This window comes from Cupriavidus sp. FW305-26 (assembly GCF_058787975.1).
Window position 1 is genome coordinate 1 of the sequence record NZ_JBYTAH010000011.1, and the last position, 57467, is coordinate 57467.

Consider the following 57467-nt stretch of genomic DNA (forward strand, 5'->3'; position numbering starts at 1 on the left):
GGCGGGGGGTCAGCGGGTGCCCGGGACGAGCAGGCTCGCCGTCAAAGGTGGAAACAACTTCCCTGACAGGGCGGGGGGCAAAACGGCGGCGGAAGCGGCTCAGCGGCCGGACTGCTGGCGCAGCATTTCGGTCAGGCGCTCGGCCGGCATCGGGCGGCCGTACAGGTAGCCCTGCGCCTCATGGCAGCCGTTGGCCAGCAGGAAGTCGCGCTGCTCGGGCGTTTCCACGCCTTCTGCGACCACGCCAATGTGCAGGCTTGCGCCCACGTTGATCACCGAGCGCACGATTGCGGCATCGACCGGGTCTTCGGTCACGTTGCGGATAAAGGACTGGTCGATCTTGAGCCGGTCCACCGGGAACGACTTCAGGAAGCTGAGCGAGGCATAGCCGGTGCCGAAGTCATCGCAAGTCAGCGTCACGCCGTCGCGGCGCAGCGCCTGCAGCTGGTCCGCGACCTCGTCGCCCTGCTGCAGCGCGATGGTTTCGGTGATCTCGATCTCCAGGCAGTCCGGGGCCAGTTCCAGCGCGCGCAGCACGTGGCGCACCTCGGTCAGCAGCCGGCTTTCGGACAGCTGGGCCGCGAACAGGTTGATCGCCACCCGCGGCGGCTGGGGAAAGGCCAGCGACCACGCGCGCGCCTGGGCGCAGGCGGTCTGCAGCAGCCACATGCCGACATCGCTGGCGATGCTGCTGCCGGCCAGCGCGTCGATGAAGGCGGCCGGCGCCAGCAGGCCGCGGGTCGGATGGCGCCAGCGCATCAGCGCCTCGGCACCGTGCACGCGGCCGTCGCGCAGGTCGACCTGCGGCTGGTACAGCAGCTCGAACTGGCGCTGGGCATAGGCTTCGTGCAACGCCTGCACCAGCGACAGCCGCGTGGTCACGTCCGAGCGCATCTGCGGCTTGAAGAAGCGGATGGTGCGGCCGCCGTCGTGCTTGGCGCGGGCCAGCGCCAGGCTGGCCGCGGCCAGCACGTCTGACCCCTGTTCGCCGGCGGCGGGGATCACGCAGGCGCCGATGCTGGCCAGCACATGGTGGCGGCCACCCGCGTTCTCATGCGGGGAGGACAGCATCGAGAGGATCGCCGCGCCGACATGGCGCACCAGCGTGGGATCCGCAATGGAGGGAAGCAGCACACCGAACTCGTCGCTGCCAATGCGGCCGATGGCAGCGTCGCGCGGCGAGGCGTCGCGCAGGCGGCGGGCCACGCGCTGCAGGATCAGGTCGCCTTCGGCATGCCCGTGCATGTCGTTGAAGGCGCGGAAATCGTCAATGCCGATCAACAGCAAAGCACAGCGGGGCACCGCCTCGCTCTGCAGGCGTGCCTCCAGCCGCTTCAGAAATCCCTGGCGATTGTCAACGCCGGTCAGCGGATCGAGATCCGAGCCTGGCGAGGCGCCAGTCGCCTTCGCCCCCGACTTGGCCACCATCCCTGCCCCATCTGTAATTGTCGACATTGTTACCCGCTAGCAATTTAGCAAGTGTGACGAAAACTTGGAAAAAATCAAGCAGTTCCGATTGTGGCGGGAATGGCTATGCACCCGCGCAACGGCGCCGCATTGCGCGTTGAATCGGGTCCCGGCTTACAGTACCCTACCGCGCGTCGAGGCCGCCCGCCGCCGCCGCGCCGCCCCTTGCTACCCCGAGAGGAGCCCCTGAGGCGGCTTTGCGGGGAATGGCCGCTCCTGAACAAGAACATCACCGGGACCACACCGTGAACGAATGGACCATCCGCACGCGCATCCTGGCAAGCTTTTCGCTGATCCTGCTTGTCATGGCGCTGATGGGCGTTGTCTCCTACACCCGCCTGAGCGCCATTGAGCGCGAAACCACGCTGATGCTGAAGGACGCGCTGCCCGGACTGAACCACAGTACCGGCATCCGCGGCATCTGGGGCGAGCGCTACGTGCTGGCGTGGCAGACCATCAATGCCGCCGACGAGGCCGAGCGGCGCAGCTTCCAGCAACAGGGCCAGGACGCCGCAAGCCGGCTCGACAAGGTCGAGCAGCAGTACGAGACCTCGATCACGCGCGACGAAGACCGCGCCGCCTTCAGGGCCTATCGGGACGTGCGCGCGCAATACGAACAGGCAGCCCAGATCCTGACCCGGACGGGCGAGTGGAACGGCGCCGCCGCCTCAGCCGCGTTGCGCGGCACCGTGCATGACCGCTGGATCGAGGCGCGCAAGGCCGCCCAGCACCTGGTGGACGACAACAGCGCGGTCAATGCGCGGGCGGCGCGCGGCATCGACGACGCCGTCAATGCCGCCAAGATCGGCATCGAAGCGGCACTGATCGTGGCCCTGGTGGTCGCCATCGTCTGCGGCTACCTGCTGCTGCGCGCGATCACAGTGCCGATGCAGTCGATCGTCAACCTGCTGTCCGGCATCCGCGGCGGCGACCTGCGCCTGCGCATGGCGCTGCGCCGCAAGGACGAATTCCAGGAAGTGGAGGCAGGTTTCAACCAGATGACGGGAGAGCTGACCTCGCTGGTGGGCCAGGCGCAGCGCACCGCGATCCAGGTCACCACCTCGGTCAACGAGATCGCCGCGACGGCGCGCCAGCAACAGGCCACCGCCACCGAGACCGCCGCCACCACGACCCAGATCGGCGCGACCTCGCGCGAGATCTCGGCCACCGCGCGCGACCTGGTGCGCACCATCCATGAAGTCTCCAGCGCCGCCGAGCAGGCGGCCGGGCTGGCCGGCACCGGCCAGGTCGGGCTGTCGCGCATGGAAGGCACCATGCAGCATGTGATGGACGCCGCCGGCTCGGTCAATGCCAAGCTGGCCACGCTCAACGAAAAGGCCAGCAATATCAACCAGGTCGTGACCACCATCGCCAAGGTGGCCGACCAGACCAACCTGCTGTCGCTGAACGCCGCGATCGAGGCCGAGAAGGCCGGCGAATACGGCCGCGGCTTTGCCGTGGTGGCGACCGAGATCCGCCGCCTGGCCGACCAGACCGCGGTGGCCACCTACGATATCGAGCAGATGGTGCGCGAGATCCAGTCGGCGGTGTCGGCGGGCGTGATGGGCATGGACAAGTTCTCGGAGGAAGTGCGCCGCGGCATGTCCGAGGTCACGCAGGTCGGCGACCAGCTGTCGCAGATCATCGCGCAGGTGCAGTCGCTGGCGCCGCGCGTGCTGATGGTCAATGAAGGCATGCAGGCCCAGGCCGGCGGCGCCGAGCAGATCAACCAGGCGCTGATGCAGCTGTCCGAGGCCGCGCAGCAGACCGTGGAGTCGCTGCGCCAGTCGAGCCAGGCGATCGACGAACTGACGCTGGTGGCCAACGACCTGCGCAGCGGCGTCTCGCGCTTCAAGGTCTAGGGCCTGCGCCCCGCCGCCATGAAACTTTTCCTGCTGTTCCGCCTCGGCGCTGACCACTATGCGCTCGATGCCGCCGAGGTGGCCGAGGTGCTGCCGCTCACGCGGCTCAAGCAGATCCCCGGCGCGCCGGCCTGGGTGGCGGGCCTGATGGAGCGCCGCGGCCAGCCGGTGCCGGTGATCGACCTGCCGGCGCTGGCCACCGGCGTGCCGGCGGCGCTGCGCACCAGCACGCGCACGGTGCTGGTCCACTACCGCCGCCATGGCGGCGAGGCCGGCCGGCTGCTGGGCCTGCGCCTGGAATCGGCCACCCAGACGCTGCGCTGCCCGGTGAAATCGTTTGTCGACGGCGGCATCGCCGGAGCCAGCCCGCGCTACCTTGGGCCGGTGCGGCACGACGCGCGCGGCCTGCTGCAGTGGGTGCGGGTCGATGCCCTGCTGCCGGACGACGTCCATGCCATGCTGTTTGCCGACACCTCCGGGGAGGCCGCGGCATGAGCACTGCCACGCACATCGAGGCCCTGCTCAAGGCCCGCATCGGCCTGGACGCCGGCGCCATCGGCACCGGCGCGGTAGCACGCGCCGTGCGTGAGCGCCAGCAGGCACGGCAGGCGCCGGACACCCAGGCCTACTGGGACTTGCTGCACGGCACCGCCGATGAATTCCAGGCCCTGATCGAGGCCGTGGTGGTGCCCGAGACCTGGTTCTTCCGGCATCGCGAAGCACTGCTGGCGCTGGGCCGCCTTGCCGCCGAGCGCGCCTTTGCCGACGGCAGGCGCACCCTGCGCGTGCTGAGCCTGCCCTGCTCCACCGGCGAAGAGCCCTACTCGATCGCCATGGCCATGCTCGATGCGGGCGTGCCGGCGGGCCGCTTTGCCATCGATGCGGTGGACATCAGCGCCCGCGCGCTGGCCCGCGCACGCCAGGGCGAATACGGCGCAAACGCGTTTCGCAGCGCGCCGCTGGATTTCCGCGACCGCTATTTCACGGCCACGCCCAGCGGCTATGTGCTGGATGCACGCGTGCGCGCACAGGTGCGGCTGCTGCAGGGCAACCTGGTCGATCCCGGCCTGCTGGCCGGCGAGCGGCCCTATGACTTCGTGTTCTGCCGCAACCTGCTGATCTACTTCGACGCGCCGGGGCAGCGGCATGCGGTGCAGACGCTGGCGCGGCTGGCCGCTGCCGACGGCATTCTCTTTGTCGGGCCGGCCGAGGCCAGCGTGCTGAGCGCGCAGGGCCTGGAGCCGGTCGGCCTGCCGCTGACCTTTGCCTTCCGCAAGCCGTCCGCCGTGCCCGCCGCCAGGGCGGCGCCGCGTGCGCCCGTGCACGCGGCCCAGCCGCCGCGCATGGCCGCACCGCCACGGCTGCCGCGGCCGCCTGCCTCGATGCGGCCGGTCCCGGTCACGCCCCCGCCCCTGCGGCCCGCAGCGCCCGCGCCTGGCAACGATCAGCGCGCCGCGCTGGCTGCCATTGCCGCCCAGGCCGACCGCGGCGAGCTGGAGGCTGCCACCGCAGCCTGCCTGGCGCTGCTCGAGCGCACCGCGGATGCCAACGCCGACGCCTATTGCATGCTGGGTGTGCTGCACGACGCCGCGGGCCGCGCCGCGCAGGCCCATGCCGCCTACCGCAAGGCGCTGTACCTGGACCCGGCGCACCAGGAAAGCCTGTACCACCTGGCCGCGCTGCTCGATACCGAAGGCGATCACGCTGGCGCCATGCACCTGCGCCAGCGCGCGCAACGCCACACCCGCAAGCACCATGGCTGAGTCCCCAGGCATTCTCCGGCGCACCGAAAACGTCGACGACTGCTGGCGGCGCATCGGCGTGCGCGGCGACGGCTCGTGCCCCGCCCTGGCCGAGCACGCGCACTGCCGCAACTGCCCCACCTACGCCCGGGCCGCGGCCATGCTGCTGGACGCGCAACGGCTGGACGTAATGCCGGAGGCACTGCCCGATGCCGCCACGTTCACCGACGATGACGGGGCCTTGCCGGCAGAACGCGGCACCGCGCTGGCCTGCCTGGTGTTCCGCATCGGCGATGAGTGGCTGGCCTTGCCAACCGCAGCGCTGAGCGAAGTCACCGCCCCCTGCCCGATCCATTCGCTGCCGCACCGGCGCGATGCCGCCGTGCTGGGGCTGGCCGCGGTGCGCGGCAACCTGCTGGCCTGCCTGTCGCTGGCCCGGCTGTTCGACGCGGGCGCCGGTGAAAGTGCCAGCGGCAGCCGTTTCCTGATCCTCGGGCAGGGCCGCGCCGCGATCGCGCTGCCGGTGGCCGAGGTGTCTGGCATCGCCCGCGTGCCGCAGCCCGCGCTGCAGCCGCTGCCCGCCACCCTTGCGCGGGCCTCGGCGCGCTACACGCAGGCGCTGTTCCTCGACCAGGGCCGCAGCGTCGGGCTGCTCGATGCCGCACTGGTACGCCAGGCGCTGGCCAGGAGCCTGGCATGAATTCCGAGCAACTGCGCGACGCCTCGCTGCTGGAACTGTTCGCGCTCGAGGCCGATGCCCAGGCCGAAGTCCTCAATGCCGGCCTGCTGGCGCTGGAGCGCAACCCGGCAGCCGCCGAGCAGCTCGAAGCCTGCATGCGTGCCGCCCACTCGCTCAAGGGCGCGGCCCGCATCGTCGGGCTCGATGGCGGCGTGCGCGTAGCACACGCCATGGAAGACTGCCTGGTCGCCGCACAGGGCGGCATGCCGCTGACCGCCGCGCATATCGACGCGCTGCTGCAAGGCACCGACCTGCTGCTGCGCATCGGCCATCCGCCCGGCGGCAATCCGGGCTGGGCCGAGCACGCGGGCCGCGCCGAGATCGATGCAGTGGTGCAGCGGCTGGGCACGGTCGATGGCGGTGCCGCGGCGCCGGTCGTGCAGGCACAGCCAGCGCCGGCCCCGTTACCGGAACCAGCGCCCGCGATACCGGCGCCGCCGGCACCGGCAGACGACACACAGGAGCGCATGCTGCGCGTGAATGCCGACGCGCTTGACCAGTTGCTGGCGCTGTCCGGCGAGGCCATGGTCGAGTCGCACTGGCTGCGCCCCTTCGGCACCTCGCTGCAGAAGGCAAGGCGGCAACAGGCACGCGCACTGCGCGCCGTCGATGCGCTGCAGCAAGCCTTGCAGGACGGCAACGCGGGCGCGGCTGCGCACACCGCGCTGGCAGAACTGCGCCAGCTGCTGGACGAAAGCCACGATCAGCTGGCCGCGCGGCTGGAAGAGTTCGAACAGTACGATCACCGCGCCACGCGGCTGGCGCGCCGGCTCTATGACAGCGCGCTGGCCTCGCGCATGCGCCCGCTGGCGGACGCGCTGACCGGCTATGCGCGCATGGTGCGCGACCTCGGGCGCGCGCTCGGCAAGCCGGTGCACCTGGACCTGATCGGCGCCGGCACCCAGGTGGACCGCGATATCCTGGAAGCACTGGACGCGCCGCTGGCGCACCTGCTGCGCAACGCGGTGGACCACGGCATCGAAGCGCCCGAGGTGCGCGCGGCGCAGGGCAAGCCGGCGGAAGGCCGCGTCACGCTGCAGGCGCGCCACAACGCGGGCCGCCTGGTGATCGAAATCTTCGACGACGGCGCCGGCGTCGACCTGGAAGCCCTGCGCCACGCCATCGTGCGGCGGCGGCTGGCGTCCGCAGAGACCGCGGCACGGCTGTCGCAGGCAGAGCTGCTCGACTTCCTGCTGCTGCCGGGTTTCAGCATGCGCGACTCGGTCTCCGAGGTCTCCGGCCGCGGCGTGGGCCTCGATGCCGTGCAGGAGATGGTGCGCCGCGTGCGTGGCAGCCTGCGCCTGACGCAGCAGCCGGGCCAGGGCCTGCACTTCCGGATGGAGTTGCCACTGACGCTGTCGGTGGTGCGCGCTCTGCTGGTGGAGGTCGCGGGCGAAGCCTATGCCTTCCCGCTGGGCCGCGTGCTGCGCGCGGCCTCGGTGGCGCGCAGCGAGATCGAGCAGACCGAAGGGCACCAGCATTTCCGCCACGAAGGCCGCGCCATCGGGCTGGTCAGCGCGGCGCAGGTGCTGCAACGCCCCGAGGCTGACGCTGCCAATGCGCACGCGCAAGTGCCAGTGGTGGTCATCGGCGAGGCCGAGCGCATCTATGGCATTGCCGTCGACCGCATGCTGGGCGAGCGCCTGCTGGTGGTGCAGCCGCTGCCGGCGGCACTGGGCAAGGTCCGCGACATCGCCGCCGGCAGCCTCACCGACGACGGCACGCCGGTGCTGATCTTCGATGTCGAGGACGTGATCCGCTCGGTCGAGAAGCTGGTCTCCGAGGGCCGCATCGAAGGCGTGCGGCAGGCGGCCGTGGCCAGCGTCCAGGCGCGCGCGCGGCGCGTGCTGGTGGTGGATGACTCGCTCACCGTGCGCGAGCTGCAGCGCAAGCTGCTGGCCGGGCGCGGCTATGACGTGGCGGTGGCGGTCGACGGCATGGACGGCTGGAATGTGCTGCGCGCCGAGCCCTTCGACCTGGTCATCACCGATATCGACATGCCGCGCATGGACGGCATCGAGCTGGTGCGCCGGATCCGGCAGGACGCCGCGCTGCGGCAGCTGCCGGTGATGGTGGTGTCGTACAAGGACCGCGAACAGGACCGCCAGCGCGGGCTCGAGGCCGGCGCGGACTATTATCTGGCCAAGGGCAGTTTCCACGACGCCGCGTTGCTCGACGCGGTCCATGACCTGATCGGCGAGGCACGCCCATGAAGATCGGCATCGTCAATGACTCGGCGCTTGCGGTAGCCGCGCTGCGCCGCGCGCTTGCGCTGGATCCGTCGTTCGAGATCGCCTGGGTCGCCGGCGACGGCGAACAGGCGGTGCAGATGGCCGCGCGCCAGACCCCGGACCTGATCCTGATGGACCTGCTGATGCCGGTCATGGACGGCGTCGAGGCGACCCGGCGCATCATGTCCGCCACCCCCTGCGCCATCGTGGTGGTGACCATGGACCTGGGCCGCAATGCCTCGCAGGTGTTCGACGCAATGGGCCACGGCGCCATCGACGCGGTCGACACCCCCACGCTGGTCGAGCCCGACGCCCAGCTTGCCGCCGGGCCGCTGCTGCGCAAGCTGCGCAATATCGGCCGCCTGCTGGCCGGCCGCGTGGCCCCGCAGCATAGGCTGACGGCAGCGCCGCGCGCAGTGGCCGCACCACGGCTGGTGGCGATCGGCGCCTCGGCCGGCGGCCCGGCCGCGCTGGCCACGCTGCTGGGCGCGCTGCCGGCGGACTTCGGCGCCGCGGTGGTCACCGTGCAGCATGTGGACGAAGCCTTTGCCGCCGGCATGGCCGACTGGCTCGACGGACAGTGCAAGCTGCCGGTGCGCATTGCCCGCGCCGGCGACGCGCCCCAGGCCGGCACGGTGCTGCTGGCCGGCACCAACGACCACCTGCGCCTGGCCAGCCCCACGCGCATGGCCTACTCCGAACAGCCCTGCGACTACCTGTACCGCCCCTCCATCGATGTGTTCTTTGAAAGCGTGGTGGAGCACTGGCGCGGCGACGTGATCGGCGTGCTGCTCACCGGCATGGGCCGCGACGGCGCGCTGGGGCTGAAGGCGATGCGCGAGCGCGGCTTCCTGACCATCGCCCAGGATCGCGCCACCAGCGCCGTGTACGGTATGCCCAAGGCCGCCGCAGCCATGGGCGCGGCCGCGGAGATCCTGCCGCTGCCGCGCATTGCGCCGCGGCTGGTGCAGGCATGCGGCGGCACCGTGCCGCTTTGACCCGATGCAATACGTCGCGGCCGGCACCGGGACCGTGACACCCAGGAACTGAACATGCAACCCGAATTACCCAACCGACCCGCAGCGCCTGCGGCCGACAAGGACTACCTTGCCATGGTGCTGCTGGTGGACGACCAGGCCATGGTCGGCGAAGCGGTGCGCCGCGCGCTCTCCACCGAAGCCGACATCGACTTCCACTACTGCGCGCAGCCCGACGAGGCCGTGGCGGTGGCGCAGCGCACCAAGCCCACCGTGATCCTGCAGGACCTGGTGATGCCGGGCGTGGACGGCCTGACGCTGGTGCAGCGCTATCGCGAGAACCCCGCCACGCGCGACATCCCCATCATCGTGCTTTCGACCAAGGAAGATGCCGCGACCAAGGGCGCGGCATTTGCCTCCGGCGCCAACGACTACCTGGTCAAGCTGCCCGACAGCATCGAGCTGATTGCGCGCATCCGCTACCACTCGCGCTCCTACCTGAACCAGCTGCAGCGCGACGAAGCCTATCGCGCGCTGCGGCAAAGCCAGCAACAACTGCTGGAAACCAACCTGGAGCTGCAGCGGCTGACCAATTCAGACGGCCTGACCGGCTTGTCCAACCGGCGCTATTTCGATGAATACCTCGGCGCGGAATGGCGCCGCGCGCTGCGCGAGCAAACCCAGGTGGCGCTGCTGATGATCGACGTCGACGCGTTCAAGGCCTACAACGACACCTACGGCCACGTCGCCGGAGACGAGGTGCTGCGCCGCGTGGCCGCCGTGATCCGCGACAATTGCGTGCGCCCCACCGACCTGCCCGCGCGTTTTGGCGGAGAGGAATTCGCCATGGTGCTGCCGGCGACCTCGCCGGGCGGCGTGCGGCTGCTGGCCGAAAAGGTGCGGCGCGCAGTGCAGGGGCTGGCCATTGCCCACGGCGGCTCCCCCACCGCCGACTGCGTCACCGTCAGCATCGGCGGCGCCGTGCTGGTGCCCCAGCCTGACCAGGCGCCGAACCAGGTAGTGGAAGCCGCTGATGCAGGCCTCTACCAGGCCAAGCGCAATGGCCGCAACCAGGTGATGATGGCGCAAGGCTGAGTCACTGCAGCAGCACAGCCGCAACAACCAGTTACACACTGGCGGCCACCGGCCAACCGGGCCACCAGCCCGGCCAACGTCCCGCCAGGCCCCGCACCTGCGGGCCTGGCCGGCCCCGCCACGCACGCACGCGTCACCGCTTGTCGGAATTGTCCGACATGCGATTCGGAGCCCCGCGCCTGTCTCGCCCCTGGGTTGATACCTATCGTTGCATCACGACAGGTGCAATCGCTGCGCCTGCAACAACAGACAGCCAACTGGCCACGCGACCGGCGCGCCCCCGCGCGGGCATGGGCCAGATCGTCTCTGACTCCTCCAACAGCAAGAGGTGACCCATGTTCCGATCCAAGACCCTGTTTATCGGCCTCGCGTTAGCTGCCACTGCAGTCCTGACTGGCTGCGGCGGCGGTGATGACGGCATCGACGACCGCATCGGGCTGAGCAAGCCGACGATCCGCGTGATCCACGCCATCACCGGCGGCCCGAACGTCGACGTGCTGCAGAACGGCACCCTGACCAGCTTCGTGAACAAGCCTTACAAGTTCGTCTCGACCTACTTCAATGTCGAAACCGGCAACCAGCTGATCTCCTTCAACACGGCTGGCACGCAGACGGAACTGGGCCGCGCCACCCTGACCGCCGCCACCGGCCACAAATACACCGTGGTCGCGCTGCCGGGTGCGAGCTCCGCTGAAACGCTGACGATCGACGATCCGTTCGAGAAGGGCCTGCTGTCGCACAAGGCACGCGTGCGCAGCCTGAACGCCTCGTTCAATGCGCAGAACATTGACATCTACCTGACCTTGCCGGCCATCGACCTGAACTCGGTGGGCCCGACCTTCGCCAACGTGGGCTACAAGCAGGCTGTGCCAGCCTCGGGCACCGACTCGATCGACGTGGATGGCAACACCACCTACCGCCTGCGCATCACCACCGCGGGGACCAAGACCGTGATCTTCGATTCCGGCGCACTGACCCTGGCCAACAACGCTGACTGGCTGATCACCACGATCCCGGTGGATGGCATTGCCGGCCTGACGCCGAACAAGATCAAGGTGCTGGTGGCACGCGGCGATGATGAGTCGCAAGCTGGTCTTGAACTCGTAACGCAGTAACAGCGTGCTTGCAGCTGCCTGCGGCAGGCGGGCAGCATGCAGAAGGCCGGTCCGATGGGCCGGCCTTTTTTGTCTGACGGGTGGCAGCTGACTGCCCCTACTCTTCTGCCCCCGGCTCCAGCTCCGCCTTCAGCACCGCCAGGTGCGACATATAAGCCTCCAGCTCCGCCCGCCCCTGCTCGGTGATGCAATAGACGCGGCCACAGCCTTCAACCAGCTCGGCAGTAATGGCCCGCGCCATCATCAGGCTGCGCAGGATCGGCCGCAACGAGCGGATATTCTTGTCGATGCCGCGCTCGCGCAGCCGGTCGACCAGGCTCAGGACCGTGGACGGGCTCGACTGCACAAGCTTGAGCACATGGATGCGTGAGAAAAGCCGGTCAAAGATGGGCGGTTTCATGGGCGCTGTCGGCGCACCCGATGGTGCGGGAATCCTGATCATCATGCGCAGCCCATGACTGCTGCCGCAGTCGGGCGCTCTCTGGTCTTGATGGCGGGCGGATACGCGATCGGCCCGCGAAAGCAAACGGGGTGCGCGAAGGCACCCCGTTTGCTTGCGTTGCGTGCGCCGGCCGGCATCAAACAGGCCGGCGCCCTTCCGGGGAGCGCGCGTGGCGCTATTCTTCCTGGAACGCTTCTTCGCGCTTGGCCTTGATCGACGGCAGCGCCACTACTGCAACCAGGGCAGCGGCTGCGATCAGCAGTCCGACCGACAGCGGCCGGGTCACGAACACGGTGAAGTCACCACGCGACAGCAGCAGCGTGCGGCGGAAGTTCTCTTCCATCATCGGCCCCAGCACGAAGCCCAGCAGCAGCGGAGCGGGTTCGCAGCGCAGCTTCAGGAACAGGTAGCCGATGATGCCAAAGCCGGCGGCCATGAACACGTCGAAGGTCTGGTTGTTGACTGAGTACACGCCAATGCCGCAGAACACCAGGATCGCCGGGTACAGGAAGCGGTACGGCACGGTCAGCAGCTTCACCCAGATGCCGATCATCGGCAGGTTCAGGATGATCAGCATCAGGTTGCCGATCCACATCGAGGCGATCAGGCCCCAGAACAGCGCCGGGTTGCTGGTCATCACCTGCGGGCCGGGCTGGATGTTGTGGATGGTCATCGCACCCACCATCAGCGCCATCACCGCGTTGGGCGGAATGCCCAGCGTCAGCAGCGGGATGAACGAGGTTTGTGCCGCGGCGTTGTTGGCAGACTCCGGACCTGCCACGCCTTCGATCGCGCCCTTGCCGAATTCATGTGCGTACTTGGAGGTCTTCTTCTCCAGCGAGTACGCCGCGAACGAGGCCAGCGCCGCGCCACCACCGGGCAGGATGCCAAGCGCGGAGCCCAGCGCGGTGCCGCGCAGCACAGCCGGGATCATGCGCCTGAAGTCTTCCCTGGTCGGGAACAGGTTGGTCACGCGGTTGGTGAAGGTCTCGCGCGCTTCCTTCTGCTCCAGGTTGGCGATGATCTCGGCAAAGCCGAACATGCCCATGGCCAGCGCCACGAAGTCGATGCCATCGGTCAGTTCCGGCACATCGAATGAGAAGCGCGCCGCGCCCGAGTTCACGTCGGTGCCGATCAGGCCCAGCAACAGCCCCAGCACGATCATCGAGATCGCCTTGGGCAGCGACCCCGAGGCCAGCACCACGGCGCCGATCAGGCCCAGCACCATCAGCGAGAAGTATTCGGCAGGGCCGAACTTGAACGCCAGTTCAGACAGCGGCGTGGCAAAGGCTGCCAGGATCAGGGTGGCCACGCAGCCGGCAAAGAACGAGCCCAGGCCGGCGGTGGCCAGCGCCACCCCCGCTCGTCCTCGCCTTGCCATCTGGTAGCCGTCGATGGTGGTCACCACCGATGACGATTCGCCAGGCAGGTTGACCAGGATGGCGGTGGTCGAACCGCCGTACTGGGCGCCGTAGTAGATGCCGGCCAGCATGATCAGCGCGGCCACCGGCGGCAGCGTGTAGGTGATCGGCAGCAGCATGGCGATGGTGGCCAGCGGCCCCAGGCCCGGCAGCACGCCGATCAGGGTACCCAGCACGCAGCCCAGGAAGGCGTAGGCCAGGTTCTGCAGCGACAGGGCCGTGGAAAAGCCCAGCGCAAGGTGATCAAACAATTCCATGGTCGGCGCTCCTTAACCGGTGATAAAGGCCGGCCACACCGGCATCTGCAGGTTGATGCCGTAGACGAATGCGCCAAGGCTGATCAGCACCAGCACCACGGCGTTGAGCAGCGCGCCCTTCCAGCTGAATTCATGGCTGGCCATCGACGACACCATCACCAGCACGAACACCGACAGCACCATGCCCAGCGGCTTGAGCAGCAGGCCGAACAGCACCACCGAACCGAGGATCCACAGCAGCGTCTTCAGGTCCCAGCGCGCCAGATGGTCTTCCTCGCCCTTGGGCGACAGCGAGGACAGCAGCACCACCGCCCCCAGCACTGCCAGCACCAGTCCCAGCAGGAATGGAAAATATCCGGGTCCCATCTTCGCGGCCGTTCCCATGGAATAGCCGCGAGCGACCCAGGAAAAGCCCAGACCGACCAGAACGAACATCAGGCCGGAGGCAAAGTCCTTTTGGCTGCGTATGCGCAAAACGATTCTCCTCAAAGTTCACGAAATGCCATGCCGGGGACGCACTGGCTCGAGCGGCAAGGCATGCGGCGCGCATGCTCCCCGACGGTTGACCCGAACCTTAGAGACGTGATCTTTCAGGTGCCTTTCATTTGTCTTGGTTTAGGGGTATTCACCGATACCCCTTGGAAACAAGGGCAAATCCAGCCTATTCATGAAAAAAATACATCACAACGTGATGTATTTTTCGATGAAGAATCCGGAAGAAAAGTCGACGGGAATGTCAGGCGAACAAGACGGCACGCGCACTTGCATCAAGGCAAGGCGCGGCCGGAAGGATGCGCGCCTGCTCTGGCCAGGCAGGCGACACGTGCGCTGGGCGGGAGTGCCAGCGATGACACGATGACACACCGATCTTTCGAATGGCTTTCAAAGCCGGCGGCACGATCGCGGGCCGCTGCAGCTCAGCGCACGACTGCGGGCTCGGGCGTTGCAGAGGCGGTCTCCTCGACGACCTCGCCCGCGTCTTCGCAGGGCGCTCCCATGCTGGTATCGGGCGCCTGCCCCACGGCTTGCGCCGGGTGCGGCACGGTGGGCAGGATATGGCTGCGGCGCCAGTTGCCGAAGCGGTAGTAGCCGGCCGCCAGCACCAGCGACACCACCGAGCCCAGCGGAAAGCTCCACCAGATCGCCTCGGCGCCGATGCGCGGTCCCAGCAACCACGCGAACGGCAGCCGGATCACCCACATCGACAGGAACAGGATCACCAGCGGCGCCATCACCGCGCCGGTGGCGCGCACCGTGCCGAAGATGACGATGGTGAAGCCAAACAGGATGAACGACCACAGCACCACCACGTTGATATGCTGCGCGATGCCGATGGCGACGCCGTCAGTGCCCAGGAACAGCCCCAGCGAATGCCGGTTGAACAGATAGATCAGCGCGACCAGCGCACCGGTCATCACCACATTGATCAGCAGCCCCACGCGCGTGATGCGCGACACCCGCTGCCACAGTCCGGCGCCGACGTTCTGCGCCACCATCGATGACACGCTCGCGCCTACCGCCAGCGCGGGCATCTGCACATAGGTCCACAGCTGCGAGGCCACGCCGTAGGCGGCGGTGGTCTGCGAGCCATAGGCATTGACCAGCGCCATCATCACGATCGCCGACGACGAGATCACCACCATCTGCAGGCCCATCGGCAAGCCCTTGACCACCAGCGCCCGCAGGATTGCCGGATCAGGCCGCAGCAGTGCAAGCTGGCCACGGTGCAGCAGCAGGAAATGGTGGCGCCGGTACAGCAGCACCATCATCGCCGCCAGGCTCGCCAGCTGTGCCATCAGCGTGGCCAGCGCCGAGCCCGCGATACCCAGCGGCGGGACCGGGCCCATACCGAAGATCAGCACCGGGTTGAGCGCCACGTCCAGCACCACCGACAACAGCATGAACCAGAACGGCGTGCGCGAATCGCCCGCGCCGCGCAGCGTCATCATCACGAAGTTGTAGAAGTACATGAATGGCAGCGCCAGGAAGATGATGCGCAGGTAGCTCACCGCCAGCGGCGCGGCGTCTTCCGGCGTGTGCATCGCCGCGAGGATGGCCGGCGTATAGAAATAGCCCAGCGCCGAGGCCAGCACCGACAGCCCGACAAAGAAGGTGGTGCTGGTGCCGACCACGCGACGCGCCTCGTCCAGGTCGCGCGCGCCCACGGCCTGTCCGATCATGATGGTGTTGGCCATGCTGATACCGAACACCACGCCCAGCAGGAAGAACAGAATGATGTTGGCGTTGGAGGTTGCCGTCAGCGCGGCCTCGCCCAGGAAGCGGCCGACCCAGACCGAATTGATCGAGGCGTTCAGCGACTGCAGGATGTTGCTGCCGAGCACCGGCAGCGAGAACAGCAGCAGGGTGCGGCCGATCGGGCCGGTGGTCAGTCTGGCGTCTGGCTTCATGAGGCGTCGCGCATGGGGAAATCCGCCCAGTCTATTCCTGCCCGGAGGCAGCTACAAGGACACACGGCCGGCACAGCGCCGTGCTCTTTACCTGAATGAGTTATTCCCCTCCGGTTGCGGCCCCCTGCATACTCGGCACGGGACCACCGCGTCCCAGGCCGGCTGCCGGAAGCAATGCCCGGCATGCGCGTGCGCCCTTCAGTCGCAGTCAAAACGAGGAGGTGGGGTCATGTTTGTCGGTTTCCAGCCTGTTTCCGGCGCCCTGGTGCCGTTTGCCTATGACTGGCCGATGGTGGGCCTGTCGTTCCTGATCTCTGTCTGCGGCGCCTACGTGGGCCTGCGCTGGTCGCGGCGCGTGCGCATGCCCGACGGCCGCCTGGACGTGGACCGGCTGTTGTGCGCCAGCGTGGCGCTGGGCGGCGGCGCGGTCTGGTCGATGCATTTCATCGGCATGGTGGCCTACCAGACCCCGACGCACCGCGAGTTCGGACTGTTCATGACGCTGGCTTCGCTGGTGGTCGTGATGGTGCTGGCCGGCGCCGGACTGGCGATCGCCTCGCGCCCGTGCGGCAGCCGTACCGACAACGTGGTCAAGGGCGGCGTGCTGACCGGGCTGGGCGTGGTGGCGATGCACTACACCGGCATGGCCGCGATCCGCTCCAACACCCGCTTCGACTGGGACCTGGCCATCATCGGGCTGTCGGTGGTGATCGCCGTGGTGGTGTCGGTGGTGGCGCTGTGGCTGGCCACCACGGTGAAGACCCGCGGCAAGCAGCTGGCAGCTGCAGTGGTCATGGGCGTTGCCGTCTGCGGCATGCACTACACCGGCATGTCTGCGGGCACCATGATCTGCACCAGCCCGACCTACGCGCCCAGCCTGTTCGCCATCGAGGGCGACAGCATCGGCTATGCGGTGTTCGGCCTGACGCTGATCACGCTGCTCGTGATCCTGGTGGTGGAAGCCACCCGCACCGGGGCTGAAGTCGTGCCGGTGGCGCGCACGCGCGATGCCGCCTGACATCGGCTGAACCGGCCGCGGGGACATTCCCGCACATTCCTCCTGGGAACACACCCGGCGCGCTGCATGAACGCGGCCGCCGGGTTAAGCTTGCGGTTTCACCGCCCACCAGGAGAACACGCATGTACCAGGATCTCGCCCTCTATATCGACGGAGAATTCATCAAGGGAGGCGACCGGCGCGAGCAGGATGTCATCAACCCGGCCACGCAGGAAGTGCTGGGCAAGCTGCCGCACGCCAGCCGCGCCGACCTGGACCGCGCGCTGGCCGCCGCGCAGCGCGCCTTTGAAACCTGGAAGAAGACCTCGCCGCTGGAGCGCGCCAGGATCCTGCGCCGCGTGGGCGAGCTCACCCGCGAGCGCGCCAAGGAGATCGGCCGCAATATCACGCTGGACCAGGGCAAGCCGCTGGCCGAAGCCGTCGGCGAAGTGATGGTCTGCGCCGAGCACGCCGACTGGCATGCCGAGGAATGCCGCCGCATCTACGGCCGCGTGATCCCGCCGCGCCAGCCCAATGTGCGCCAGATCGTGGTGCGCGAGCCGATCGGCGTGTGCGCCGCCTTCACGCCGTGGAACTTCCCGTTCAACCAGGCCATCCGCAAGATCGTGTCGGCGCTGGGCGCGGGCTGCACGCTGATCCTGAAGGGGCCGGAAGACTCGCCCAGCGCGGTGGTGGCGCTGGCGCAGCTGTTCCATGATGCGGGCCTGCCCCCGGGCGTGCTCAACATCGTCTGGGGCGTGCCCAGCGAGGTCTCGACCTACCTGATCGAATCGCCGATCGTGCGCAAGATTTCATTCACCGGCTCGGTGCCGGTGGGCAAGCAGCTGGCGGCGCTGGCCGGCGCGCATATGAAGCGCGTGACCATGGAGCTGGGCGGCCATTCGCCGGTGCTGGTGTTCGACGACGCCGACATCGACCCCGCCGCCGAGATGCTGGCGCGCTTCAAGCTGCGCAATGCCGGCCAGGTATGCGTGTCGCCGACGCGCTTCTATGTCCAGGAGAAAGCCTATGACCGCTTCCTGGCGCGCTTTACCGAGGTGATCGGCTCGATCAAGGTCGGCAACGGCCTGGAGGACGGCACCCAGATGGGGCCGCTGGCGCATGAGCGCCGCGTGCTGTCAATGGAGCAGTTCCTGGACGATGCCAGCCAGCGTGGCGGCAAGGTGGTGGCAGGCGGCTCGCGCCTGGGGGACAAGGGCTATTTCTTCGCGCCCACCGTGGTCACCGACCTGCCCGACGACTCGCGTCTGATGACCGACGAGCCGTTCGGCCCGGTGGCGCCCGTGACGCGCTTCAAGGACACGGCCGAGGTGCTGCGCCGCGCCAACAGCCTGCCCTTTGGCCTGGCCTCGTATGTGTTCACCAACTCGCTGAAGACCGCGACCGAAGTATCCAACGGCCTGGAAGCCGGCATGGTCAACATCAACCACTTCGGCATGGCGCTGGCCGAGACCCCGTTCGGGGGCATCAAGGATTCGGGCATCGGCAGCGAAGGCGGCCAGGAGACCTTCGATGGCTACCTGGTAACCAAGTTCATCACCCAGGCCTGAGCGCCCGGGCGCGGTGCAAGGCGGCTTGCCGCCGGCTCCCTCCCCGGGGCCGGCGGCGCCTCCCCGTCAGCGGAAGAAGATACCGCGCGTCAGGAACGTATGATTCGCTTCTTCCGCCATCAGCCAGACCAGCACCAGCAGGCACAGCGGCGGTACCAGGATGGCGCAGATCAGCGCCATGCGCTCCCATGCCATGTGCATGAACACTGCCACGATCAGCCCCGCCTTCAGCCCCATGAACACCAGGATCAGCGTCCAGCGCAGGTAGCCGGTGACATGGAAATAGTCGACCAGGTACGACAGCGTCGACAGAACGAACAGCAGCAGCCAGATCTTCAGGTACAGCCCGATAGGATGCTGCTGGCCGGAGTGCGCGGCATGCCCGGCATCGTTGCCGGAGCCATGCGCTGGCGTCACCGGGGTTGCGGGAGTTGCCGGATTCGATGCCATGGCCGTCACCAGAGATAGAACAACGCAAAGATAAACACCCAGACCAGGTCGACGAAGTGCCAGTACAGGCCCGCGATCTCCACGATCTGGTAGTTGCCGGTGGCCTCGTAGCGTCCGCGCAGCACGCGCGTGGCCACGATCAGCAGGTACACCACGCCGCACGACACATGCAGCCCGTGGAAGCCCGTGATCATGAAGAAGGTCGAGCCGAACTGCGCCGCCCCCATCGGGTTGGTCCACGGGCGCACGCCCTCGTCCACGATCAGCTTGGTCCATTCGAAGGCCTGCATGCCGACGAACATGACGCCGAACAGCGCGGTGACGAACATCAGCAGCGCGCACTCGCGGCGCGCGCGCCGGTAGGCAAAGTTGACCGCCATCGCCATGGTGCCGCTGCTGGTGATCAGCACGAAGGTCATGATGGCGATCAGCAGCAACGGAATGTCGGCGCCACCCACGTGCAGCGCGAACACCTCGCTGGGGTTGGGCCACGGCACCGTGGTCGACATGCGCACGGTCATGTAGCCGGTCAGGAAGCAGCTGAAGACGAAGGTGTCGGACAGCAGGAAGATCCACATCATGGCCTTGCCCCACGACACCTTGAAGGCCTGCTGGTCCGACGACCAGTCGGCCAGCAGGCCGCGCACGCCGCCCACCGGGGGCGCGGGCGCCACGCCGGGTGGGCTCGATGGTGAAGACAGTTGCGTTGACATGCCGGTCCTCCTTGCTGCCGCCGCCGCTAGGCCGTGCCGCAGATATAGCGCACCAGTTCGGGCGTAAGCCACCCCAGCGCCGCCAGCAGCACCACCCATACCGCCAGCAGGAAATGCCAGTAGCGCGCGCACAGCCGCATGCGCAGCACCGCGGCCTCGCCGCTGCCGCGCGACGACATGGCAAAGCCCCAGCCGGCCAGGCCGCCCAGCACGTGCAGGCCGTGCATCGCTGTCAGCAGGTAGAAGAAGCTGCCGGCCGGGTTGCCGGCAGGCATCACCTGCATCGCGCCCAGTGCCTGCCAGGCCCACAGCTGCGAGGCGACGAAGCCGGCCGCGCCCAGACCGCCCAGGCGCAGCGCCTGCCTGGCCACGGCCATCTCGCCCCGGCCCGCGGCGCGCGACGACACCGCCATCGCCACGCTGCCGGCGCCCAGCAGCGCGGTGGACAGCCACACCTGCCAGGGCAGCCCGATGCGGTGCCAGTCCGGGCTGTCCATGCGCAGCGCATAGGCGGTCAGGAACAGCGCAAACAGCGAGGTCACCACGCCCATGAACACCCACAGGCCGATGCTCGCGGGGGCGCGCCCTTGCGGCCGGTGGTTGGCGGCATTCTCGTCGGACGGGCTGCCGCCGAAATCGTCGCGGCTGACCTTGTACAGGGCTTCGGCGTTCATGCGACGGCTCCGCGGCTGGCATGCGGTTCAGGCTCGGCCCCGCCCTCTTCCGGCGGCGCGTTCTGCGCGATAAAGTCCTCGCGCGCGCCCGGCACGCTGTAGGCATAGGCCCAGCGGTACACCACCGGCAGGTGCGGCCCCCAGTTGCCGTGCGCGGGCGGCGTCTGCGGCGTCTGCCATTCCAGCGAGGCCGCGCGCCACGGGTTGGCGTCGGCCTTGCGGCCATGCCACAGGCTCCACACCAGGTTGAAGACAAAGAGCAGCTGCGCCGTGGCGACGATGAAGGCGGCCACCGAGATGTACATGTTCATCACATGCGCCGACTCCGGGATAAAGGCGTAGTTCTCGTAGGCGTAGTAGCGGCGCGGCATGCCCAGCACGCCCAGGTAGTGCATCGGGAAGAAGATGGCGTAGGTGCCGACGAAGGTGACCCAGAAATGGATCCGGCCCATGCTGTCGTCCAGCATCCGGCCAGTGACCTTCGGGTACCAGTGGTAGAGGCCGCCGAACACCACCAGGATCGGCGACACGCCCATCACCATATGGAAGTGCGCCACCACGAAGTAGGTGTTGGACAGCGGGATATCCACGCTGACATTGCCCAGGAACAGCCCGGTCAGGCCGCCGATGACGAAGGTGCTGATGAAGGCGATCGCGAACAGCATCGGCACGGTGAAATGGATATCGCCGCGCCATAGCGTGATGACCCAGTTGTAGACCTTGATCGCGGTGGGGATGGCGATGATCAGCGTGGTGGTGGCAAAGAAGAAGCCGAAGTACGGGTTCATGCCGCTGACGAACATGTGGTGGGCCCACACCACCACCGATAGCACCCCGATCGCCAGGATTGCCCACACCATGGTGCGGTAGCCGAAGATGCTCTTGCGCGAATGCACGCTGACCAGGTCCGAGACGATGCCGAAGGCCGGCAGCGCGACGATATACACCTCGGGGTGGCCGAAGAACCAGAACAGGTGCTGGAACAGCAGGGGGCTGCCGCCCTTGTACTGCAGCTGCTGCCCCATCGACACCATCGCCGGCATGAAGAAGCTGGTGCCGAGGGTCTTGTCCAGCAGCATCATCACCGCCGACACGAACAGCGCCGGGAACGCCAGCAGCGCCAGGATGGTGGCCATGAAGATGCCCCATACCGACAGCGGCATGCGCAGCAGCGTCATTCCTTCCGTGCGCGCCTGCAGCACGGTGGTGACGTAGTTGAGGCCGCCCATGGTGGCCGCGACGATAAAGATCGCCAGCGACACCAGCATCAGGATGATGCCCCAGTCATGGCCTGGGGTGCCGGGCAGGATGGCCTGCGGCGGGTATAGCGTCCAGCCCGCGCCGGTGGGCCCTCCGGGCACGAAGAAGCTGGCCAGCAGCACGATCACCGACAGCAGGTAGACCCAGAAGCTGAGCATGTTGAGGAAGGGGAACACCATGTCGCGCGCCCCCACCATCAGCGGGATCAGGTAGTTGCCGAAGCCGCCCAGGAACAGCGCCGTCAGCAGGTAGATCACCATGATCATGCCGTGCATGGTGACGAACTGGTAGTAGCGGTTGGCGTCGATGAACTCGAAGCGCCCCGGGAAGCCAAGCTGCATGCGCATCAGGTTGGACAGCGCCACGCCCACCAGGCCCACCACGATCGCCACGATGGTGTACTGCACGGCGATCACCTTGTGGTCCTGGCTCCAGACATAGCGGGTCCAGAAGCTCTGCGGCGCGTGATGGGCGGCATCGTCGGCGTAAGCCATGCGGGTCTCCTCACTTCCTGGCGGGCGCGGGTGCCGCCGAGGGCGGCACGGCCACGGCCGTCGAAGTCGTATAGGTGCCGGACGCGGCCCCGGGCGTGGCAGCGGGCGCCCCAGAGCCAGCGGTTGCCGTGGTGGCGGCGCTGGTCGCGGCAGCCGGGCCGGCGGGCACGTCCGCGGGCGCCACCGGCGCCACCGTGCCGGCTTCCGCCGCGCCGCTGCCGGCCGACTTGATATAGGCGGTCAGTGCCGCGACCTCATCCTCGCTCATCGGCAACTTCGGCATCACCGGGCCGAAGCCCTTGACCAGCCGCGCATTGGGGTCGGTGATCTCCTTGTGCAGGAAGGCATCGTCCACCTTGGCGCTGCTGCCGTCGACAAAGGTCTCGGTCTTGCCGTACAGGCCCTTCCAGGTCGGCCCCACGCCCGGATTGCCGTCGATGCTGTGGCAGCCGACGCAGCCCTTGCTCTGCGCCAGCGCGCGTCCCTTCTCGACGGTGCCGGCGTCGCCCGCGGCGCCGGGTGCGGCAGCGGCCATTGCCGCCGGCGGTGCCGCGGCCTTCGCCAGCGTCATGGCAAAGGTCTGCTGCCTGGCCAGCCATGCCTCGTACGCAGCCGGTTCTTCCACCACCACCGTGCCGCGCATGTTGTAGTGCCCCACGCCGCACAGCTGCGCGCACAGGATATCGAAGCGCCCCGCCTGCGTCGGCGTGAACCAGAACGACGTCACCATGCCCGGCACCATGTTCATGCGCGCGCGGAACGGCGGCACGTAGAAGTCATGCAGCACGTCCTTGGAGCGCAACAGCACTTTGACCGGCTTGTTCAGCGGCAGGTGCACCTCCGGTCCGACGATCACGATATTGTCCAGGCCACGCGGATCGTCGGGGTCCAGCCCGAGCGGATTCGCACCGGTGACAAAGCGCGCATCGGAAGCACCCAGCTGGCCGCTCTTGCCGGGAAAGCGGAAGGCCCAGGACCACTGCTGCCCCACCACTTCCATCACCATCGCTTCGCGCGGCGGGCGCACGTAGTCGGCGTAGACGAACAGGCCCGGCGCCAGCAGCAGCACCACGCCCAGCGTGGTGCCGCCGATCAGCCACAGTTCGAGCTTGCTGTTCTCCGGGTGGTAGGACGCGCGGTGGCCGGTGCCGCCATTGGGATGCGGCGCCTCATGCCGGAAGCGCCAGACGATGTAGCCGACAAACAGGTTGATGCCGATGAAGAAAATGCCGGTGATGACCAGGGTAATGGTCAGCGTGTCGTCCATCTGCTGCCAGTTGGACGCCAGCGGGGTCGCCCACCACGGGCTCATGAAATGGAAGAGCACCGAACCGACGACCATGACTACGAGTGCGATGGCCAACGCCATATCCACCCTCCTCCTCGCGCGCGGCGAGGGATGCGCAAGTCACGCAGGTAGACATAAGACTAGTGCATGCCGTCAGGTCACTGCAAGGCGACATGCCAATGCATTGGTGTCGCACTGCACAAGCGCGCAGCGCGAGAAAAAGCGGCGGCGGGAACCCCTGGTTCCGGCCGCCGCAGGTCTTGCGCGCGTACCCGCCCAAAGGCTGGCGCGCGCAACGCAACCGCCATGAGCCGGCGCTCGCCGCGCCCTGCCCCGAAGCGCTGTCAGTGCGATACGTCCTTGCTCTCCAGCTTCCAGTAGCATGCCGCCGCGGCCATCCCGAAGATCAGATGCCCGATGAAGGTATGCCACCCGCGCACCTCGACAAACCAGTGGAAGGCCAACGTCATCACATAGAAATTGAAGAAGTACACTACCATGCCAAACACGGCGCCCGCCAGCATTGCCATGCCCAGGCTCGAATCCAGCGTGAATGGCGCGATGATGGCCGCCAGGATCATGCCCAGCACGGCGCCCAGCACGAAATGGATCACCAGCGCCGCGGCCACCGTGCCGACGGTAAACGTTGCGCTCTGCAGCACGTCCTGGCCCATCAGGATCCCGGCGATCATGCGCGTGGCGATCCACGGGTTCACGCCCGACACCATCGACGACCAGAACAGCTCCAGCACCAGCAGCAACGCCCCGGCCGCCAGCCCCGAGACCGCTGCCGCGGTCCAGTCCGGCTGCCGCCGCACGTAGTGGTGCGATTGCATGTGAAGTTCCATAGCCACCTCCGTCTCTCTCGGTCCGCGGGGCATTGGACTTGAATGGGAACGGGGCCCCGCGTCTCTGATCAGCATAGGACACGTGTTTCCCGCTTCGGGGGTTCGCATGGCGAAAAACGTGGGGCATGCGTACGCAGCGCAACGCCTGAACCGTCCTAAGTGCGCGCATCGGTACCTGGGTGGTGTCCGCATCTCCCGTGTTCGGGACAATCCCGATGCACGCAGCCATGCATCGGGCACACACTGCCTATACTGGAATCACAAAAGAGAGACAGGAGACCGCCATGCACTTCACCGCGCATGATCTTGTATTCCTGATTCCGATGGCGCTGGTAGGCGTGATCGCCATGGGTTCGATCCCGGTGACTGCCAAGTACCTGCGCATCAGTTGCCGGACCATGGGCGCCCTGATCGGCGCACTGGTTGCCGTGTTGGTGCTAGAGGCATTACCGCTGCTGATCTGACCCCAGAGGTCGGACAGACGGTTTTTGGGGAGGAGGGCCGTTATGTCGATCGGCCTGCTTGCTGCCGTCATGGCGGCGCTGCTGTTCATTACCGTCTTGCGGGCCATCTGGCGCTGCAGCCATCCGTACCGGATGCGCTACCGGCGTTGCGCTGCACAACGGCAACGCGCCGGGCTGTGCCGGCATACGCTGCGACGGCACGGCTAGGCCCCAACAAGCGTTCTTCTGCACCATTGCCCGGTACGCGAACCGGGCAGTAGTCCATCATGCCGTCGGCGCGCGCAACGCCGCCAGCGGCGCGTTCACTGACTCCCCCAGCCGCTCCATCAGCGAATAGCGCGCCACGTAGTGGCGGAAGTGCTCGATGAACGCGGCCTCGGCCGGCGTCTGGCGCCGCTCCGGATTCCACAGCAGGTACATGTCGATATCGGCCACGCCCTCTTCGGGCGGCAGGCGCCACAACCGTTGCTGGGCGACATCGTCGGCAACGATATGTTCGGGCAGGCAGCCAATGCCATAGCCCGCGAACACCAGCCGCCGGATTTCATCGAGGCTGGGCGAGGTCGCGACGATCTGGCCGGAAAAGCCGTGCTGGTCGCGGAATACGGCCAATGGCGCCAGCACGTCGCCAAGCTGGTCGCTGCTGAACGAGACGAAGTGCTCGGCCAGCAGGTCGGCAATGGCCAGCCCGGTGCGCCCGAACAGCCGGTGATGGCGCCCGCAGAAGATGGCATAGCGCTGGCGCAGGAACAGCATGTGCTCAAGCCCGTCGCCCGACTGCCGGCCCGGCTGCCGGTACAGGCTCAGGCCCACGCCGCCAGCCTTCTGCGCGAGCGCGTCCGCAATCTCGGTGCTGCGCATCACGTCCACCTGCAGCGTGACGCGCGGATGCTGCCGATGGAACGCGGCCAGGCATTCGTCATAGACGCCTGAATGGATACGGCTCACGGTCAGCAGCCGCAGCAGGCCGCTGACTTCGTCCTGCTGCTCCGCCAGTTCAGCCCCCAGCCGCGCCACGCTGCCATAGACGTCGGTGGCGATGCGCAGCACTTCTTCGCCGGCCCGGGTCAGGCGGAAATTGCTGCCGCGCCGCTCGATCAGCGTGTGTCCCAGATGCTCTTCGAGCCGGCGCAAGGCCAGGCTCACCGCCGGCTGGGTGATATGCAGCCGCACCGCGGCGCGGCTCAGGCTGCGCTCGTGGACGATGGTCAGGAAGGTGCGCAGCAGGTTCCAGTCGAGCCGGTCGGTCAGCAGGGCCCGGTCCAGGGCAGAACGCTCCATCACGCCACGTATAAATTGAAGTTATATGAAAAATAAATATTAGAAATTTGACTGATATTTGTCAACGCGCGATAACTCCTCCCACAGCTGCCCCTGATGCAGCGGCACAAACATAGTGAGGAGCCAGTCCATGCAAGTGTCCCCTTCCGGCACGCGCCAGCCCGTGCGCGCCGCCACCGCCGCCTTTGTCGGCACCATGATCGAGTGGTACGACTTCTACATCTACGCCACCGCCGCCGCGCTGGTGTTCGGCCCGTTGTTCTTTCCCGGCGGCGATCCCTTCCTGAGCACGCTGGCGTCATTCGGCACCTTCGCGGTCGGCTTCTTTGCCCGTCCGCTCGGCGGCATCGTGTTCGGCCACTGGGGCGACCGCATCGGCCGCAAGCAGGCGCTGATGATCACGCTCATGATGATGGGCGTGGCCACCATCGGCATCGGCCTGCTGCCGACCTACGCCACTGCGGGCGCGATCGCGCCGGTGCTGCTGGTCCTGCTGCGCGTGGTGCAGGGCATCGCCGTGGGCGGCGAATGGGGCGGCGCGGTGCTGATGGCGGGCGAGCATGCCCCCAAGGGCCGCCGCACCTTCTTCGCCTCGTTCGCGCAGCTCGGCAGCCCGGCCGGCCTGATCCTGTCGCTGCTGGCTTTCCGCGCGGTCACGTCGATGGAGCACGAGGTGTTCATGGACTGGGGCTGGCGCCTGCCATTCCTGGCCAGCGCGGCGCTGCTGCTGGTGGGCGTGGCGATCCGGCTGGGCGTGAATGAATCGCCCGAGTTCGCGCAGGTGCAGGCGCAGCGCAAGACCGCCAGGCTGCCGCTTGCCGAGGTCTGGCGCACGGCCCGCGTGCCGGTGCTGCTGTGCATCGGCGCCAATACCATCGGCATTGCGGGGGTGTACTTCACCAACACCTTCATGATTGCCTACACCACGCAATACCTGTCGCTGCCCAGGACGCTGATCCTCGACTGCCTGTTCGCCGTCGCCATCATCCAGTTCCTGGCGCAGCCGCTGGCCGCCTGGCTGGCAGAGAAGCTTGGCGGCGCGCGCTTCCTCAAGCTGGCCGCGCTGCTGGCGATGGCTTCACCCTATCCGATGTTCCTGCTGGTGCAGACGCGCCAGGCGCCGGCCATCGTGCTCGGCATCGCGCTGGCGGTGGTGTGCATGGCGAGCTTCTATTCGGTGATCGCGGGCTTTGTCAGCGGTGTCTTCGAAACGCGCGTGCGCTACTCGGCGATCTCGTTGTCCTACCAGGTCTGCGGCGCGGTGGCGGGCGGGCTGACACCGCTGGTGGGGACCGTCCTCGCGCAGCGCTTCCAGGGCCAATGGTGGCCGCTGGCGGTGTTCTACACCTTGCTGGCCGGCGTGTCGCTGCTGTGCATCGCCAGCATCGATGCACGCCAGCGCCAGCAACCACAACCGGCCGCGCAAGCCGCGCAGGCCTGACGCCTTTCCACGGACATTGCAAACCCCATGCTGACGTTTTTCCATCCCGAGCAATTGCTGCACCATCCGCAGAGCTACTACTCGCGCGGCCGGATGCGCTCGCCGCAGGAGCTGCCTGCGCGGGCGCAGCGGCTGGTCCAGGCGGCAGAGGCGCTTGGCTTCGCGCTCCACGCCCCCGCCGACCACGGCCTCGCACCGCTTGCTGCGGTGCACGACCAGCCTTACCTGCAGTTCCTGCAGGACGCCCATGCCAGCTGGCGCGAGCTGCCGGAGGACTGGGGCGACGAGGTCATGTCCAATATCTTCGTGCGCGAGCCCAACGCCCTGCGCGGCGTGCTGGCGCAGGCCGCGCGCTATCTCGCCGATGGCAGCTGCCCGGTGGGCCTGAACACCTGGCGCTCGGCCTACTGGTCGGCGCAGAGCGCGGTGGCCGGGGCCCGGGCGCTGCTGGACGGCGCGCGCCGCGCCTACGCCTTGTGCCGGCCGCCTGGCCATCATGCCCGGCGCGACGCGGCGGGCGGCTTCTGCTACCTGAACAATGCCGCGATCGCCGCCCAGGCCCTGCGCGCGCGCCTTGGCCGCGTGGCCATCCTCGATACCGACATGCACCACGGCCAGGGCATCCAGGAGATCTTCTACGACCGGGCCGATGTGCTCTACGTGTCGATCCACGGCGACCCGACCAACTTCTATCCGGTGGTCGCGGGCTTCGACGATGAGCACGGCCGCGGCGCCGGCACCGGCCACAACCTCAACCTGCCGATGCCGCACCGTTCGCCCGAGTCCGTCTTCTTCGACAAGCTGGACACCGCACGCGGCGCCATCGAACGCTTCCAGGCAGACGCGCTGGTGCTGTCGCTCGGCTTCGACATCTACCGCGAGGATCCGCAGTCGCTGGTGGACGTGTCCACCGCAGGCTTCGGCCGCCTCGGCCGCGCCGTTGCCGCACTGGGCCTGCCCACGCTGGTCGTGCAGGAAGGCGGCTACCACCTCGATTCGCTCGCCGCCAATGCAACGGCCTTCTTCGGCGGCATCCAACAGTCAGGGACGGGCGTATGAACGCAATCACGATCAATGGCGAACGCCTGTCGCAAGCGCTGATGGACCTGGCGCGGATCGGCGCCACGCCCAGGGGCGGCAATGCGCGTCTGGCCCTGACCGCGCTGGACGGGCAGGCGCGCGACCTCGTCACCGGCTGGATGCGCGACGCCGGCCTGGCGGTGCGCATCGACCGCGTGGGCAATATCTTCGGGCGCCGGGCGGGCCGCAACGACGCGCTTGCCCCGGTCATGACCGGCAGCCATATCGACACCCAGCCCACCGGCGGCAAGTTCGACGGATGCTATGGCGTGATGGCCGGGCTGGAAGTCATGCGCACGCTCAACCAGCACGGCGTGACCACCGAGGCGCCGCTGGAACTGGCGATCTGGACCAATGAGGAAGGCGCGCGCTTCGTGCCGGTGATGATGGGATCGGGCGTGTTCGCCGGCGTTTTCCCCGAAGCCACCGCTTTGACGGCAACCGACAACGCCGGCAAGTCCGTTGCCGGCGAACTCGCGGCGATCGGCTATGCGGGCACCGCGCCGGTCGGCCACAAGGTTGGCGCGTACTTCGAGGCGCATATCGAGCAAGGCCCGATCCTCGAGGCCGAGGACAAGGTCATCGGCGTGGTGACGGGGTCGCTTGGCCTGCGCTGGTATGACGTCACGGTGACGGGCATGGAGGCGCATGCCGGCCCCACCCCCATGCCGCTGCGCCGGGACGCCCTGCATGGCGCTTCGTTCCTGTTCCAGGAAGTGGCGAAGATCGCGGACGACTTTGCCCCCGATGGCCGGGGGACGGTCGGGGTGGTCAATGTCCACCCGTCTTCACGCAACGTCATTCCGGGGCGGGTACAGTTCAGCGTCGACCTTCGCCATCTCGATGGCGGCCAGCTCGACCGGATGGAAGCAAGGCTGCGCGCAGCGTGCGCGGCGCTGGCCAGCGGCAGCACTACAGGTGCCGCGCTGGCGGTGGAAGTCGAAGCGATCCAGCGCTTCGAGCCGACGCCCTTCGCGCCCGAGCTTGTGGCCCATGTCCGGCACGCGGCCGCGGCGCGTGGCTACACGCATTGCGACATCGTCACCGGCGCTGGCCACGACGCGGTCTACCTGGCCAGGGTAGCGCCGGCGGCAATGATCTTCGTGCCGTGCAAGGACGGCATCAGCCATAACGAGATCGAGGACGCCAGGCCCGAGCATCTCGAGGCGGGCGCCAATGTGCTGCTTGCCGCCATGCTGGCGCAAGCCCGGGGCTGAGCCCGCATGGGTCGGCCGGACAGGAAAGTGCGTGCGGCGTTACAGCTCGATCATGGCGAATTCGGCCTTGCCGACGTCGCATTCCGGACAGCGCCAGTCCTCGGGGATGTCTTCCCAGCGCGTGCCGGGGGCGATGCCGTCTTCCGGCCAGCCCTGTTCTTCGTCGTAGACCCAGCCGCAGATCACGCACACCCAGGTCTTGTAGGCGACGGCGGCTTCCAATTGATCCTGCTGCAAAACACACTCCTGAATCGGCTATGGAACGGATTGTCCGGGCCGAATCATACCGGTTTTCCGGGCCGGGCCTGTGGCGGCGCCGCACCGTGCGGCGCTGCCGCCCCGGCTAGCCGCGAATGGAGAAGTCCACGCGGTTGGGCGCGCCCTTGTCCTTGATGCCCTCGGCGCTGAGCTTGGGCGCGGTCAGGAACAGCCGGCTCTCCGACACCTTGCCCTCGCGTTCGAGCGACTGCTTGACCACCAGTGCGCGTTGCTCGGCCAGGCGCTTCAGGTCGGCCTCGGTGACCGTGGCGTTGGCCATCAGCAGCTTTTCCATTTCCTCGGGCGGCAGGGATTTGGTGAAGCCGACGAAGTTGCGCGGCTTCTTCATCGATGTGCGCTTGTAGACCTGCTCCAGGTACTTCGGGTACTCCTGTTTCGAGACCTTGATCTCGGCGCCCTGCTCGCCGGCTTCGTCGTTGTCGGCCTCGCCGCCCACCTGTGCGCTGTCGCGCTGGTCGCGCCGCTTCTGCTCGGCCACGCGCGCATCCAGCCACGCGCGGCGCGCGCCGGCCTCGTCGGTGGCCGGGTCGATGCGGCCGCTGATTTCCAGCCGCAGCGCGGGCCTGTCATTGAGCGCCTGGCCCAGCTTGGTGATCTTGTCCCTGGCCGCCGGCGTCAGCGCCGCGGTGCCGGGCGCGAACTCGACATAGCCCAGCTCCTCGCCCCCGCCGCCGCCAAAGGCCGAGGCGATCAGCGAGAACGGCGACGTGATCGCCTTGGTCAGCAGATTGACGATCACGCGCACGATCACGCCGCCGATGCTGAACTCCGGATCCGACAACGAGCCCGACACCGGCAGGTTCACGTCGATCACGCCGTTGCGGTCCTTCAGCAGCGACACCGCCAGCAGCACCGGCAGCTTGGTCGCATCCGGGCTGTCGACGCGCTCGCCGAAGGTGAGTTGGTCCAGGAACAGGTGGTTGCTCGCATCGAGCTTGCCGTTCTCGATCTTGTAGGCCACGTCCACCGTCAGCTTGCCCTTGGTGATCGGGTAGCCGGCGTACTTGGCCGCATACGGCGTGAGCCGCGTCAGTTCCACGCCCGAGGCCTTGGCGGCAATGTCCAGGAACAGCTGCTCACCCAGCGGATTGAGCTTGCCGCTGATATTGACCGGCGCATCGTCGTCGATGCGGCCATCCAGCACCAGGTCGGCCGGCGTGGGGTCGCCCGACGACACCTTGGACACCTTGCCCTTCATGCCGGTCAGGTTGGCCGTGTAGTTGGGCTTGACGAAGAAGTCCGAGAAATTGATATTGCCCTTCTCGACCGAGACCCCGCCGATGCGCACCTGCGGCTTGGGGCCGCCCGGCTTCTGCTCGACCTGGGCCGTGCGCGTATCACCGGTCTGCACCGGCGGCGTTGCCGGCGCCGAGGCCGGGTTGGCCTGCGTCAGGCTGGTCGATGGCGCCGCCTCGCCCTTCTCGGCGCCGCCGGCCATCACGTCCTGCAGGTTCAGGCGGCCGTTGGCGTTCAGGATCACGCGGGCATAGAAGTCAGACAGCGCGACATTGCCCAGGCTCACGCGCATCGGGCCCTTGCTCTCGTCCATGGCGAAGTCGATGCCCGATACCGCCAGCGAACGCCAGCGCAGGAAGTCTTCGCCGCTGACGCGGTCCACCGTGCGCACGTTGCCGGTTTGCACGTTGCCGCTGAACTGCGCGGCGATGGGCTTGCCGGTTGGCGCATCGACATTGAGCTTGCCCCTTGCCGTCAGCGTGCCGGTGCGCAGGGCGGCGTTGAAGCGGTCAGCCAGGTAGGGCTGGAGCGGGCTCACCTCGACCTCGCGCAGGTCCAGCTGCAGCCGGCTGGCGGGGACGGTCGGCAACACCGTGCCATCCACGCCGATCACGCCGCGGCGACCGGATTCGGCATGCAGCTTGAGCGGCACCGCCGCCGGCGTCAGCGGCCAGGCGACCGAGCCGGTGCTCAGCGCGATATTGCGGAACTGGTGGATCACCGGGCGGCCGCGGTTGGCCCCGGCCGGCTGGTAGTCGGCCAGGCGGGCGCTGCCGCCTTCCACCGTGACCTTGCCGATGTCTGCCTTCCAGCCGCCACCCGCTGGCTTGCCGTTGGTGGCGGGTGCGGCTGCTCCATTCCGGCGCGGCGTGGCGCGCACCTGCTGCGCCGATTCGGTAGCCCACAGGCGCGCCATCTCGATCAGCTCGCCGCTGTGGTCGCGCGTGGCAGCGAGCTGCGGCCTGGCCAGGGTGACCTGGCTGGTGGCGAAGGTCTGCTTGGCCAGGTCGAACTGGATATCGTCCAGCACCAGTTTTTCAGCCTGCAGCAGCGGCAGGTTGGCGCCCTCGCGGTCGGCGGCGCGCTCACGCGCGCGGCGTGCGCTGCGCGGGGCGGCATTGTCGTTGCCGGCGGGTCTTGCACTGGCATCGGCATCGCGTGCGGCGGCCGGAACCGGCATCGTCACCGGATCGCGCGTGGCCACGTAGAGCGGCGCCAGTTCCAGCCGCGATTTTTCCAGCACGAACTGGAACTGCGGCGTGCCCCACGACATGCGGTAGTTCAGTTCGGCATTGACCGCGGTAGTGCCGAACTGGCTGCGCAGCTCGCGCGGCCACCATGCGGCAAACCCCTGCGGCCGCAGGCCGGTGGTTTCCAGCGTGCCGGCCATCGAGCCGTCGCGCAGCAGCAGGTCGCCGGCATGGTGCAGGGTCTGGCCATCGGCCACGGTCAGCGTGGCCTCGATCCTGGCCGGCTTGTCGCCGTCGGTGCCGGCGAAGCCCTTGACCTCGGCATCGAGCGGGCCGAGTGCAAGCTTGCCCGGGCCCGATGGCGCCAGTGCATCTTCAAACCCCAGCCGGGCCTGCCTGACGACGATGCGGTCGACCGCATAGCGCCACGGCACGTCTTTTGGCGCCGCCTTGGCCGGCGCCGCCTGCACCCCCGAGGCGGCGGCCGCTGCCGGCGCCGAGGCAGGCGCCGGCGCGGGCGCCACGCCATCCGTGGATTTGCTGACCGCCTGTGGCAGGAACGCCGTGGCCAGGTTCAGCGAGCCATCCGCGCGCCGCGCGGCTTCCACGCCCAGCCCCTCGATCTCAACGCTGCGCAGCTGCGCGCGGTGAGCCAGCGGCTCGAGCTTGCCGATATCCACCGCCAGGCGGCCGCTCTTGACCAGCGGCTGGCCGGCGCGCGTGACGACATCGGCATCGCGCAACGCGGCCGTGCCCATCACCAGCATCTCCTGCGTGTCCTTCTGCTGTCGGAAGGCCACGGTCAGGCGCGTATCGAGCTTGCCGGACTTGACCTCGGCATCGCGCAGCGGCGGCGCGAACGCCATCACGCGCGCGACCTCCAGGCCGTCTAGGTTGACGTTGAGCCGGGTCTGGCGCGAATCGGCAAACGGCAGCACTTCGCCGTCCAGCGCCAGCGGCGTGCCGTTGACCCGTGCGCTCAGCGTGGGCCGCGTCACGATCTCGACGTCATGCGGCAGGTTCGACAGGAACGGCAGGGTCAGCGTCAGGTTGTCGACGCGCAGGCTGGAACCGAGCTGCTTGTCGTCATAGCCGAAGCTGCTGCCGGTAACTGCGATGTTGTTGACCGAAAAGCGCGCCGGCTTGGCATCGGGCGGCTTGGGCGGCAGGGCAGCAAGCTTCTCCTGGACGTCGGCAAAGCTCATGCGGCCGTCGGCGTCGCGCACCACGTGCACGGCCAGCCGGTCGACGTGGAGGTTGTCCACCACCGGCGCCAGGTGCCAGACCGAGGCCAGCGAGGTATTGGCCTCGGCCTCGCCCAGCGTCAGCGCGGGGGTCTTGCCATCGCGCTCATAGATAGTGAGATCGGTCAGCGTGGCCGCCAGCTCGAACGGGCGCACGTGGGCCTTGCCCAGCGTGACCTTGCGCCCCAGCGCGTCGGTCGCGTTCTTTTCAATCAGGTATTTGAGCAGCGGCGGGCCGCCAAAATACCCGGCCAGCCCAAACACCGCGAGCGCCGCGACCACGCCGCCGGCGACGCGCGTCGTCAGCCGGCCGCGTGGCGTGGCAGCCACTGCCTGGATGGATTGCTTGAAAGCCATGTCGTTCCAGAAGATCTGACCCCGCATTCCGGCGCTGCACGATGGTTTGTGCCCCGGATTTCACATTTTTCGACATTATGGCAACGGTTTCGGACAAAGCAAAGAAATCAGAATTGACCCCTCAACGCTGCGTAGGCCGATCTGGTATCTTTACGCCCTTTGCGAAGCGTTTCGTCGCAAGCCTGCGGCTTACCCGCCACATCGGGCCTGCCTCCCCTGCGCTGTACCCTCCGGCCACACCCATCACGTATTCCGTGCTGCGCGCTTCGCATGCGATCTCTTCCATGCGAGTCCATTCATGTCTACCACCAGCAGTACCGCCGCAGGTATCGGCGCGCCGCGAGCCAGCGCGCGCCCGCTGACCGGCCAGGATTACAAGACCCTTGCCCTTGCCGCGCTTGGCGGCGCCCTTGAGTTCTACGACTTCATCATCTTCGTTTTTTTCGCGACGGTCATCGGGCAGCTGTTCTTCCCGCCGTCGGTGCCGGACTGGCTGCGCCAGTTGCAGACCTTCGGCATTTTCGCGGCCGGCTACCTGGCCCGGCCGCTGGGCGGCATCATCATGGCGCACTTCGGTGACCTGCTCGGCCGCAAGAAGATGTTCACGCTGTCGATCCTGCTGATGTCGGTGCCCACGCTGCTGATGGGCCTGATGCCCACCTACCAGTCGATCGGCCTGGCCGCGCCGGTGCTGCTGCTGGTGCTGCGCATCCTGCAAGGCGCGGCCGTCGGCGGCGAAGTGCCCGGCGCCTGGGTGTTCGTATCGGAGCACGTGCCGGCGCGCCATGTCGGCTATGCCTGCGGCACGCTGACCGCGGGGCTGACTGCCGGCATCCTGCTGGGTTCGCTGGTCGCCACCGGCATCAACAGCGTCTTCACCCCGGCCGAGCTGGCCGACCACGGCTGGCGCGTGCCGTTCCTGATCGGCGGCGTGTTCGGCATCGCCTCGATGTACCTGCGGCGCTGGCTGCATGAGACGCCGGTCTTCGCCGAACTGCAGAAGCGCAAGGCGCTGGCCGCGGAAATGCCGCTGAAGTCGGTGGTGCGCAACCACCGCGGCAGCGTCGCGGTGTCGATGCTGCTGACCTGGATGCTGTCGGCCGGCATCGTGGTGGTGATCCTGATGACGCCCACCTTCCTGCAGAAGCTGTATGGCTTTGACGCGCGCACGGCACTGGTCGCCAACAGCGTCGCCACGCTGTGCCTGACGATCGGCTGTGTCGTCTCCGGCGCATTGGCCGACCGCATCGGTGCGCGCCGCACGCTGTTCGTCGGCGGCCTGCTGCTGGCCATCTGCGCCTATATGTTCTACACGACGATCTTCACCCGCCCCGACCTGCTGCTGCCGCTCTATGCGCTGACCGGCTTCCTGGTCGGCACCATCGGCGCGGTGCCGTTCGTGCTGGTCAATGCGTTCCCGGCGCAGGTGCGCTTCTCGGGCCTGTCATTCTCGTACAACGTGTCGTATGCGATCTTCGGCGGGCTGACGCCGATGGTCGTCACGCTGATGCTGAAGCAGGATCCGCTGGCACCGGCCCACTATGTGGTCGCGCTGTGCGTGCTGGGCATGGTGACTGCGCTGTTCGTCAAGGACCGCTCGCGCGGCTGACGCGGCTGCTGCAAGGAAAAAGGGAGGGCAGGCGCCCTCCCTTTACTTGTGCGCGCTTGATGCGCATTGGTGCTGCCCGACTTCAACGGCGGTGCTGGCTGAAGAACTGCCACATCATCGTGCTGGCATCCGGGCCGATATCGCTGTGGTAGCCATAGCTGGCATCGCCGCCGCTCCAGGCGTGGCCCAAGCCCTCCACTTCCACCAGCGTGACCAGGTCGCGGCGCCAGCGGCCGAAGCGGTATTCATGAGACCGGCCCGGCGCTTCGTCCTCCGGGCCGGACTGCGCGGGCGCACCGGCGAGCCGGTCTTCCAGGCCGTTGTAAGCCAGGAACTGCCGCGCCAGCAGACGGCCATTGACCGGATGGACCGCGTCGTCGGCCAGGCCGTGGATCACCAGCGCGGGCATCTCGGGACCGCCCGGCGTCACGCCGGCGGCATCCAGCAGCCATGACGGATCGGCCGCCGAGCCTTGCTGCATGGCCCGCAGGCCGGCGCGCGGGTTGTCGGCGGCGCCGATGACCACGCCGGAATGCAGCGCCGCGGCCGCCACCTTGCCCGGGTAGCGCAACGCCACCACCGCGGCCATGGCCGCGCCGGCGGACATGCCGGCCAGGTAGATCTCGCGCTCGCGCACGTCGTGGCGCGCAGCCAGCGCATCGATCAGCGCGGCCACCGCCTGCGCCTCGCGTCCGCCCTCAGCGGCGCCCAGGTCGAACCACTGCCAGCAGCGCTGCACCTGGCGCCGCAAGGGCTGTTGCGGGTAGGCCACGATAAATCCCTCGCGCTCGGCCAGCGCATTCATGCGGGTGCCGGCCGACAGGTCATCCGGCGTCTGGCGGCAGCCATGCAGCACCACCACCACCGGCAACGGGCCGCGATGGGCCTTGGACGGTATGTAGAGGTGATACGAGAGTTGCGGCACCAGTTCGCCCGGCAGCGGCGCCAGGCGCAGCCTGTGCGCCTGCCAGGTACCGGGCAGGGAACCCGGCGCGGGTGCTGGCCGGGCGGGCCGGACCTTGCCCGGCGGGCGGTCAGGCCGAGCCGGCGTGAGCGGATTAAGCGAATCCACGCGGTCCAGCCAGGACTTCACCTGGGCTTCCGTGCGGGCTTGCGCACGGCTCAGTCGCCGGATCTGCGCGTGCCAGTCAGCGGCAAAGCTTTTGGTCATGAGGACTCCTGATCGTGTGACGCGATCTCCTCCTATGCCTTTATTGTTGCGTTGCAGCATATCACAATCCGCATTACGCCCGCCGGCGTGCTCCCGCGCTTATGGCACAAACGCAACGAGCCTCGCCCCCGTAATGCGAAATTTTTAAACCAGCCATACGAAAGAATGCAGATCGCAGCGAGATGGCTTGCGTTGCCGGCGTTTTATACTTGGCCATCGTCACCGGAGGACAATGACACCATGCCGGACAGCGGCGCCCCAGCCTGCCTGCTCTGCCTCTTTCGCCACGTTTGCCACAATGCCGGGCCACAAGCCCCCCTGCCGCACGCGCCGATGGCGCTGCAGCCGGAGCTGGTAGAGGTGCGCACCGGCGAGCATGTGTTTCGCCAGGGCCGCCCTGCGCTGACGGTCTACCCGCTGCGCCATGGCAGCGCCAAGCAGGTCTATGAATCGCCGCTGGGCTGGCGGCAGGTAACGGGTTTTTCGCTGCCCGGCGACGTGCTGGGGCTTGAGCCGCACGAAGGTCCGGTCTATGGGACTGGTGCAATCGCGCTGCAGGATGCAATGGTTTGTGCGGTCTCGGTCGAATCCCTGCGCACCCTCATGCAGGCCGCCCCATTCCGTGAAACGGTGCTGGAAGCGATGCGCCGCAACGCCGAGCGCGAACGCGTGCTGCTGGTGGCGGTGGGGTCGATGAGGGCGCCACAGCGCCTGGCCATGCTGCTGCTCGACCTCGCCGGCGAGCAGGCGCGCCGCGACGGCAACCGCGACGGCGCGCTGACGCTGGCGATGTCGCGCACGGACATCGCCAGCCTGCTTGGGCTAACCCTGGAAACGGTGTCGCGGCTGCTGTCGCGCTTTGCCTCGGTCGGGCTGATCTCGGTGCGCCAGCGGCACCTGCGCATCATCGACCGCGACGGGCTGGCCGCGGTCTATGCCGACCTGGATCCGGCCCCGCGCCAGGCGGCGGCCAGATCAGAAGCCTACGGCGGGGAGTTCGGCGAACCCCGGCTGGCCTAGACGGCTGGCCGGGGCGCAGGGGCCAAGGGCTCAGCGGTCCGCCACGCGCTGCCAGCCGGCAGGCGAAAAACTGCGGATGGCCTTGGCGCGCGATGCGGTGCCGGGCCCGAGGTCGCGCTCATAGAAGACGCGGTCGCTGCCGAGCATGAAGCTATGCACGCCGGTATCGCCATAGCGGGCCGGCCAGGCAATCAGGCCGTACTTGGCGTCGCTGCCCTTGGCCGGCGGCAGGATCCGGTAATGGTAGCCGTAGAAAGCATCTGCGGCGGGCGTATCCGGGCCCATGGCAAGCGCATCGGGGCCGATCGGGCTGGCGTCCTGCTCGCTGGCCGCGGGCCAGTACAGGCCGTTGGTCTTGCCCGGCGCGCTGATCAACTGGGTCGCGTAGCGCCCCAGCCCCACCTGCTCCGCGTAGCGCTGCTGGGCATCGGCCAGCTGCAGCAGCGTTTCCATCGTCACCAGTTCATTGCGCCCGAGCCGGCGGCGGCGCACTTCCTGCTGGCCGGCACGCAGGTCGAACTGCCAACCGTCCTTCTGCTTTGCCAGCGGCACGGGGAAGGTCCATCCGCTCTGCCCGACCGCGATCAGCGCGCGGCGCTCGCCATCGGGCTGCACGGCATGGTGGCGCGCCCAGGCGCCAAGGAATTCGTACACGTCGTCGCGGTTGATGGAGCCCTCCGGCACCAGCGACTGGTATTGCTTGCCCAGCACGCGCTGCAATGCATCGCCGTCGCTGCGCGCGATGGCATCACCCAGCGCCTCGGCGGCAGCGTCAGGGCTGGGGAAGACCTGCTGGGCCATCGCCGGCAGGGCCAGGGACAGGGCCGCGGCCGCCGCCAGCGTGCGCAGCGCGCGCGCTCGGGCTGCGGCAGAGAAGGGATTAGCGGTCATGTGCATCATGACTTACCTCCGACCATGGCCGAAATGTTCGCCGCCGCCGAGCCGGCCTCCACCGCCGCCGCCCAGACCACCGCCCTGGTGCCCGCCGCCCTGGTGGAGCCCGGCCGGGCGCGCATGCGGCGCTTCCCGCTGCGGCGTCGCCGCGCGCTGGGTCTGCTGGCGCACGCGGTCGCCGTTGCCGGCATCGCGCAGCGCGCTGTCCCGGTTGGCATTGCGCGCACGGTCGCGGGCCTGGGCCTGGTCTGCGCGCTGGCGGTCGGCGCCGGCCGGCCGCGGATTCTGCACGCCACCGCCGGCGGCACCCGGGCGCGAGCGGTCTGCCACCCCGCCCGCATGGCCCGGTATGGATTGCCCGGTACGGCCCTCGAACGACTGCGCGGCGCGCTCACGCGCCTGGTCGCGCTCGGAAGGCTGGCGCTGCACCCCGCCGCCGGCGGCCCCCACGCGCTGGCCGGGTTGCGCAGCCTGCTGGCGGCTGGCGAGGCCGGACTGGCGCTGCTGGTCATAGCGACCGCGCACCGCCGCATTGTTGTAGGGCACGTTGCCGCGGTTGGCGGGGTTGTGCTGCCAGTTCACGTTGGCACGGTTGACGTCCAGGCGCTGGTTGACGTTGATGTTGTTGTAGCGGTTCACATTGATGTTGACGTCGTGGCTATTCCAGTTGAACCCGCCCCACATCGCATCGACCGCCGCCACGCCAAGCCCGAAGCCGATGCCCGTTACCAGTGCCGTGGCAAACACGGAGCCGGGCGGCGGCGGGTAATAGGCCGGCGGATACGCGGGATACGCCCAGGTACCGTAAACCGTGGTCGGGTTGTAGGTCGGCACGTAGACCACTTGCGGATTGGCCGGCTCGATCTGCACGATCGTGGTGCCGCCGGTGGTCTGCGTCACGACCTTCTGCTGCTCGGTCGTCTTCAGCGTGCCGGCTTTCTGCGCCTGCACCCGCAGCCGCTGCACCGAATCCATCACGTCATTGGGCTGGGCCAGGAAAGCGTCGCCGACCGACTGCACCCACTGCGGCTGGCGGCCCATCATGTCGAGCACGGAGGGGAACGCGGCCAGCGACTGCACGCTGGGGTCCCAGGCCTGGCTGGCGACCGCCTTGGTCGCGGCATCGCCAGACAGGCTGGGATTGGCCTTGGACCATTGCGCCGCAGCTGCGACGTCGGCCGGATAGGTGGCAGCCATCAGCACCTGCGACAACAGCGCATCGGGATACAGGGCAATCGGCGCGGTCAGCTGGTCAAGCTGGGCATTGCTCAGCTTGGACTGCGCCATCGCTGGCCCGAGCGGCGCCATCAGCATCAGTGCCAGGCACCATGCGAAGAGGTGTTTGAAACGGTGCATGTCGGCTCTCCACAAATACGCAGGTGACGGCCCGCTGCCGGGGGGCGCCTCAGCGGCGCTGCTGCGTGCATTCCTGGCGATACGCCTCTTCCAGGCGCTTGCGGTCTGCCTGGCGTTCCAGTGTCGGATATGTGCGCCCGTCGGCAGTGGTTACCGACGACTTGCCAGTGGACCACTGCGGCCCGCCGGGCAGCGCGTTGACCTGGTCCAGCAATGACTGGCAGTGCTGCCGCTGCGACGCAGACACCTTGCCATCAGGTCCTTCCACCACGGCCGTGGCTTCGTCCAGCATCCGTGGCGGCGGCGGGGCCACCATCGGAGTGCCGGCGGCCGCAGCCGCCGATGCAGCACTGGCTGCCCACGCCGGGACAACCACCATGGCGGCGCATGCCAGCACGCCCGCCTTGATCAGAAACTTCGTCAAACCAATACTCCAGAACCCTCCGCGGCACGTGGAAGCGACACCGCGGCGCATTGCAAGTTGCAAGAACCGTCCGCCGCTAGCGATCCTTGCCAGTGCCATTGCGGCGGCCGGTACGGTTGCGCATCAGCTCAAGCTTGAGCAGCGCATCCGCAAGCATACTCTTCAGCCGGGCATTCTCTTCCTGCAGCTCGCGCAGCTTGCGGCCGTCACGTGCATCACCCTGGCTGGGCTGGCCGTAACGGGCCCGCCATCCGTAGAACGAAGCATCGCTGAAACCATAGCGCGCGCACAGCTCACGCACCGGCACGCCGCTGGCCGCCTCGGCCAGGTAGCCGCGGATCTGCTCTTCCGAATACCGTCTGTTCACGAATCTCTCCGCATCACAACGGCGGGCCACAAGCGGCGCCAGCCGCGCCGCCAACCGTGCCGACTCTGGCCCTACGTTAGCCCACGGCCGCGCCAAAAAGCAATTCAGTGTCTTCGCTGCGCGAGTTAAGAAAATTATCTCTGCACAAGCTGCCGCCGGCGCTGGCGCGCATTGCCAAATTTCGTTAAGCCAATTTGGAGTCCAGTTAGATCATTCGCGCTGCGCATCGCGGAAACGAAGATGCCGGCCGCGATAACACATGGGCATGACGACCTTCTGCACGGCAGTGATCGTGGATGAATCGCCCGGTGGCCCCGATTTCAAGCCATGTATTGATGTACAGACAAAGAGGTACTAAACAAAATTAGAAGACTGCCATCAATTCAAGTTTCTATGACTTTTGCTGAGCATGTATTAAGATTCCTCGGCACAACTAAATTTCGCACGCCTTCGCGCGGCGCCCTGGCGGCGCCGGCAGAAGAGCGGCCAGGCAGCCCGCACCACCCAGACGTGGTGCGCGTTCACGCTGCCAACAGTACCGGGCCTGAAGGATCGAATCGTCACTGCGCCATTTGTCGACGCAAGTCGGACATTCAGGAGTCGTGCCATGCGTTTTCGCAGCATCCTGCCCGGGCTTTCGCCCACCTGTCTTTCATCCGGACATGCCCGCAGCGCGCGCCGTGCATGCCGCTTGCGCCTGTCACTGTCAGGGACCGGATCGTTGCCCTGACACCAGGCCGCGCTTGCGCCCTTTGTTTCGACGCAGTGCTGTAGGTGTCGGACCAACAAGAAAATAGAGAAAACAAAGTCATGGATCGGGAGAAGTCGGAATGCGTCACGTCAGCACGAAGTTGTTGCATGTCTTTGTCCTGGTCATGGAATACCGGGACCTCAGCGCCGTTGCGGCCTGCACGCAGGGACGCGTGCCGACGGTGGCCTACAGCCTCGCGCGCTTGCGCGAAATCACCGGCGATCCGCTGTTCGTCAAGCGCAACGGGATGCTCGAACCCACACCGCATGCGCTGCGCCTGGAGCAGACGGCGCGGCAGATCCTGGCCAAATGGAACCAGCTGGTGCGCCCCGGCGAGCCTGGCCTGAGCAAGCGCCGTGACGACGGCAGACGCATTTCGATCGGCTTTTCATCGTCGATCGGCGACCCGGTCATCACCGAGATCCTGACCGCACTGTGCGAGCAGTTTCCGCGCGACAGCTTTATCACGCGCCCGGTGATCGCCGACGCCACCCTTGCCGGCCATCTCGGCAGCGGCGAACTGGACTGCGCCTTCATCGTCGACAGCGGCCACGATCCCGAACGCGTGCGCCAGCACAACATCATGGCCACGCCGCGCCGGCTGGTCAGCGCCACGCGCGGCGGCAGCCATGACGAAGGCGAAAGCGACTGGATCCTGCTGCAGGAAGACTGCGAGGCCGGCAGCCCGCTGCGGGCCTTCCTGAGCCGCCAGGCCAGCACTCCGGGGCATCGCGAGACCGTGGTCCCATCATGGCATACCCAGATCACGCTGCTGCATTCGGCCGGGGGCATCTGCCCGGTGCTGGACTTCAACGTGCCGCTGGTCACGCGCGAGCGCAAGACGCGCCTGCTGGCACCGCCGAGCAGCTTCCCGGAATGGGCCGCACTGCATTTCTGGGCACCGGAGCGCAGCGGCGACAAGGGCGTGCTGCGCGACATCATGGATGTCGGCAGCGCCGTGCTGCGCGCCCCTCTCAAGGCCATCGACAGCCGCCGCAACGGCCGCGCCGCAGCCCACGCGCAATCCGCACTGGCGTGACGCAACGCCCCGCAGCGGCGGCGCCCGCAAGGCGCTGGCAGCCCCATGGCGCCAGCGCCTTTTTCTTTGGCTGCGCAGAAGCGGCGGCGTTCTTATTACAGTCTTGAGACATTTTTCCGAGCGCTGACCCTGCGCTACACTCGCGCCAATTTGACCGGTGCAGGCCGCTGCGCCACGGCGGCGCTTTGCGAATCCTCCTAGTTTCGCCAGACCGCGCGGCCGATATCCTGCAATGGCATTGCCGCGGTCCGGCCGTCTCCCGTTTGGCCCGGTCCCGGGGCAATGCACGCAGTTGTCTGGCGTCGTATTGTTTGGCGTCGTTTTTGCGCCGCACGTCTCGCTGACGTGCGGCGTTTTCTTGATGCCGGCGCTGCCACGAACAAGAATCGAGGAGCAACCAGATGACATTGAGGATCCTGCTTGCCGACGACCACCCCCTGGTCAGCGCAGCCGTCGCGGACCGCCTGCATACCCAGACCGGGTGGGAGGTGTGCGGCTGCGTGACCAGCGCGACGGCCTTGCTGAACAGCGTGGAAAGCCTGCGTCCCGATGTCGTGATCACCGACTACCACATGCCCGCGCACGGCGAAGGCAACAGCGACGGCCTGCGCCTGCTTGCCAGCCTGCGGCGGCGGCATCCGTCGCTGGCCGTGATCGTGCTGACCATGATCACCAATCCGCTGGTGCTGCGCTCCATCCTGGACACCCAGGTGCACGGCCTGCTGCTCAAGGACTCGCCCCTGTCAGAACTGGTGACTGTGGTTTGCCGTATCCAGCGGGGCTTCCACTACATCGGCAAATCCGCGCTTGAAGTACTGTCGCAGGCCGATCCCGGCAACCCGGCCACACCCGGCCAGGCCGGCGCGGAGCGCCTGTCCCGGCGTGAAATGGAAGTATTGCGGCTGTACCTGACCGGACGGTCCGTGAGTGAGATCGCCGTCCTGCTCTGCCGCAGCGTCAAGACCATCAGCCGGCAGAAGAACTGCGCCATGCAGAAGCTCGGCGTCACCAACGACCGGGAACTGTTTGAATTCGCGGCGCTGAACGGCATGCTGCTGACTGCCTGAGCGCCAGCGGCACGGGCGCGGCCGTATCAGGCGGCGTCGGCTGCCTGTGCCGCATGGGCCTGCGCGTATGCAATGCCGGCCTCCAGCCGCGCCAGTCCGCGCGACAGCTCGCGCATGGTCGACGGCGACACCTCGGCAAGCACATCCTCCAGAAAGGCTGAGCGCAGCGGCATGGCGTGCGCCACCACCTGCTGGCCGGTCCGTGACAGCGTGACGTGGGTCACGCGGTTGTCGCGTTCCGAGGTGCTGCGCTCCACCCAGCCAAGTTCCTGCATGGCCTTGAGCTGGCGCGTCAGCGCGCCGGGGTCCATGCCGACCAGGTCAGCCAGCGCCTTCTGGCCGATCGCGCCCTCCTGGTGATGCAGCGCATGCAGGATGCGCCAGCGGGGCAGCGGCAGCCCCAGGCGCTGTTCGAACGCGGCCGCGTAGGCGCGGTAGGTGCGGCCGAACTGCTGCAGTACGGCCACGCTTTGTCGCTCCAGTTCCATCCGTTTTCCTCAGGTTACGTTCTTCAGTCGGCTGCCATGGCGGGCGCCGGCGCCCGGGTCAGCTTGATCGACGGTACCCGGCGGGCGCACCACACACCCAGCGCGGCAGCCACCGCAGCCACCACCAGGCCGAGGTGGATGGCGCTGACCAGCGATACGCGCGCCTGTTCCAGCAGCAGGGCGCCATTGTGCCCGGCCTGCTCCAGCTGGCCGAGCAACGCGACTTGCGAGGCCTTGTCGATCAGCACCTGCGGATCCGCCATGCGCGCCGTCCATTGTCCGGCATTGGCGGCGGACAGCGCATGTTCCACACCACCGGTATAGCTGCGCGTGACCAGCGTGCCCACGATGGCGGTGCCCACCATGCCGCCCACCATGCGCAGCGATTGCAGCATGGCCGTGGCAATGCCCAGGTGCTCGCGCCCTGCCGTCTGCTGCGCAAACACCGTCAGGTTCGGCATGATGAAGCCTAGCCCGAACCCGCCGATCAGCATGATCGTCAGCAAGACGCCGTGCGGCATGCTGCGCGTGGCCTGCGACAGGCCAAGGCAGGACACCGCCAGCATGCCAAAGCCGGCATAGAGCATGGTATTCGGGCGGTGGATGCGCGTGACGATGCGGCCGTTAAGTATGCTGCCCGCGGTGATGCAGACCACCAGTGGCGTGATCAGGATGCCCGCCTCCTTCGGCGAATAGCCAAAGCCGCCCTGGAACAGCAGCGGCGCATAGAGCAGCAGCGCGAACATGGTGAAGCCCGTGAACACCGCCAGCCGGAACAACGGCGCCAGCCCCGGGTTGCGGAACATCTCCACCGGCAGGATCGGGTTGGCACAGCGTTGCTCCCACCGCCACAGCGCCACCAGTGCCACCGCCGCCAGCACCAGCAAGCCCCCCGTATAGGCATCGAACCCGCGCGCCGGCAGCAGTTCAACGCTCAGCTGCACGCACCCCAGCCCGGCTGCGATCAGCAAGGCGCCGAGCCAGTCCACGCGGATCGGCCCGCTATGGGCCTGCTGGCGCAGGTGCGGCAGGTAGCGCCACGCAAACCACAGCCCCAGCACGCCGATCGGCAGGTTGACATAGAACACCGCGCGCCATCCGTACCACTCCGTCAGCAGCCCGCCCAGCGACGGCCCCACCGCATTGGCAATGCCGAAAGCCGCGCTCATCATCACCTGCCAGCGCAGCCGCACATGCGTATCCGGAAACAGGTCGGCAATGCAGGCAAAGGCAGTGCCGACCAGCATGCCCCCGCCAATCCCCTGCAGCGCGCGCGCCAGCACCAGGAACGGCATGCTCGGCGCCATGCCGCACAGCGCCGAGGCCACCGAGAAGACCACGATCGATGCCAGCACGAACGGCTTGCGCCCGTAATAGTCCCCCAGCCGCCCGAACACCGGCACGGTGATCACCGATGTCAGCAGGTAGGCCGTGGCTACCCAGGCGTAGTACTCGAAGCCTTGCAGCTCGGCCACCACGGTCGGTAGCGCCGTGCCGACCACAGTCTGGTCCAGCGCCACCAGCATCACCACAAAGGCCACGCCCAGCATGGCCAGCAGGGACTCGCGAAACGGCAGCACCTGGCCGTTGGCCTCGGACTTTTCTGGCTGTGGGGTCACTTTTATTGCCCGATCAATCGTTGCGTTGTCAAGCATTATAGACACGGTTCGGCCAGCGCGTCATGGCGCGACCAAATTTGACGCCGCGCCCATGCCGCCGGCCTACCCGATTTCAGGGATTTCCGACCATTCCTGCGATAAGTAACATCGGGCCTGGCCGCCTGCTGGCACGCATTGACCGACCCGGAGATTCCCATGCCCCTTCCATTGTCCATGCCGCTAATGACAGCAGCCTCCCATCTGGTCCAGGCATACTCCATCGCCAACATTCAACATGGACAGGTCACCCGGCTGACGGGATATGGGCGCCCGATCCTGGATGCCGCGTACGATGCTGCCGACGAACTGCGAGCCTGCTGTGACAGAAAGTACCAGTGGCTGGTCTCCTTCCTGGATTACCTGCGGCCCAGCCAGTTCGCTACCATCAAGGTCGATGCAATCAAGCGCATAAATGCCGCATTCAACATCACGGCAAGCGCCCTCCCGGAGATCAACTCCCTGTCGCGATGGAAAGCGCTTGGCGAGGCATGCGCTCGCGTGGCACAGCAGGACAGGATCTATCTCGATCGCTTCTATCGGACTCGCAATGCCCGAAGCGCACTGTCGGATATCGAGGAAATCTTTTACACCGCCAACAAGGAAGGAATGGGCGATGATGCGCTGCGCGTGATGAAAGCCGTAATGCAAAACGGGGGCAACGCTGCCGGCATCACGTCCAGAACCATTGTTGCGCTGGCCAGGATGCTGCGTGCCCATCCTCCGTTGAGCGGATTCATGGGATATACGCGCTGGGGGCCGGGCGACCATGGCAATCCCGATGCCAACCTGCGCGCCCATGCGTTGAAGCATGTCTGCCGGCAACCGTTGCTGCTCGAAGTCGGCGTTGCCGAAACCATGTTCTGGTGGGATTTCCTGCGCATACAGCTGACCCTGGCAGATTACAACCGCCTCGCCGTCAACCCGAAGCCACTGGTTCAAAGCCTGTTTGATGGCCTGAACCCTCTGGCTGGCGACCACTTGCGCCGCTTTCTCATCCATCAGGCATTCAATGACGAACCTCAGCTTGCCGATTTTGCCCTGCAACAGGCACTTAGGCCCTATCGGGACGTTGCCATTGAAACCAGCAGGGTGCTGAATCGGGTCATCATCCAGAGCAATGGCGAGAAGGTCTTCCTCAGCGGCGCCTCGGGAAACATCTTCATCATCGGCAGGTTCGAAGGCACTGAGCTGGGCATCTCCTCGTGCTATTGGGCGACTGATATTGAAAGCAAGCTCAGAGGGGCAAGATCCAACATCTGCTGGGAGGTCCGCAGGTAGGCTAAGCGGGGCTGGCTCCAGATTGCGGGCGGTCGCGTCGTCGAGCACATCCGCGCATCCGGGCTCGGCGAAGCGCTTTCATTTCACGAATTTGTGAAACACGCAAAAAAAACGCCTGCTGGGGAAGCAGGCGGCAGGGAAAATTCTCGCGACGGGACGCACCCGGGAGAATGCGGAGCGATCGGGAAGACGCTCCACAAATGCAGTATCGCGCCCGGCGCGTGACCGCTCCATCAGGCATGCCTTAAATCGGCCGTGTAGTTGGCACCCTGCGTGCCGCCTTGCGACTCCAGCCCGTCTGCCAGCAGTTCCAGTTCGGCATGGAAGGCCTGCCAGTCCGGACCGATGGCAACCAGCCCCGAGCGCCGGACCGCCTGCTCCAGCCAGCGGCACGCCTGGCTCTGCAGCGCATGGCCCATTACCGACAGCGCCCCGGCCAAGCCGTGCAAACGTTGGGCAAACGCTTCGGCGTCGCCCGCCAGCAGCGCCTCGGCCAGTGCGCGCTGGTCCCGCCGCAGCGCGTCGGCATGCAGCAGTGTGTCGCCGCCTGCATGCGCGCCCGGCGCTGCCCGCGTCGCCATATGGGTGCCGGACAGATCTTCCAGCAGCTTGCGCAGCGTGCCCAGCCCCACCGGCTTGGTCAGGCATCGGTCGATGCCGGCCTGCTGGCATCGCTCGGCGACATCGGGCCCCACGCTGGCGGTGACGGCAACGATCGGCGTGGCGAGGCCGGCATCGCGCAGGCACCGCGCCAGCGTGAAGCCATCCATGCCAGGCATCTGCAGATCGGTCAGGACCAGGTCGTAATGCCGGCCCGATGCCATCAACAGGGCCTCGGGCCCGTCACCGGCCAGATCGACCTTCTGCCCCAGGTTTTCAAGCTGTTCCCGCATCACCACCTGGTTGATCGGATGGTCTTCCACCAGCAGCAGCGCCAGCTGCACGGCAGGCGTATCGTCGCGCGCCGGCACGGGCGCCTGCGTTGCCGTCACCTCCACGCCTGCCGCTGCCGCGATCGCCGCCAGCAAGCCGCGCCAGGCATAGGGCGATGCCACCACCGGGGTCTGCGTCAGGTCCGGCACTGCCGGCGCCATGGCCGACACCACCACATCGGCGTCGTTGCAGCGAGGCATGGCCTGCTCATCGCACACCAGGACATCGACCGGCGTGGCCGGCGGCGCGGCGGGGTCATACTTGACCGCCCGTGCGCCATAGAACTGCAGCAACTGCTCCACGCCCTGGTAGAGCTCGCGCAAGGTGACATTGAGGCCGACCGTCAGTCCCCGCAACGCGGTCCGCGGCCAGGCATCGGCCGGCGCCTCGGCGCCAGCGCTGGCCAGCGGCAGGCTGACGGTAAAGCAACTGCCCAGGCCGGGCTCGCTGACCAGCCGTATCTCGCCAGACATCAGCCCGACCAGCCGGCGGCAGATCGACAGCCCGAGGCCTGTGCCGCCGTAGTGGCGCGTGTCCGGCTGCTCGGCCTGGACGAAGGGCTCGAACAGCCGGCGCTGGTCTCGCGCGGCGATGCCGATGCCGGTGTCGATGACGCGGATTTCCACGCCGCCGCCCGGCTTGCGCATGGCCGTGACGATGACCTTGCCTTGTTCGGTAAATTTCACCGCATTGCTGACCAGGTTGTTCAGGATCTGTTCGAGCTTGACCACGTCAGCCATCACCGGCTCAACCAGCGAAGGATCATTGACGCACAGCAGGCGCAGCTGCTTGCGCGCCGCTTCCGCGGCAAAGCGCCGGGTCACGTCCTCGACGATCTCCTCGACGCGGCAGGGCCGCAACTGCAATGACATTTGCCCTGCCTCGATCTTGCTGAAGTCGAGCACGTCATTGATGATGTAGATCAGCGACTGCGACGCGTGCTGCATGACCGCCAGCTGGTCGCGCTGGCGCGAATCGAGCCGGGTCAGGCCAAGTAACTCGATGCTTCCCAGCATACCGTTGAGCGGTGTGCGGATTTCATGGCTCATGGTGGCCAGGAACGAGGACTTGGCGTGGTTGGCGGCATCCGCGGCGCGGATCGCCTCGCGCAGGCGCGCCTCGCTGCGGCGCGCGTCGGTCACGTCGTTCAGCGCGCGGAGCACGGCCGCCCGCCCTTCATAGGTAATCTCCACCTGGCGCACTTCCAGGTACCGGGTCTGGCCGTTGCGGCCGACCAGATCGACATCGAAGCAGGGCTGCACCCGCGGCATGCCTTCGGTTGTGGTGCCCTCGCTCGTCAGCCGCGCGTCACAGGCATCCTGCAACTGCGCCAGGCCGGCGGGCGTGGCCTGGTCGGTGATCGAGTGGGCCGCGGCATTTGCCAGCAGCACCTGCCGGGTGCTGCGCTCGACGATCATCAGGCCCACGCCGGCCACTTCGATCACGAAGCGCCCGAGCGCATCGCTTTCCTGCAGGCGCAAGGACTGACGCTGCGCAGGGCGCATGATGCGGCGGTCGATCAGCCAGATCCACGCCAGGATCAGCATCGACAGCGAGCCGGTCAGCCCCAGCATCCATAAGGCGTTCTGCCGGAACTGGTGCCATACCTGGCCCAGTGCGATCACGCCGACCGTGCGCCAGCCCCACGCGTCAAGCTGGTATTCCAGCACGACGACATAGTCCAGCAGCCCTTGCCGTACCAGCGCCGAACTCACCCTACCCGGGCGCGTACCGGGCGCGGCCAGCGATGCCGTGACCGACTGGCCGAGGGTGCCGGCCGGCATGCCATCCGCACTCAGCGCCATGCCGGCATCGGTCACCAGCACGAAATCGCCGTCAATGGTCTGTCCGTCCGGCAGCATCGGCGACAGCGGGAACTCCATGGCCAGCACCGCGGCCGGTTCGCCACCGACTTGCACCAGCGTGGCGAAGGTGACGGTGCGCATGCCGCTGACCCAGTCCAGCGCCGGCGGCAGCACCACCGCCTGGCCCGGATGGGCGCGCAGGCGTGCGACCAGCGCGTCATTGCGCAGGCGCGCGAGCGTGTCACGCAGGAAGGTCTGGCGCACGTCATCGCGCTGCATGAGCGCGCGTGCCGGGTCCAGCCGGCGCGGGATGACATAGAGCTGGTCGGCCTGCAGGTCGACCAGGTAGGCGTTCTGCACGTCGCGGTACTGCAGGTTGTTCACGCGGAAGGTGAATGTCATCATGTCGGCCAGGCTCTTCAGCCTGGTGCCCGGCGCCCTGGCGCTGGCGGGCGGGACCAGCAGCGGGATGTACTGCCGGTCGCCCCGGCGCCGCAGGCGGTCGGTCCATTGCTCATCGCTGACGGCGGCGAGTTCATCGGCCAGGCCGATATCGGAAAGCCGCGTCAGCGATCCCAGCGCGCGCACGGTCAGCGCCTCGGCCCCGTGCAGCTTTGCCTGCAATTGCTCGGACTGCGACTGCAGCACCATCTCCTGACGCTCGACCGCCTCGTGCAGGCGGTAGCGCAGCAGCACCCCCCACGACAACACGGTCAGCCCAAGCACGCAGGCGGAGAACAGGTAGACCAGATAACGGATCTGGCGAATGCTCAACGGCAACGCGGAGCTGCTGTCGATCGACATCAGCCGTTTCATTGAATACCTCGTTTTGACATCGAGACTGTCCGGAGCGTCCGGACAGTGCATGGGTCGTAGTGCACTTGGCAAGCGACGTACCGGGCCTCACAACATGCCGCGCCGGATGGCAATGGCGGCAAGCTCCACGTCGTTCTCGGCGCCGATCTTGCGCATGAGGCTCTGCTTTTGCGTACTGATCGTCTTGACGGTCCGGCCGGTGCGCATGGCGATCCCGGTCACGGACATGCCCGACAGGTAGAGGCGCAGCACTTCGCTTTCACGCCTGGTCAGCAGCTCCGCCCAATCGCCGTCCGGCGGACCGCTGCAGGGCCTGCCCCAGATCAGCGTGCAAGCGGTTTCCGATACGGAAGCCAGCCCCAGGTATGCCATCCAGACCGCTTTCATGATCTCGTCGACACCGTCCTTGGCTGTCACGACATTGCGGCAGCCGTCCTTGAGCAACTGCAGCACGGCGGCACGGTCGACGACGTTGGCGATCGCGACCACGCGCTGCCCGCCCAGCTCGGCGAGCCGCGTGCCAATGCGCGCATAGCCGGAAGGCTCGCGGTCTTTGGTGTCCCACAGCGGGTAACGCAGTGTCACGACATCACACGAGCCTTGCTGCAGCGCTTGCACCAGGCTCGGTTCGTCGCCCGCCACGCCAGCCAGCTCGATGCAGGCGCTGGCCGCGAGCCGCCGGCCCAGCAGGCGCCGCATGACAGGTTGCGAGTCCGCGATGATCACCCGGATTTTTTCCATGGCCGCCTTAGGCTCCAGCGTTGTCGTTCCTGCATTCAGGATGAACCATGCGCCTGGCTTTCGAAATCAGCCAAGCCTGAAAAAAGCGGGGATATTTCCGAGGAGAGGAATAGCGCACGCGCCGCCGCACGGGAGGAGCCGGCCGGCATCGGCGCAGCCAGGGATGCTATTCAGCGGAGGGAGGGGAAATGCAACGCGGCCCGGGGACCGGCCGCAAGGAAGGGGATGATGCCAGGATCAGGGGCCGCCCAGCAGGCCGTTTGTCCTGGCGTATTCGTAGAGTTCGTAGTCGTTGGTCAGGCCCAGTTTCTTCATGGCGATGCTCTTCTGCGCGCTGATGGTCTTGCTGCTGCGGTTGGCCTGGCGCGCAATCTCGATGACCGGGACACCGGCCGCACACTGCCGTATCACTTCCAGTTCGCGGCGCGTCAGGACCGGCCGCTGTGATGGCTCGTCGAGGCCGCCCGAAGCCAGGATCGCACGCACCGATGCGGGCTGGTAGCTCAGCCCACTGAACGCGGCACGCACCGCCGGCACCAACTCCTGGACCGGATCGGTCTCGTTCAGGATCACGGAAATGCCGACCTTCTGGATATTGCGAATCAGCGCCGGATTATCCAGCATGGTCATCACCACGATCCGGGTGGTGGGATAACGGCGGCGCAGCATCTGCAGCATTGGCAGGCCGTCGCCAAACTGACCGCCCGGCATGGAGTAGTCGGTCACGATAACGTCGCAATCCGTGCTTTCAAGCAACTCCACCAACTGGGTCGAATTGGCGGCACTCCCCACGATCTGCACGCCCACTTCGTTCGCCAGGACCCGGCTCATCCCGTCAAGGACGACGGGGTGGTCATCTGCAATGATTACCTTGATCATTTACGATCCCCCTGTTTTTTATCGGTTCTGCGGCCGCGTAGCGGTGCGCCGCCGAACTGCCGGCATTCAATGCCGGTCATCTTCGCTGCTCTGAATATTAGGAGTCTTCCGAGAAGACTGAATTAAGGAATTCCTTAAATAGTATCCGGCCAATTGCGTCGTGCCGCATCCTGGCTGCCCTTATCGCTTTCAGGGTCGTCAAAGTATGCTGCAAGATACAACGCCAGGTTGTCGACATGGGCTTGCACGACCGCCAGCGCCTGGGCCGCACCCAGCTCCAGTTCCCGGCACAGTTCGACAATCTCCTCGCCATCTTCGGCATGCGCCATGGCGCCCCTCATACGATGGGCATGGTGGCGGATCGCCTTCATTTCCCCGCTGGCTGCGGCCGCGGACAGTTGCCTGAAATCCTCGCGCATGGTGCGCTCCAGCAACGCCAAGCTGGCAACGTTATCCTCCACATGGGCGGCGCCCGCCGCGCCCGCGGCCCTTTGTGCCAGGCCGGATGCCTGTGCCGGCAGCACGGCGCGCAGACACTCGGCCAGGTCGCCCAGCAGGATGGGCTTGGACAGGTAGCGATTCATGCCGGCTTCGAGGCAGCGCTCGGCCTCACCCTGCGCGATGCTCGCGGTGAGCCCGACGATGGGCAGCGCCGCCCCCTGCGCACGCAGCGTGCGGCTCAGTTCGTAGCCGTCCATGCCGGGCATATGGATATCCGTCAGCATCAGGTCAAACCTGTGCTGGCGCAACACCGCAAGCCCTTCTTCGCCACTGGCAGCAAGCGTCGGCCGGCAGCCAAGGCGCTCAAGCTGCTGCTGCATCAGCAGCCGGTTGTAGGGATGGTCGTCGACCACCAGTATCTCCAGCCCCAACTGCGGCGTGGGGTCGACAGGCGCAGCCAGCGGTGGCGCACTGACCGGCGTCATGCCGGCCGCCTTGCAAAAAGCCCGCAGGATGCCCGCCTGATGATAGGCACTGACCAGCCAGCTGCCAGCGATCTGCTGTGGTTCCGCCGGGCCGTCGGCGCGCGCAAAGACCACGCCGGCATAGCCATCGGGAATGGCCTCGACGTGGCGGGTGGCGACCAACAGCACCATCCCTGGTTCCGGCGCCGGCCCGCGGCAAGCGATCGCCCTGCAGCCCATGGCGCGCAGATTGTCGATGGCATTGTTGCGGATTTCATCATTTTCCGACAGCACGGCCACCGGCGGCAGCACCGGCTCCACCTGTTCGCGCGGCCCGGCTTCCGGCAACCTCAGCAATACCCGGAAGACGCTGCCCTTGCCCGGTTCGCTCTGCACGGAAATGCTGCCGTCCATCAGGGCGGCCAGGCGTCTGCAGATCGACAAGCCCAGGCCCGACCCGCCAAACCGCCTTGCAGTGGAAGCATCTGCCTGCACGAAAGGCTCAAACAGCCGCGCCTGGACCTCGGGCGCAATGCCTGGCCCGGTATCCGCCACCTCAAGCTGGATGCCGATCCTGCCGTCCGCATCGGGCGCTTCACTCTGCGGCGCGCGCTGCAGGCGCACAATGACATGGCCCTGTGCCGTGAATTTCAGCGCGTTGTCGAGCAGATTGCCGATAATCTGGCGCACCCGCACCGGATCCCCGATCAGGCAAGGCAGGCCGGGCTGTGGATAGCACGGCAGCGCGATGCCTTTTTGCAGCGCGATCGGCGCCTGCGCGCGAACCGTCGATTCCAGCAGGTCGACCGGATCGAACGGCACGGCGTCCAGTTCGATCTGGCCGGCTTCCGCGCGGGAGTAGTCCAGCAGGTCATCCAGTATCTGCAGCAGGACCTGCGACGAGGACTGGATGGTCGACAGCATCTCGCGCTGGCTGTGCGCCATCTGTGTCAGGGACAGCAGCTCCAGCGTGCCCAGCATCCCGTACAGCGGCGTGCGGATTTCGTGACTCATGGCGGCCAGGAACTGCGATTTGGCGGCGCTTGCCTCATCCGCCAGCCGACGCGCGCGCGCGAGAGCGCGGTGCGCTTCGCGTTCGCCGGTGACATCGTGGATCGCACACAGCAGCACGTCTTCACCCTCGAAGCGGGTGTGGCGGCCGACTACCAGCACGTCGCGTGCACCCCCATGGCCGGATGGCACCTGCAGCTCCAGCCGCGCGGGCTGGTCGCCCCGCCGCGCCAGCATCTGGTCCAGCCACGGGCGGCCCGCAGTGCGCGTGTCGAGCGGCAGCCATTGCGCAGCCAGCGCGTTCTCGAGCCGTACATGGGCATCGGCTGTGCGCACCACCCGCAGGCCTACCGGAGCGGCCTGCATCACGGTACGGTTGAAGCGTTCGCTGTCCTCGATCCGTTCGGCGTCTTCCTGCATCGGCACCAACATCCGGCGCCGCAGCATGCCGGCACCGGTCAGCACCGCAAGCACACCAAGCCCGTAGAGCAGAAGCGCGGCCGCCAGCGCCGAGCCATGATCGGCCAGCGCCTGCGACAGCGGATAGGCGTAGGCCGCGCGCCAGCCATGGTCGCGCTCCATGCGGCCAATCATCAGGCTGCCCTGCTCGAACCAGTAGGCTACGCTTTGCCCGCCGCTGCCCAACTCACGCGCCACCCGCTCACCCAGCGCTTGCGGGCGCAGCCAGCCGGCGTCGCTGCCCCGGTACAGCAGGCGCCCTTGGCCATCGAAGAACATTGCCCGGCTGCCTGACGCGGTATGCGTGGCATCCGGGATACTGACGTCGTCCATCAGCGCGCGTACGGGAATGGCAGTCGCGCCATACGCCACGAGATTGCCGCTGGCGTCAAGGACTGGCAGAAAGCAGCTCAGTATAGGGCCCCGCTCGATGGTGCCCTGGTACGGCCCGGTCCACAGCGGTGAGGCGACCGGCGTCTCGGCTTGCGCTTCGCGCGACCGGTTCGCCAGCGCTTTGGCCCAGTTGCTGACAACCTCAGCGAGCAGCGGCCCGTTCAACCCCGGCGCACCCGGAAGCGCTGGTGTCACGTATGCCTGGCTCCCGTCGGCAGCCAGGAAAGCCGAGCGCATCCTCTGCGGCGCCTTACCCCAGTACGCGCGCTCGAAGATGGCGAATCGAACGATGTGCGAAACCGTGGCGGGACGCTGCGCCGCTGGCGCGGACGTGCCCATCAGCATGGTGGCAGGATTGGTCAGTCCAGGCACTTCGACGGCACGGGCACTGCCTGGAGGCACGCCCGTCAGCATGGCTTCGAGCTGGCCAGCCAGCCGGTCGCTGCGCACCAGCCGATACTCCGGCCCGGAGATTTCTGCCATGCGCCGTATGAAATACTCGTGCATGGCCTTCACTTCCAGCACCGCGCCAAAATGCAAGCGGTTGGCCAACGCCTGTTCCCACAGGATGCGCTGGAACAGGCTATGGAGAAACAGGGCAAGGAAGCCGCTCATCACGAGGATCAGCAGGCCAACGACAACGGTGAGCAGGCGGCTGTGCACCTGCCGGTTCGCGCGCGACAGCCAGTTGACCATTGGCGGGCTCCGTCTCGGCAGCCTGCCTGACGCCGCGTAGCGCCCGGCGCGGGGATCGGCAAGCGCCCAAAGTGGGTGAAATACTGTCTCTGGGATTATGCATCACATTGCAGCACGACAGATGTCCTCACCAATCCCATCGCCGGCCAAAACAAGAAACCCAGCGCGGCAGCATACAGCGCCGCACAGGGCTCAGTGGCATTACGCGGAGGGACTCGTCCCTACTGGTAGGTCATGGTGAACGTCATTCCCGAGTTGGCGGCGCCGGCCGCCACCGTGCTTCCGGTCTGGTAGTAGCGTGCCTTCAGTGGAATGACGTAGCTGCCACCAGTGCTGGCTATAGTCGCTCAAGACCTTGGTGGTCCCCAGCCGAAAACATTGCCGGAATCATCGAGCAACTGCACGCCGATGCCGGATGCCGTCGAGGAGGCATCGAGCGATACCACCGAGTTGGCGGCATCGAGAGCCGGGGTCACGGCATCGATGCGATAGCTCACCGAAGTCATGCCGGCCGGGCAGTTGTTCAGCGCGATATTGAATCCCGGCGATGACGTATAAGTGCCCGGCCCGGCAAACTCCTTGTTCTGATGCGTGCCCACCGGGGTATCGCGCGGCACGCCGTATGTACCAGTGGGCGCGGTGAAGTCCAGTGTACCGGCACTCGGTGTGCAGGAGAAGGTCGCGCCGAACGACTGTCCATGCAGTGCCAGGCAAAACAGCAGCGCAGCTGCCTTCAGTATGCCGTGCCATGGCCTGGCCGTCGCCTGGCCTCTGCTCACTGATCGTGTGAGGACAGACAATATCTTGTGCAAGGCGCCACCGCGCTGGCTTTGATATGGGCTTGTAGAATTCAACATCCTGACGTCCTGCGCATGCCGTGGCTGGCATGCATTAAGAAAATGGGGGCGGCACCATTCGCTCCAGCTTTAGCGGCAAACCGCTTCCACGGTCTGATACGAGGCATTCGCGTCTTTTTCAAGCTTCGGCAGGACATAATCCAGCTTGCATGCTTCCGCAACGGCCCTACCCCACTTCACGCTCAGCTGGCCTGCATCCGTCTTCAGCCCGCGCGCAATGATGCGCCCGCCCTGAGCGACAGTGCCGACGCTCTGGCCTTGTGCATCGAAGACCTCCGCCCCGAACGGCAGCGGCTTGCCATCCGGTCCGTTGGCCCGCAGAAGCGCCGCACGGCCAGGGTTGTCGGTCTCGAACTTCATCTTCACAATCGCGCCTGCGGTCGGCGCCACGTTCTGCTGCGTCGTCTTCAGCTCAACGCTCATGGGCAGCCCCTTCGGGTCGATCTCGATCTGGTTGGTGGCGAATGGCGTCAGGGTCGGCACCACGGCGTGGCCCCAGGGGTCCACGCGCAGGCCGCTGCCGTTGGCCAGGCGCGCACCCGCGGCATCCTTGGCCTCGATGATGGCCATGGTGTCGCCCACCGTGGGCGTGAAGGCCACGCCCCCCGCATAGGCCACGATGCCGCCGCTGATGCCCAGGCCTGCTTGCGAGAAGTCGCGGCCCTTGCTGGCACTGGCCGTCATGGTAGCCATCGGCGACACATAGCCGACGTTGGCGCCGACAGTGGCTGCATCCCTGGTGTCGCCGCCACCGGTGTAGCCGGCGTTCACGCCGTAGGTGAAGGCGCTGTCCTGGCCCAGGGTGCCGGTCACTGTTTCCTGCAGCGACGTGCCCCCGGTGGAATCGTGGCTCAGGCTGGTCATCGAGTACGGCGCGTGCTGGCCCTTGCCCAGCGGGATACCCACGTTGAGCATCACCCGGGTGTCCCACTTGCCTGAGCCGACGTTGAACTGGCGCGACGCCGAGACGCCATAGTTGATGCGCTTGTAGCTGTTGTTATAGCCCGCCT

47 protein-coding genes (1 of these 47 running past the window's edge) are annotated in these 57467 nt (G+C 67.2%); 20 read left to right on the forward strand and 27 right to left on the reverse strand.

The window, feature by feature from the left end:
- Window positions 1–99: 99 nt before the first annotated feature.
- The gene (locus AC3WQZ_RS09040; protein WP_011617609.1) at window positions 100–1428 is read right to left on the reverse strand and encodes a putative bifunctional diguanylate cyclase/phosphodiesterase; all 1329 of its coding nucleotides are present in this window, start codon (window positions 1426–1428) and stop codon (window positions 100–102) included.
- Between the two features lie 245 nt (window positions 1429–1673).
- On the opposite strand from AC3WQZ_RS09040, the gene AC3WQZ_RS09045 reads away from it, so the two are divergent.
- The 8 genes from AC3WQZ_RS09045 (at window position 1674) to AC3WQZ_RS09080 (ending at window position 11228) form a co-directional block, all read left to right on the forward strand.
- The gene (locus AC3WQZ_RS09045) at window positions 1674–3329 is read left to right on the forward strand and encodes a methyl-accepting chemotaxis protein (protein ID WP_011617610.1); all 1656 of its coding nucleotides are present in this window, start codon (window positions 1674–1676) and stop codon (window positions 3327–3329) included.
- 18 nt (window positions 3330–3347) lie between these two features.
- Window positions 3348–3824 carry a chemotaxis protein CheW gene (locus AC3WQZ_RS09050; protein ID WP_010811090.1) on the forward strand — a complete coding sequence of 159 codons (477 nt, stop codon included), beginning with the start codon at window positions 3348–3350 and terminating at the stop codon, window positions 3822–3824.
- Window positions 3821–5092: a CheR family methyltransferase gene (locus tag AC3WQZ_RS09055; RefSeq protein WP_492300366.1), complete on the forward strand. Its 1272-nt coding sequence runs from the start codon at window positions 3821–3823 to the stop codon at window positions 5090–5092. Before AC3WQZ_RS09050 ends, AC3WQZ_RS09055 begins: the two co-directional genes overlap by 4 nt.
- Entirely contained in the window at window positions 5085–5771 is a 687-nt protein-coding gene (locus AC3WQZ_RS09060; RefSeq protein WP_492300368.1) for a chemotaxis protein CheW, read from the forward strand. Before AC3WQZ_RS09055 ends, AC3WQZ_RS09060 begins: the two co-directional genes overlap by 8 nt.
- Window positions 5768–8023: a hybrid sensor histidine kinase/response regulator gene (locus AC3WQZ_RS09065; protein ID WP_058696564.1), complete on the forward strand. Its 2256-nt coding sequence runs from the start codon at window positions 5768–5770 to the stop codon at window positions 8021–8023. Before AC3WQZ_RS09060 ends, AC3WQZ_RS09065 begins: the two co-directional genes overlap by 4 nt.
- The gene (locus tag AC3WQZ_RS09070) at window positions 8020–9039 is read left to right on the forward strand and encodes a chemotaxis response regulator protein-glutamate methylesterase (protein ID WP_010811086.1); all 1020 of its coding nucleotides are present in this window, start codon (window positions 8020–8022) and stop codon (window positions 9037–9039) included. The genes AC3WQZ_RS09065 and AC3WQZ_RS09070 overlap by 4 nt, the downstream gene beginning before the upstream one ends.
- Window positions 9040–9093: 54 nt before the next feature.
- Window positions 9094–10113 (forward strand): response regulator, encoded by a 1020-nt coding sequence (locus AC3WQZ_RS09075; protein ID WP_010811085.1) that lies wholly within the window; start codon window positions 9094–9096, stop codon window positions 10111–10113.
- A 335-nt stretch (window positions 10114–10448) separates the two neighbouring features.
- Entirely contained in the window at window positions 10449–11228 is a 780-nt protein-coding gene (locus tag AC3WQZ_RS09080) for a DUF4397 domain-containing protein (protein WP_492300370.1), read from the forward strand.
- A gap of 97 nt (window positions 11229–11325) precedes the next feature.
- Here the strand turns inward: AC3WQZ_RS09080 and AC3WQZ_RS09085 are convergent, their stop codons facing one another.
- The 4 genes from AC3WQZ_RS09085 to AC3WQZ_RS09100 all read right to left on the reverse strand — a co-directional run bounded on the left by AC3WQZ_RS09085 (window position 11326) and on the right by AC3WQZ_RS09100 (window position 15756).
- Window positions 11326–11628: a helix-turn-helix transcriptional regulator gene (locus AC3WQZ_RS09085; RefSeq protein WP_010811083.1), complete on the reverse strand. Its 303-nt coding sequence runs from the start codon at window positions 11626–11628 to the stop codon at window positions 11326–11328.
- A gap of 217 nt (window positions 11629–11845) precedes the next feature.
- Window positions 11846–13348: a tripartite tricarboxylate transporter permease gene (locus AC3WQZ_RS09090; RefSeq protein ID WP_010811082.1), complete on the reverse strand. Its 1503-nt coding sequence runs from the start codon at window positions 13346–13348 to the stop codon at window positions 11846–11848.
- A 12-nt stretch (window positions 13349–13360) separates the two neighbouring features.
- Window positions 13361–13822: a tripartite tricarboxylate transporter TctB family protein gene (locus AC3WQZ_RS09095; protein ID WP_010811081.1), complete on the reverse strand. Its 462-nt coding sequence runs from the start codon at window positions 13820–13822 to the stop codon at window positions 13361–13363.
- A 443-nt stretch (window positions 13823–14265) separates the two neighbouring features.
- Window positions 14266–15756: an MATE family efflux transporter gene (locus tag AC3WQZ_RS09100; RefSeq protein ID WP_492296368.1), complete on the reverse strand. Its 1491-nt coding sequence runs from the start codon at window positions 15754–15756 to the stop codon at window positions 14266–14268.
- 229 nt (window positions 15757–15985) lie between these two features.
- Between AC3WQZ_RS09100 and AC3WQZ_RS09105 the strand changes: the two genes are divergently transcribed.
- On the forward strand, window positions 15986–16774 hold the full coding sequence (locus AC3WQZ_RS09105) for an MHYT domain-containing protein (RefSeq protein WP_010811079.1): 789 nt from the start codon (window positions 15986–15988) through the stop codon (window positions 16772–16774).
- A 122-nt stretch (window positions 16775–16896) separates the two neighbouring features.
- Window positions 16897–18324 (forward strand): NAD-dependent succinate-semialdehyde dehydrogenase, encoded by a 1428-nt coding sequence (locus AC3WQZ_RS09110; RefSeq protein ID WP_011617618.1) that lies wholly within the window; start codon window positions 16897–16899, stop codon window positions 18322–18324.
- Between the two features lie 66 nt (window positions 18325–18390).
- Here AC3WQZ_RS09110 and AC3WQZ_RS09115 read toward each other — a convergent pair whose 3' ends face one another.
- From AC3WQZ_RS09115 to AC3WQZ_RS09140, 6 genes are all read right to left on the reverse strand, one after another.
- Window positions 18391–18774 carry a cytochrome C oxidase subunit IV family protein gene (locus AC3WQZ_RS09115; protein ID WP_010811077.1) on the reverse strand — a complete coding sequence of 128 codons (384 nt, stop codon included), beginning with the start codon at window positions 18772–18774 and terminating at the stop codon, window positions 18391–18393.
- 5 nt (window positions 18775–18779) lie between these two features.
- A complete protein-coding gene (locus AC3WQZ_RS09120) occupies window positions 18780–19487 on the reverse strand; it encodes a heme-copper oxidase subunit III family protein (protein WP_011617619.1) in 708 nt (235 codons plus the stop codon).
- Window positions 19488–19513: 26 nt separating this feature from the next.
- Window positions 19514–20161, reverse strand: coding sequence for a cytochrome c oxidase subunit 3 family protein (locus AC3WQZ_RS09125; RefSeq protein WP_011617620.1), 648 nt, complete (start codon window positions 20159–20161; stop codon window positions 19514–19516).
- Entirely contained in the window at window positions 20158–21915 is a 1758-nt protein-coding gene (ctaD, locus tag AC3WQZ_RS09130) for a cytochrome c oxidase subunit I (protein ID WP_010811074.1), read from the reverse strand. Before ctaD ends, AC3WQZ_RS09125 begins: the two co-directional genes overlap by 4 nt.
- Window positions 21916–21925: 10 nt before the next feature.
- The gene (locus AC3WQZ_RS09135) at window positions 21926–23284 is read right to left on the reverse strand and encodes a cytochrome c oxidase subunit II (RefSeq protein ID WP_439669291.1); all 1359 of its coding nucleotides are present in this window, start codon (window positions 23282–23284) and stop codon (window positions 21926–21928) included.
- A gap of 263 nt (window positions 23285–23547) precedes the next feature.
- Window positions 23548–24051: a membrane protein gene (locus tag AC3WQZ_RS09140; RefSeq protein WP_011617622.1), complete on the reverse strand. Its 504-nt coding sequence runs from the start codon at window positions 24049–24051 to the stop codon at window positions 23548–23550.
- Window positions 24052–24335: 284 nt separating this feature from the next.
- Here AC3WQZ_RS09140 and AC3WQZ_RS09145 point away from each other — a divergent pair, with 284 nt between their 5' ends.
- Both AC3WQZ_RS09145 and AC3WQZ_RS09150 read left to right on the forward strand, forming a co-directional pair.
- A complete protein-coding gene (locus AC3WQZ_RS09145) occupies window positions 24336–24515 on the forward strand; it encodes a hypothetical protein (protein ID WP_010811071.1) in 180 nt (59 codons plus the stop codon).
- Between the two features lie 42 nt (window positions 24516–24557).
- Complete coding sequence (locus AC3WQZ_RS09150) at window positions 24558–24722, forward strand: hypothetical protein (protein ID WP_010811070.1); 165 nt, start codon at window positions 24558–24560, stop codon at window positions 24720–24722.
- A gap of 57 nt (window positions 24723–24779) precedes the next feature.
- Here the strand turns inward: AC3WQZ_RS09150 and AC3WQZ_RS09155 are convergent, their stop codons facing one another.
- The gene (locus AC3WQZ_RS09155; protein WP_010811069.1) at window positions 24780–25796 is read right to left on the reverse strand and encodes a LysR family transcriptional regulator; all 1017 of its coding nucleotides are present in this window, start codon (window positions 25794–25796) and stop codon (window positions 24780–24782) included.
- A gap of 130 nt (window positions 25797–25926) precedes the next feature.
- Here AC3WQZ_RS09155 and AC3WQZ_RS09160 point away from each other — a divergent pair, with 130 nt between their 5' ends.
- Genes AC3WQZ_RS09160 through AC3WQZ_RS09170 form a run of 3 tightly spaced genes read left to right on the forward strand, consistent with a single transcriptional unit; the run spans window position 25927 to window position 29534 of the window.
- Window positions 25927–27237: an MFS transporter gene (locus tag AC3WQZ_RS09160; protein ID WP_010811068.1), complete on the forward strand. Its 1311-nt coding sequence runs from the start codon at window positions 25927–25929 to the stop codon at window positions 27235–27237.
- A gap of 27 nt (window positions 27238–27264) precedes the next feature.
- Window positions 27265–28296: a histone deacetylase family protein gene (locus AC3WQZ_RS09165; protein ID WP_010811067.1), complete on the forward strand. Its 1032-nt coding sequence runs from the start codon at window positions 27265–27267 to the stop codon at window positions 28294–28296.
- Window positions 28293–29534 carry a Zn-dependent hydrolase gene (locus tag AC3WQZ_RS09170; protein WP_010811066.1) on the forward strand — a complete coding sequence of 414 codons (1242 nt, stop codon included), beginning with the start codon at window positions 28293–28295 and terminating at the stop codon, window positions 29532–29534. The genes AC3WQZ_RS09165 and AC3WQZ_RS09170 overlap by 4 nt, the downstream gene beginning before the upstream one ends.
- Before the next feature lie 39 nt (window positions 29535–29573).
- On the opposite strand, the gene AC3WQZ_RS09175 is transcribed toward AC3WQZ_RS09170, so the two are convergent.
- Both AC3WQZ_RS09175 and AC3WQZ_RS09180 read right to left on the reverse strand, forming a co-directional pair.
- Window positions 29574–29756, reverse strand: coding sequence for a rubredoxin (locus tag AC3WQZ_RS09175; RefSeq protein ID WP_010811065.1), 183 nt, complete (start codon window positions 29754–29756; stop codon window positions 29574–29576).
- 121 nt (window positions 29757–29877) lie between these two features.
- Window positions 29878–33867, reverse strand: a complete 3990-nt coding sequence (locus tag AC3WQZ_RS09180) for a DUF748 domain-containing protein (RefSeq protein ID WP_492300371.1) — start codon at window positions 33865–33867, stop codon at window positions 29878–29880.
- Window positions 33868–34138: 271 nt separating this feature from the next.
- Between AC3WQZ_RS09180 and AC3WQZ_RS09185 the strand changes: the two genes are divergently transcribed.
- Window positions 34139–35449 carry an MFS transporter gene (locus AC3WQZ_RS09185; protein WP_011617626.1) on the forward strand — a complete coding sequence of 437 codons (1311 nt, stop codon included), beginning with the start codon at window positions 34139–34141 and terminating at the stop codon, window positions 35447–35449.
- Between the two features lie 82 nt (window positions 35450–35531).
- On the opposite strand, the gene AC3WQZ_RS09190 is transcribed toward AC3WQZ_RS09185, so the two are convergent.
- Window positions 35532–36620 carry an extracellular catalytic domain type 1 short-chain-length polyhydroxyalkanoate depolymerase gene (locus tag AC3WQZ_RS09190; protein WP_010811062.1) on the reverse strand — a complete coding sequence of 363 codons (1089 nt, stop codon included), beginning with the start codon at window positions 36618–36620 and terminating at the stop codon, window positions 35532–35534.
- A gap of 240 nt (window positions 36621–36860) precedes the next feature.
- Between AC3WQZ_RS09190 and AC3WQZ_RS09195 the strand changes: the two genes are divergently transcribed.
- The gene (locus AC3WQZ_RS09195) at window positions 36861–37640 is read left to right on the forward strand and encodes a Crp/Fnr family transcriptional regulator (protein ID WP_011617627.1); all 780 of its coding nucleotides are present in this window, start codon (window positions 36861–36863) and stop codon (window positions 37638–37640) included.
- 30 nt (window positions 37641–37670) lie between these two features.
- On the opposite strand, the gene AC3WQZ_RS09200 is transcribed toward AC3WQZ_RS09195, so the two are convergent.
- The 4 genes from AC3WQZ_RS09200 to AC3WQZ_RS09215 all read right to left on the reverse strand — a co-directional run bounded on the left by AC3WQZ_RS09200 (window position 37671) and on the right by AC3WQZ_RS09215 (window position 40681).
- Entirely contained in the window at window positions 37671–38540 is an 870-nt protein-coding gene (locus AC3WQZ_RS09200) for a DUF2950 domain-containing protein (RefSeq protein WP_011617628.1), read from the reverse strand.
- Between the two features lie 3 nt (window positions 38541–38543).
- A complete protein-coding gene (locus AC3WQZ_RS09205; protein WP_010811059.1) occupies window positions 38544–39890 on the reverse strand; it encodes a DUF3300 domain-containing protein in 1347 nt (448 codons plus the stop codon).
- Between the two features lie 49 nt (window positions 39891–39939).
- Window positions 39940–40314 (reverse strand): hypothetical protein, encoded by a 375-nt coding sequence (locus tag AC3WQZ_RS09210; RefSeq protein ID WP_041688188.1) that lies wholly within the window; start codon window positions 40312–40314, stop codon window positions 39940–39942.
- Window positions 40315–40390: 76 nt separating this feature from the next.
- On the reverse strand, window positions 40391–40681 hold the full coding sequence (locus AC3WQZ_RS09215) for a transposase (protein WP_010811057.1): 291 nt from the start codon (window positions 40679–40681) through the stop codon (window positions 40391–40393).
- Window positions 40682–41511: 830 nt separating this feature from the next.
- Here AC3WQZ_RS09215 and AC3WQZ_RS09220 point away from each other — a divergent pair.
- Window positions 41512–42471 carry a LysR substrate-binding domain-containing protein gene (locus tag AC3WQZ_RS09220; RefSeq protein WP_492300373.1) on the forward strand — a complete coding sequence of 320 codons (960 nt, stop codon included), beginning with the start codon at window positions 41512–41514 and terminating at the stop codon, window positions 42469–42471.
- Window positions 42472–42872: 401 nt separating this feature from the next.
- Window positions 42873–43538 carry a response regulator gene (locus tag AC3WQZ_RS09225; protein ID WP_010811055.1) on the forward strand — a complete coding sequence of 222 codons (666 nt, stop codon included), beginning with the start codon at window positions 42873–42875 and terminating at the stop codon, window positions 43536–43538.
- A 26-nt stretch (window positions 43539–43564) separates the two neighbouring features.
- Here the strand turns inward: AC3WQZ_RS09225 and AC3WQZ_RS09230 are convergent, their stop codons facing one another.
- Window positions 43565–44026 carry a MarR family winged helix-turn-helix transcriptional regulator gene (locus AC3WQZ_RS09230; protein WP_010811054.1) on the reverse strand — a complete coding sequence of 154 codons (462 nt, stop codon included), beginning with the start codon at window positions 44024–44026 and terminating at the stop codon, window positions 43565–43567.
- A 23-nt stretch (window positions 44027–44049) separates the two neighbouring features.
- On the reverse strand, window positions 44050–45576 hold the full coding sequence (locus tag AC3WQZ_RS09235) for an MFS transporter (protein ID WP_234788082.1): 1527 nt from the start codon (window positions 45574–45576) through the stop codon (window positions 44050–44052).
- Between the two features lie 264 nt (window positions 45577–45840).
- Between AC3WQZ_RS09235 and AC3WQZ_RS09240 the strand changes: the two genes are divergently transcribed.
- On the forward strand, window positions 45841–46962 hold the full coding sequence (locus AC3WQZ_RS09240) for a hypothetical protein (RefSeq protein ID WP_010811052.1): 1122 nt from the start codon (window positions 45841–45843) through the stop codon (window positions 46960–46962).
- A 233-nt stretch (window positions 46963–47195) separates the two neighbouring features.
- Here AC3WQZ_RS09240 and AC3WQZ_RS09245 read toward each other — a convergent pair whose 3' ends face one another.
- The 6 genes from AC3WQZ_RS09245 to AC3WQZ_RS09270 form a co-directional block, all read right to left on the reverse strand.
- Window positions 47196–50516 (reverse strand): hybrid sensor histidine kinase/response regulator, encoded by a 3321-nt coding sequence (locus tag AC3WQZ_RS09245; RefSeq protein WP_492300375.1) that lies wholly within the window; start codon window positions 50514–50516, stop codon window positions 47196–47198.
- An 87-nt stretch (window positions 50517–50603) separates the two neighbouring features.
- Window positions 50604–51257, reverse strand: coding sequence for a helix-turn-helix transcriptional regulator (locus AC3WQZ_RS09250; RefSeq protein ID WP_010811050.1), 654 nt, complete (start codon window positions 51255–51257; stop codon window positions 50604–50606).
- A 237-nt stretch (window positions 51258–51494) separates the two neighbouring features.
- Window positions 51495–52136, reverse strand: coding sequence for a response regulator (locus tag AC3WQZ_RS09255; protein ID WP_492300377.1), 642 nt, complete (start codon window positions 52134–52136; stop codon window positions 51495–51497).
- A 134-nt stretch (window positions 52137–52270) separates the two neighbouring features.
- Window positions 52271–55600 (reverse strand): hybrid sensor histidine kinase/response regulator, encoded by a 3330-nt coding sequence (locus tag AC3WQZ_RS09260; RefSeq protein WP_492300378.1) that lies wholly within the window; start codon window positions 55598–55600, stop codon window positions 52271–52273.
- 347 nt (window positions 55601–55947) lie between these two features.
- Window positions 55948–56457: a fimbrial protein gene (locus AC3WQZ_RS09265; RefSeq protein WP_144062258.1), complete on the reverse strand. Its 510-nt coding sequence runs from the start codon at window positions 56455–56457 to the stop codon at window positions 55948–55950.
- A gap of 69 nt (window positions 56458–56526) precedes the next feature.
- Window positions 56527–57467: the final stretch of a fimbria/pilus outer membrane usher protein gene (locus tag AC3WQZ_RS09270; RefSeq protein WP_492300380.1), read on the reverse strand. Its footprint extends 1630 nt past the window's final position; only the last 941 of its 2571 coding nucleotides appear in the window; its start codon lies beyond the right edge, outside the window; it ends in the stop codon at window positions 56527–56529.

Bases quoted from the DNA above. Each gene is read 5' to 3' on its own strand.
- AC3WQZ_RS09040 (WP_011617609.1), bottom strand. From the start codon at position 1,428: ATGGTGGCCAAGTCGGGGGCGAAGGCGACTGGCGCCTCGCCAGGCTCG.
- AC3WQZ_RS09045 (WP_011617610.1), top strand. From the start codon at position 1,674: ATGGCCGCTCCTGAACAAGAACATCACCGGGACCACACCGTGAACGAA.
- AC3WQZ_RS09050 (WP_010811090.1), top strand. From the start codon at position 3,348: ATGAAACTTTTCCTGCTGTTCCGCCTCGGCGCTGACCACTATGCGCTC.
- AC3WQZ_RS09055 (WP_492300366.1), top strand. From the start codon at position 3,821: ATGAGCACTGCCACGCACATCGAGGCCCTGCTCAAGGCCCGCATCGGC.
- AC3WQZ_RS09060 (WP_492300368.1), top strand. From the start codon at position 5,085: ATGGCTGAGTCCCCAGGCATTCTCCGGCGCACCGAAAACGTCGACGAC.
- AC3WQZ_RS09065 (WP_058696564.1), top strand. From the start codon at position 5,768: ATGAATTCCGAGCAACTGCGCGACGCCTCGCTGCTGGAACTGTTCGCG.
- AC3WQZ_RS09070 (WP_010811086.1), top strand. From the start codon at position 8,020: ATGAAGATCGGCATCGTCAATGACTCGGCGCTTGCGGTAGCCGCGCTG.
- AC3WQZ_RS09075 (WP_010811085.1), top strand. From the start codon at position 9,094: ATGCAACCCGAATTACCCAACCGACCCGCAGCGCCTGCGGCCGACAAG.
- AC3WQZ_RS09080 (WP_492300370.1), top strand. From the start codon at position 10,449: ATGTTCCGATCCAAGACCCTGTTTATCGGCCTCGCGTTAGCTGCCACT.
- AC3WQZ_RS09085 (WP_010811083.1), bottom strand. From the start codon at position 11,628: ATGAAACCGCCCATCTTTGACCGGCTTTTCTCACGCATCCATGTGCTC.
- AC3WQZ_RS09090 (WP_010811082.1), bottom strand. From the start codon at position 13,348: ATGGAATTGTTTGATCACCTTGCGCTGGGCTTTTCCACGGCCCTGTCG.
- AC3WQZ_RS09100 (WP_492296368.1), bottom strand. From the start codon at position 15,756: ATGAAGCCAGACGCCAGACTGACCACCGGCCCGATCGGCCGCACCCTG.
- AC3WQZ_RS09105 (WP_010811079.1), top strand. From the start codon at position 15,986: ATGTTTGTCGGTTTCCAGCCTGTTTCCGGCGCCCTGGTGCCGTTTGCC.
- AC3WQZ_RS09110 (WP_011617618.1), top strand. From the start codon at position 16,897: ATGTACCAGGATCTCGCCCTCTATATCGACGGAGAATTCATCAAGGGA.
- AC3WQZ_RS09115 (WP_010811077.1), bottom strand. From the start codon at position 18,774: ATGGCATCGAATCCGGCAACTCCCGCAACCCCGGTGACGCCAGCGCAT.
- AC3WQZ_RS09120 (WP_011617619.1), bottom strand. From the start codon at position 19,487: ATGTCAACGCAACTGTCTTCACCATCGAGCCCACCCGGCGTGGCGCCC.
- AC3WQZ_RS09125 (WP_011617620.1), bottom strand. From the start codon at position 20,161: ATGAACGCCGAAGCCCTGTACAAGGTCAGCCGCGACGATTTCGGCGGC.
- ctaD (WP_010811074.1), bottom strand. From the start codon at position 21,915: ATGGCTTACGCCGACGATGCCGCCCATCACGCGCCGCAGAGCTTCTGG.
- AC3WQZ_RS09135 (WP_439669291.1), bottom strand. From the start codon at position 23,284: ATGGCGTTGGCCATCGCACTCGTAGTCATGGTCGTCGGTTCGGTGCTC.
- AC3WQZ_RS09140 (WP_011617622.1), bottom strand. From the start codon at position 24,051: ATGGAACTTCACATGCAATCGCACCACTACGTGCGGCGGCAGCCGGAC.
- AC3WQZ_RS09145 (WP_010811071.1), top strand. From the start codon at position 24,336: ATGCACTTCACCGCGCATGATCTTGTATTCCTGATTCCGATGGCGCTG.
- AC3WQZ_RS09150 (WP_010811070.1), top strand. From the start codon at position 24,558: ATGTCGATCGGCCTGCTTGCTGCCGTCATGGCGGCGCTGCTGTTCATT.
- AC3WQZ_RS09155 (WP_010811069.1), bottom strand. From the start codon at position 25,796: ATGGAGCGTTCTGCCCTGGACCGGGCCCTGCTGACCGACCGGCTCGAC.
- AC3WQZ_RS09160 (WP_010811068.1), top strand. From the start codon at position 25,927: ATGCAAGTGTCCCCTTCCGGCACGCGCCAGCCCGTGCGCGCCGCCACC.
- AC3WQZ_RS09165 (WP_010811067.1), top strand. From the start codon at position 27,265: ATGCTGACGTTTTTCCATCCCGAGCAATTGCTGCACCATCCGCAGAGC.
- AC3WQZ_RS09170 (WP_010811066.1), top strand. From the start codon at position 28,293: ATGAACGCAATCACGATCAATGGCGAACGCCTGTCGCAAGCGCTGATG.
- AC3WQZ_RS09180 (WP_492300371.1), bottom strand. From the start codon at position 33,867: ATGCGGGGTCAGATCTTCTGGAACGACATGGCTTTCAAGCAATCCATC.
- AC3WQZ_RS09185 (WP_011617626.1), top strand. From the start codon at position 34,139: ATGTCTACCACCAGCAGTACCGCCGCAGGTATCGGCGCGCCGCGAGCC.
- AC3WQZ_RS09190 (WP_010811062.1), bottom strand. From the start codon at position 36,620: ATGACCAAAAGCTTTGCCGCTGACTGGCACGCGCAGATCCGGCGACTG.
- AC3WQZ_RS09195 (WP_011617627.1), top strand. From the start codon at position 36,861: ATGCCGGACAGCGGCGCCCCAGCCTGCCTGCTCTGCCTCTTTCGCCAC.
- AC3WQZ_RS09200 (WP_011617628.1), bottom strand. From the start codon at position 38,540: ATGATGCACATGACCGCTAATCCCTTCTCTGCCGCAGCCCGAGCGCGC.
- AC3WQZ_RS09205 (WP_010811059.1), bottom strand. From the start codon at position 39,890: ATGCACCGTTTCAAACACCTCTTCGCATGGTGCCTGGCACTGATGCTG.
- AC3WQZ_RS09220 (WP_492300373.1), top strand. From the start codon at position 41,512: ATGCGTCACGTCAGCACGAAGTTGTTGCATGTCTTTGTCCTGGTCATG.
- AC3WQZ_RS09225 (WP_010811055.1), top strand. From the start codon at position 42,873: ATGACATTGAGGATCCTGCTTGCCGACGACCACCCCCTGGTCAGCGCA.
- AC3WQZ_RS09230 (WP_010811054.1), bottom strand. From the start codon at position 44,026: ATGGAACTGGAGCGACAAAGCGTGGCCGTACTGCAGCAGTTCGGCCGC.
- AC3WQZ_RS09235 (WP_234788082.1), bottom strand. From the start codon at position 45,576: ATGCTGGGCGTGGCCTTTGTGGTGATGCTGGTGGCGCTGGACCAGACT.
- AC3WQZ_RS09240 (WP_010811052.1), top strand. From the start codon at position 45,841: ATGCCCCTTCCATTGTCCATGCCGCTAATGACAGCAGCCTCCCATCTG.
- AC3WQZ_RS09245 (WP_492300375.1), bottom strand. From the start codon at position 50,516: ATGAAACGGCTGATGTCGATCGACAGCAGCTCCGCGTTGCCGTTGAGC.
- AC3WQZ_RS09250 (WP_010811050.1), bottom strand. From the start codon at position 51,257: ATGGAAAAAATCCGGGTGATCATCGCGGACTCGCAACCTGTCATGCGG.
- AC3WQZ_RS09255 (WP_492300377.1), bottom strand. From the start codon at position 52,136: ATGATCAAGGTAATCATTGCAGATGACCACCCCGTCGTCCTTGACGGG.
- AC3WQZ_RS09260 (WP_492300378.1), bottom strand. From the start codon at position 55,600: ATGGTCAACTGGCTGTCGCGCGCGAACCGGCAGGTGCACAGCCGCCTG.
- AC3WQZ_RS09265 (WP_144062258.1), bottom strand. From the start codon at position 56,457: ATGTTGAATTCTACAAGCCCATATCAAAGCCAGCGCGGTGGCGCCTTG.